This is a genomic window from Bradyrhizobium sp. Arg237L (genome assembly GCF_029990105.1).
Taxonomy (GTDB): Bacteria; Pseudomonadota; Alphaproteobacteria; order Rhizobiales; family Xanthobacteraceae; genus Bradyrhizobium.
Genome location: NZ_JAQMIL010000084.1, coordinates 1 through 43,907, shown reverse-complemented (window position 1 = coordinate 43,907; position 43,907 = coordinate 1). Strand labels below are relative to the sequence as shown.

General features: G+C 63.9%; 42 protein-coding genes and 2 pseudogenes. 26 read left to right on the top strand and 18 right to left on the bottom strand.

Annotated features, from left to right (window positions below; translation table 11 throughout):
* From OZ411_RS36270 to OZ411_RS36250, 5 genes and pseudogenes are all read left to right on the top strand, one after another.
* Positions 1–317 (top strand): annotated as a pseudogene (locus tag OZ411_RS36270) (DUF3306 domain-containing protein); the annotation flags it as partial.
* Between the two features lie 36 nt (positions 318–353).
* The gene (locus tag OZ411_RS36265; protein WP_282531787.1) at positions 354–965 is read left to right on the top strand and encodes a molecular chaperone TorD family protein; all 612 of its coding nucleotides are present in this window, start codon (positions 354–356) and stop codon (positions 963–965) included.
* Positions 966–1,041: 76 nt separating this feature from the next.
* On the top strand, positions 1,042–1,167 hold the full coding sequence (locus OZ411_RS36260) for a hypothetical protein (protein ID WP_282531786.1): 126 nt from the start codon (positions 1,042–1,044) through the stop codon (positions 1,165–1,167).
* Between the two features lie 81 nt (positions 1,168–1,248).
* Positions 1,249–1,455, top strand: a complete 207-nt coding sequence (locus OZ411_RS36255; protein ID WP_282531785.1) for a hypothetical protein — start codon at positions 1,249–1,251, stop codon at positions 1,453–1,455.
* Positions 1,456–1,659: 204 nt separating this feature from the next.
* The gene (locus OZ411_RS36250) at positions 1,660–2,430 is read left to right on the top strand and encodes an IclR family transcriptional regulator (RefSeq protein WP_282531784.1); all 771 of its coding nucleotides are present in this window, start codon (positions 1,660–1,662) and stop codon (positions 2,428–2,430) included.
* A 175-nt stretch (positions 2,431–2,605) separates the two neighbouring features.
* Here the strand turns inward: OZ411_RS36250 and OZ411_RS36245 are convergent, their stop codons facing one another.
* From OZ411_RS36245 to OZ411_RS36230, 4 genes are all read right to left on the bottom strand, one after another.
* On the bottom strand, positions 2,606–3,352 hold the full coding sequence (locus OZ411_RS36245) for an SDR family NAD(P)-dependent oxidoreductase (protein ID WP_282531783.1): 747 nt from the start codon (positions 3,350–3,352) through the stop codon (positions 2,606–2,608).
* Positions 3,349–4,536 carry an ABC transporter substrate-binding protein gene (locus tag OZ411_RS36240; RefSeq protein ID WP_282531790.1) on the bottom strand — a complete coding sequence of 396 codons (1,188 nt, stop codon included), beginning with the start codon at positions 4,534–4,536 and terminating at the stop codon, positions 3,349–3,351. The genes OZ411_RS36245 and OZ411_RS36240 overlap by 4 nt, the downstream gene beginning before the upstream one ends.
* Before the next feature lie 139 nt (positions 4,537–4,675).
* Positions 4,676–5,482, bottom strand: a complete 807-nt coding sequence (locus OZ411_RS36235) for an acetoacetate decarboxylase family protein (RefSeq protein WP_282531782.1) — start codon at positions 5,480–5,482, stop codon at positions 4,676–4,678.
* A gap of 28 nt (positions 5,483–5,510) precedes the next feature.
* Positions 5,511–6,338, bottom strand: a complete 828-nt coding sequence (locus OZ411_RS36230; protein WP_282531781.1) for a phytanoyl-CoA dioxygenase family protein — start codon at positions 6,336–6,338, stop codon at positions 5,511–5,513.
* 195 nt (positions 6,339–6,533) lie between these two features.
* Here OZ411_RS36230 and OZ411_RS36225 point away from each other — a divergent pair, with 195 nt between their 5' ends.
* Positions 6,534–7,316, top strand: a complete 783-nt coding sequence (locus OZ411_RS36225) for an SDR family oxidoreductase (RefSeq protein WP_282531780.1) — start codon at positions 6,534–6,536, stop codon at positions 7,314–7,316.
* A gap of 98 nt (positions 7,317–7,414) precedes the next feature.
* Here OZ411_RS36225 and OZ411_RS36220 read toward each other — a convergent pair whose 3' ends face one another.
* On the bottom strand, positions 7,415–8,152 hold the full coding sequence (locus OZ411_RS36220) for an aspartate/glutamate racemase family protein (protein WP_282531789.1): 738 nt from the start codon (positions 8,150–8,152) through the stop codon (positions 7,415–7,417).
* A gap of 156 nt (positions 8,153–8,308) precedes the next feature.
* Between OZ411_RS36220 and OZ411_RS36215 the strand changes: the two genes are divergently transcribed.
* Positions 8,309–8,602: a GYD domain-containing protein gene (locus tag OZ411_RS36215; RefSeq protein ID WP_130582007.1), complete on the top strand. Its 294-nt coding sequence runs from the start codon at positions 8,309–8,311 to the stop codon at positions 8,600–8,602.
* A 51-nt stretch (positions 8,603–8,653) separates the two neighbouring features.
* Here the strand turns inward: OZ411_RS36215 and OZ411_RS36210 are convergent, their stop codons facing one another.
* Positions 8,654–9,631 carry a DUF3280 domain-containing protein gene (locus OZ411_RS36210; RefSeq protein WP_130582006.1) on the bottom strand — a complete coding sequence of 326 codons (978 nt, stop codon included), beginning with the start codon at positions 9,629–9,631 and terminating at the stop codon, positions 8,654–8,656.
* A gap of 213 nt (positions 9,632–9,844) precedes the next feature.
* Here OZ411_RS36210 and OZ411_RS36205 point away from each other — a divergent pair, with 213 nt between their 5' ends.
* Both OZ411_RS36205 and OZ411_RS36200 read left to right on the top strand, forming a co-directional pair.
* A complete protein-coding gene (locus OZ411_RS36205; RefSeq protein WP_282531779.1) occupies positions 9,845–11,254 on the top strand; it encodes a sensor histidine kinase in 1,410 nt (469 codons plus the stop codon).
* Positions 11,251–11,913: a response regulator transcription factor gene (locus OZ411_RS36200; RefSeq protein WP_282531778.1), complete on the top strand. Its 663-nt coding sequence runs from the start codon at positions 11,251–11,253 to the stop codon at positions 11,911–11,913. Before OZ411_RS36205 ends, OZ411_RS36200 begins: the two co-directional genes overlap by 4 nt.
* Positions 11,914–11,937: 24 nt before the next feature.
* Here the strand turns inward: OZ411_RS36200 and OZ411_RS36195 are convergent, their stop codons facing one another.
* A complete protein-coding gene (locus OZ411_RS36195) occupies positions 11,938–12,615 on the bottom strand; it encodes an alpha/beta family hydrolase (protein ID WP_282531777.1) in 678 nt (225 codons plus the stop codon).
* Positions 12,616–12,834: 219 nt separating this feature from the next.
* Here OZ411_RS36195 and ybaL point away from each other — a divergent pair, with 219 nt between their 5' ends.
* Positions 12,835–14,604 (top strand): YbaL family putative K(+) efflux transporter, encoded by a 1,770-nt coding sequence (gene ybaL, locus OZ411_RS36190; RefSeq protein ID WP_282531776.1) that lies wholly within the window; start codon positions 12,835–12,837, stop codon positions 14,602–14,604.
* A 128-nt stretch (positions 14,605–14,732) separates the two neighbouring features.
* Here ybaL and OZ411_RS36185 read toward each other — a convergent pair whose 3' ends face one another.
* Complete coding sequence (locus tag OZ411_RS36185) at positions 14,733–15,644, bottom strand: alpha/beta hydrolase (protein ID WP_282531775.1); 912 nt, start codon at positions 15,642–15,644, stop codon at positions 14,733–14,735.
* Positions 15,645–15,893: 249 nt separating this feature from the next.
* On the opposite strand from OZ411_RS36185, the gene OZ411_RS36180 reads away from it, so the two are divergent.
* Positions 15,894–16,658: an IS5 family transposase gene (locus OZ411_RS36180; RefSeq protein WP_282531774.1), complete on the top strand. Its 765-nt coding sequence runs from the start codon at positions 15,894–15,896 to the stop codon at positions 16,656–16,658.
* Positions 16,659–16,706: 48 nt separating this feature from the next.
* Positions 16,707–17,186 carry a hypothetical protein gene (locus OZ411_RS36175; protein ID WP_130582001.1) on the top strand — a complete coding sequence of 160 codons (480 nt, stop codon included), beginning with the start codon at positions 16,707–16,709 and terminating at the stop codon, positions 17,184–17,186.
* A gap of 65 nt (positions 17,187–17,251) precedes the next feature.
* Here the strand turns inward: OZ411_RS36175 and OZ411_RS36170 are convergent, their stop codons facing one another.
* From OZ411_RS36170 to OZ411_RS36150, 5 genes and pseudogenes are all read right to left on the bottom strand, one after another.
* Positions 17,252–18,289 carry an esterase gene (locus OZ411_RS36170; RefSeq protein ID WP_282531773.1) on the bottom strand — a complete coding sequence of 346 codons (1,038 nt, stop codon included), beginning with the start codon at positions 18,287–18,289 and terminating at the stop codon, positions 17,252–17,254.
* A gap of 111 nt (positions 18,290–18,400) precedes the next feature.
* Positions 18,401–19,205: pseudogene (locus tag OZ411_RS36165) on the bottom strand (ABC transporter permease).
* A 35-nt stretch (positions 19,206–19,240) separates the two neighbouring features.
* Positions 19,241–20,026 carry an ABC transporter ATP-binding protein gene (locus tag OZ411_RS36160; protein ID WP_282531788.1) on the bottom strand — a complete coding sequence of 262 codons (786 nt, stop codon included), beginning with the start codon at positions 20,024–20,026 and terminating at the stop codon, positions 19,241–19,243.
* 64 nt (positions 20,027–20,090) lie between these two features.
* Entirely contained in the window at positions 20,091–21,047 is a 957-nt protein-coding gene (locus OZ411_RS36155) for an ABC transporter substrate-binding protein (RefSeq protein ID WP_282531772.1), read from the bottom strand.
* A 275-nt stretch (positions 21,048–21,322) separates the two neighbouring features.
* A complete protein-coding gene (locus OZ411_RS36150) occupies positions 21,323–22,297 on the bottom strand; it encodes a LysR substrate-binding domain-containing protein (RefSeq protein WP_282531771.1) in 975 nt (324 codons plus the stop codon).
* A gap of 124 nt (positions 22,298–22,421) precedes the next feature.
* Here OZ411_RS36150 and OZ411_RS36145 point away from each other — a divergent pair, with 124 nt between their 5' ends.
* The 5 genes from OZ411_RS36145 to OZ411_RS36125 are packed head-to-tail and all read left to right on the top strand — an operon-like array spanning position 22,422 to position 27,103.
* A complete protein-coding gene (locus OZ411_RS36145; RefSeq protein ID WP_130581037.1) occupies positions 22,422–23,276 on the top strand; it encodes an amidohydrolase family protein in 855 nt (284 codons plus the stop codon).
* 28 nt (positions 23,277–23,304) lie between these two features.
* A complete protein-coding gene (locus tag OZ411_RS36140; protein ID WP_282531770.1) occupies positions 23,305–23,979 on the top strand; it encodes an RraA family protein in 675 nt (224 codons plus the stop codon).
* Positions 23,980–24,024: 45 nt separating this feature from the next.
* Positions 24,025–25,200 carry an amidohydrolase family protein gene (locus tag OZ411_RS36135; RefSeq protein WP_282531769.1) on the top strand — a complete coding sequence of 392 codons (1,176 nt, stop codon included), beginning with the start codon at positions 24,025–24,027 and terminating at the stop codon, positions 25,198–25,200.
* Positions 25,201–25,214: 14 nt separating this feature from the next.
* A complete protein-coding gene (locus OZ411_RS36130; protein WP_165421291.1) occupies positions 25,215–26,120 on the top strand; it encodes an amidohydrolase family protein in 906 nt (301 codons plus the stop codon).
* Complete coding sequence (locus OZ411_RS36125; protein ID WP_207234548.1) at positions 26,117–27,103, top strand: tripartite tricarboxylate transporter substrate binding protein; 987 nt, start codon at positions 26,117–26,119, stop codon at positions 27,101–27,103. The genes OZ411_RS36130 and OZ411_RS36125 overlap by 4 nt, the downstream gene beginning before the upstream one ends.
* Before the next feature lie 13 nt (positions 27,104–27,116).
* On the opposite strand, the gene OZ411_RS36120 is transcribed toward OZ411_RS36125, so the two are convergent.
* On the bottom strand, positions 27,117–27,371 hold the full coding sequence (locus tag OZ411_RS36120; RefSeq protein ID WP_130581040.1) for a hypothetical protein: 255 nt from the start codon (positions 27,369–27,371) through the stop codon (positions 27,117–27,119).
* Positions 27,372–27,535: 164 nt separating this feature from the next.
* Here OZ411_RS36120 and OZ411_RS36115 point away from each other — a divergent pair, with 164 nt between their 5' ends.
* The 4 genes from OZ411_RS36115 (at position 27,536) to OZ411_RS36100 (ending at position 31,645) form a co-directional block, all read left to right on the top strand.
* Positions 27,536–28,897 (top strand): FAD-dependent oxidoreductase, encoded by a 1,362-nt coding sequence (locus tag OZ411_RS36115; protein WP_245476443.1) that lies wholly within the window; start codon positions 27,536–27,538, stop codon positions 28,895–28,897.
* Positions 28,898–28,908: 11 nt separating this feature from the next.
* Positions 28,909–29,913, top strand: coding sequence for an ABC transporter substrate-binding protein (locus OZ411_RS36110; protein WP_282531768.1), 1,005 nt, complete (start codon positions 28,909–28,911; stop codon positions 29,911–29,913).
* Positions 29,914–30,051: 138 nt separating this feature from the next.
* Positions 30,052–30,825 carry an ABC transporter ATP-binding protein gene (locus OZ411_RS36105; protein ID WP_282531767.1) on the top strand — a complete coding sequence of 258 codons (774 nt, stop codon included), beginning with the start codon at positions 30,052–30,054 and terminating at the stop codon, positions 30,823–30,825.
* On the top strand, positions 30,818–31,645 hold the full coding sequence (locus OZ411_RS36100) for an ABC transporter permease (protein WP_165421292.1): 828 nt from the start codon (positions 30,818–30,820) through the stop codon (positions 31,643–31,645). The genes OZ411_RS36105 and OZ411_RS36100 overlap by 8 nt, the downstream gene beginning before the upstream one ends.
* A gap of 214 nt (positions 31,646–31,859) precedes the next feature.
* Here the strand turns inward: OZ411_RS36100 and gtdA are convergent, their stop codons facing one another.
* Positions 31,860–32,900 carry a gentisate 1,2-dioxygenase gene (gtdA, locus tag OZ411_RS36095; protein ID WP_130581045.1) on the bottom strand — a complete coding sequence of 347 codons (1,041 nt, stop codon included), beginning with the start codon at positions 32,898–32,900 and terminating at the stop codon, positions 31,860–31,862.
* A 105-nt stretch (positions 32,901–33,005) separates the two neighbouring features.
* Between gtdA and maiA the strand changes: the two genes are divergently transcribed.
* The 3 genes from maiA to OZ411_RS36080 are packed head-to-tail and all read left to right on the top strand — an operon-like array spanning position 33,006 to position 35,330.
* Positions 33,006–33,638 carry a maleylacetoacetate isomerase gene (gene maiA, locus OZ411_RS36090; RefSeq protein ID WP_282531766.1) on the top strand — a complete coding sequence of 211 codons (633 nt, stop codon included), beginning with the start codon at positions 33,006–33,008 and terminating at the stop codon, positions 33,636–33,638.
* Positions 33,628–34,143: a MarR family transcriptional regulator gene (locus OZ411_RS36085; RefSeq protein WP_282531765.1), complete on the top strand. Its 516-nt coding sequence runs from the start codon at positions 33,628–33,630 to the stop codon at positions 34,141–34,143. Before maiA ends, OZ411_RS36085 begins: the two co-directional genes overlap by 11 nt.
* Entirely contained in the window at positions 34,143–35,330 is a 1,188-nt protein-coding gene (locus OZ411_RS36080; RefSeq protein ID WP_282531764.1) for a 3-hydroxybenzoate 6-monooxygenase, read from the top strand. Before OZ411_RS36085 ends, OZ411_RS36080 begins: the two co-directional genes overlap by 1 nt.
* A 179-nt stretch (positions 35,331–35,509) precedes the next feature.
* Here OZ411_RS36080 and OZ411_RS36075 read toward each other — a convergent pair whose 3' ends face one another.
* From OZ411_RS36075 to OZ411_RS36065, 3 genes are all read right to left on the bottom strand, one after another.
* A complete protein-coding gene (locus OZ411_RS36075) occupies positions 35,510–37,120 on the bottom strand; it encodes a benzoate-CoA ligase family protein (protein WP_282531763.1) in 1,611 nt (536 codons plus the stop codon).
* The gene (locus OZ411_RS36070; RefSeq protein WP_282531762.1) at positions 37,117–38,247 is read right to left on the bottom strand and encodes an FAD-dependent monooxygenase; all 1,131 of its coding nucleotides are present in this window, start codon (positions 38,245–38,247) and stop codon (positions 37,117–37,119) included. Before OZ411_RS36070 ends, OZ411_RS36075 begins: the two co-directional genes overlap by 4 nt.
* A 128-nt stretch (positions 38,248–38,375) precedes the next feature.
* Positions 38,376–39,209 (bottom strand): cysteine rich repeat-containing protein, encoded by an 834-nt coding sequence (locus OZ411_RS36065; RefSeq protein WP_282531761.1) that lies wholly within the window; start codon positions 39,207–39,209, stop codon positions 38,376–38,378.
* Positions 39,210–39,424: 215 nt separating this feature from the next.
* Between OZ411_RS36065 and OZ411_RS36060 the strand changes: the two genes are divergently transcribed.
* Both OZ411_RS36060 and OZ411_RS36055 read left to right on the top strand, forming a co-directional pair.
* A complete protein-coding gene (locus tag OZ411_RS36060) occupies positions 39,425–40,624 on the top strand; it encodes an efflux RND transporter periplasmic adaptor subunit (protein WP_282531760.1) in 1,200 nt (399 codons plus the stop codon).
* Between the two features lie 9 nt (positions 40,625–40,633).
* A complete protein-coding gene (locus OZ411_RS36055; protein WP_282531759.1) occupies positions 40,634–43,804 on the top strand; it encodes a multidrug efflux RND transporter permease subunit in 3,171 nt (1,056 codons plus the stop codon).
* Positions 43,805–43,907 lie beyond the last annotated feature (103 nt).

Sequence of the window (43,907 nt, the reverse complement as noted above, 5' to 3'; positions counted from 1 at the left end):
CAATTCCGGGGTTCGGTCCGCTCGATCCGGCGGAAAACGCCGCCGACCTTCTCGCGCAGGTCTCAAGGCGGCTGCAGCAGATTCCCGACGCTCTTGCGGACATGACGTCGCCGGCCGGTCCGGTTGGTCCCGGCACGGCCGATTCCGGCGAGCCCGCTCCCGATCCGCCGCTCGCGACCGACGAGCCGTCGCTGGCTGATGCCGGTGCACAATCGAATGAAACGCCGGATCCGGGCGCGCAGGGCGAGCAAGCGCCTGCCGAGGAAGCACAGGATTCTCCCCGAAAGCGGCGTCATGGCAGCGCATTGCCGCGCTAGCGATCGACAAAACGGCATGTCTTTTTGGATCGAACCATGACGGACTCAATTCCAAAGGGCGCTGCCGGGCGCGTCGTCGATGAGATCGACCGCGCCCGGGCGCAGGAATATGCGCTACTGGCGACCCTGCTGACGCGCAGCCCGGACGCCGAACTTCTTTCCCGTCTCGCCGCCCTGCGTGGCGATGCCAGCCCGATCGGAATAGTGCATATCGCGCTGGCCGAAGCGGCGCGGCGGACCGATCAAGAGGGCGCGTCGCGCGAGTTCTTTGCGCTGTTTGCCGGGCTGGGGGAGGGCGCGCTGCTGCCCTATGCGTCGCATTATCTCGCCGAGACGTTATATGGGCGGCCGCTCGTCCGGGTGCGGGAAACGCTTGATGGTCTCGGCATCGAAAAGACACCGGAGTGGACCGATCCGGAGGATCACGCCGGATTCCTCTGCGAGATCATGGCGGGTTTGGCTGGCGGCAGCATCGCCGCGCCCGACGGCGCCGACCGCGACTTCTTCGAGCGGCATCTTTCGCCCTGGATCAGGCGCTTCTTCCACGACCTGGAACGGGCAAAGTCGGCTGACTTCTATGCATCGGTTGGCGCGCTCGGGCGCACCTTCATCGACATCGAAGCCGAGGCGTTCGCACTTTCCGCCTGAACACTGCTTTTGCCCGCGGCGGGGACTCATCCGCTGCGGAACTGTGGTACAAAATGACGTGAAGAGGAGAAACACGATGCGCGCGTTCGTCTTGGCCTGCCTGTTCGCCGTCGTCGTCGCGGTTGGAGCGGCGGTGATTCTCGACAATTTCGTGCAGGAATCAGCAACGACAGCCTTCGCCTTGCCGAGCGCCAGGGTTTAGCAGCGATGATCCGCAATCGGCGCGGGTCTCGAACCCTAGGCTGATAGCGCAGACTCATTTGAGTGGAGAGGGAGATGCCCTATGATCCGCTCAATGATTTCAGTTATCTCTATTGCCGTTGTGATTGTTATTGGAACCTTGTTCTGGCGGCCGCATTCGCATTCGATTGAATTGACTGCTACGGCCATGCCACCGCTGGCGCAACTGCATGCGATGGCCGGCGTCGAGAAATTGCGCGCTCAGGAGATCGACGATCAATCGTTGGTCTATCCGACACCGACGAAATAGATCGTTCGCCGCCGGAATCCCCGAGCACATCCAGTTGGCGTCCACCGCGGATCGTTGAGGCAATTCACAGCCGTGGAGGTTGTCCACGTGGGCCAACCGCGCAGATAACTTTTCGTCGCGCGGGTGATCAGGTACATCCAGGCTTCGTTCCCTTGCCGCCTGCGGCGGCGAGATGATGTGCTGGCATGTCCCAAGGCTTCACGGATGAAGAAGGCAAAGAATGTGCAACCGGGCGCTCCCGCCCTTGAAAAGGGGCTGGATCTTCTGGAAGCGCTGTCGGCCGAGGCGCGCGGTCTCAGCCAGAAGCAGTTGGCCGAGCGGGTCGGCCGTTCCGTCGGCGAGATCTTCCGCATGCTGGTGGCGCTGGAGCGTCGCGGCTATGTCACGCGCGATCCGGCGACGGGGGAATACACGCTGACCCTGCAACTGTTCCGGATCGCCTCGCAATTCCCGCCGACCGAGCGGCTATTGAAGGCCGCGCTGCCCGTGATGGAGCAGCTTGCCGGCCGCGTGCGGTTGTCCTGCCATCTCACCGTGCTGCACGGCGAGCAGTTCATGGTGATCGCGCGGATCGAGCCGGAATGGCTGATGGGCTGGTCGGTCAAGGTCGGCGCCGTGTTTCCGCTGACCCAGCAATATGCGTCGGCGAAGGTGCTCGCGGCGTTCCAGCTTGAGGGCCGGCGCCAGGAGCTCGCGGAGGTCATCGCCGCGAACGACCGGATCAGCGGAAAGAAGGCGCTCGCGGCGCTGGATCGAATCTCGGAGGAGGGCGGCAACTTCTCCGACGACGACGGCTATACGCGTATCCTCGCCTATAGCTGCCCGATCGTCGAAGCGTCAGGCCGCGCGGTCGCTGCGCTGACCGTGCCGCTGGTGCGGGAGGGCCGCATCTCCGCCGGCGAAGCCGCCACCATCGCCACCGAGTTGCGCGCCGCCGCGAAGATCGTGTCGGAGAAGATCGGCGGCGTGCCTTAGCAGCCACGATGCAGGTGTGCTCCCTCCCCCTGCAAGGGCCTGCAAGGGGGAGGGCGGGGTGGGGGTCAAGCCCCGGGCGCAAGTGCTCGTGGAGAGAGACGATCCCCACCCGGTTTGCGCGTTGTACGCGCAAACCGACCTCTCCTTTTCAAGGGGAGGTGAAGCGGGCTTCTCTCTAACCTACCGTCATGCCGGCATCGACGACCCAGGCTGCGCCGTTGACATGCGCGGCGGCGTCGGAAGCGAGAAACGCGACGACATCGGCGACATTCTCCGGCTTTCCATATGGCGCACCGCCGCTTCGCCGTGGCGCGACTGAGCGCTCGCGCGCCTGGTCCTCGAGCTCCTGGATCATGCGCGACTCGATCGGACCGGGTAGGATCGCGTTGACCCTGATCTTCGTTCCCGTCACTTCCAGCGCCGCGGTGCGGGTCAGGCCGAGCACCGCGTGCTTGGACGCCACATAGCCGGCGAGCCCGGCACGGCCACGGATCGCCGAGGTCGATGCGGTGTTGACGATCGCGCCCCGGCCGCGTGGCCTCATCTTCGCCAGCACGTATTTGAGACCGAGGAATACGCCCTTCACATTGACCTGCAACAGCCGGTCGAACGTATCCTCAGGGTATTCGTGCAGCGGCGCGACCACGCCTTCGATGCCGGCGTTGTTGGCGAAGATGCCGATCGGACCAAGCTTCTGCTCGATCGTTTCGACAAACGCCGCCGTCTCCGCCGCGCTCGAGACGTCGGCGCGGATGGCCAGCGCCTTGGCGCCGGCCGCCTCAACGAGGCGCGCTGTTGCCGCGGCCGCCGCTTCATCGATATCGACGATCGCGACGGCCGAGACGGTCCGGGCCAGCGCGAGCGCGATTGCCCTGCCGATGTCGCCACCGCCACCGGTGACGAGCGCTACTTCGCCGCTCATGATTTCAGGAAGTCGCAGCCGCCTTCCTCCAGCGGTCGCCACGCTTCGCTCGGCGGAATGGTCTTGATCAGCTTGTAATAGTCCCAGGGATATTTGGACTCTTCCGGCTTCTTGACCTCGAACAGATACATGTTGTGCAGCTTGCGGCCATCGGCGCGAACGCTGCCCTTGCCGAACAGGGGATCGTCGGTCGGCAGCTTCTTCATCTCCTGCACCACCGCTTTGCCGTCGCCGGAGGCTCCGAGCGCGTCGACGGCCTTGAGGTAATGCAGCGTAGCGGCATAGACCCCGGCCTGCAGCGCAGTCGGATAGCGGCCGCCGTTGCGCGGTGCGAAGCGCTTGGACCAGGCGCGGGTATCGTCATTGAGATCCCAGTAGAAGGATTCGGTGAACTGCAGGCCCTGCGCCGTCTTCAGCCCCAGCGAATGCACGTCGCTGAGATAAAGCACGGTCGCGACCACGCGCTGGCCGCCCTGCGGGATGCCGAACTCGACCGATTGCTTGATCGAATTGATGGTGTCGCCGCCGGCATTGATCAGGGCGATCACCTCCGCCTTCGAACCCTGCGCCTGCAGCAGGAAGGAGGAGAAATCCTGGCTGTTGATCGGCGTGCGCACGCCGCCGACGACCTTGCCGCCGAGTTTCTGCACGACGTTCTTGACGTCCGCCTCCATCGCGTGCCCGAAGGCATAGTCGGCGGTCAGCGTGAACCAGGTCTTGCCGCCGCTGCCAACGACCGCGCGCGCGGCGCCCGATGACAGCGCGTAGGTGTCGTAGGTCCAGTGCACGAGGTTTGGCGAGCATGATTTGCCGGTGAGATCGGACGAGGACGCGCCCGACACCAGGAGCGTCTTGTTGTTCTGCTGCACGACGTTGCGCACCGCGAGCGCCACCGAGGAATTCGGCGCGTCGATGATGGCGTCGACATTGTTGCGGTCGATCCATTCGCGCGCGATGTTGGCGGCGAGATCGGCCTTGTTCATGTGGTCGCCGCTGACGACTTCGATCGGCCGGGTCATCTTGTGCGGCGCGGCCTGAAAATCCTCCACCGCCATCTTCGCCGCCAGCACCGATCCGGGCCCGGTGACGTCGGCATAAAGGCTCGACATATCCGTGAGCACGCCGAGCCGAAGCGGCCCGGGCTCCTGCGCTTGTACACTGAGGCTCGTGATGCCCAATGCCATACCGCCAAGGCCGGCCAGCAGCCGGCGGCGATTCAACCAAAAACTCTTTATCATATCCAAAACCCTCCCTTGTGTGGCCCGCGCTCTCGCACGGATGTTTGTGCCCGCGCGTGCTTGGCGCGCGGGTCGATGTTGTCGTTCATGGAATCAGGCGCTCGATCAGTCGCCGGTCTTCGACCTCGAAACCGCCGCCATAGACCTCGGACACCATGAAATGCGCGCCCAGGATTTCCGGCTTGAGATCCGCGATCGGGTCGTATTCGCTTGAGTGCAGCGTCATTGTGGCGCGGCCTGGTAGCGGCGCGGAATATTTCAGCGGCGTGCGGCGATAGGCGATGTCGGCATAGGCCGTCTCCAAGCGCTCCGGATGCGGCAGGCGGCGGACATGGATCTCGCCGGCGGGCAGTTCGCTGCCGTCGACGATGCGGATGACCGGCGCCGTCCGGTCTGGCGTGAAGGAAAAATCCGCCAGCGCAATGCCGCGCCGCCTGACCGATCCGTTGATCGAGCCGTCCGGCTGCTCATTGAAGGTGTAGTGCGCATCCTTCTTGGTGTAGCCGAAGACTTCACGGCCGGCGCAGATACCCATCGGGTCGCTGCAGTACATGAAGATATGCGTCTCGGTGAACAGGCCCTTGTAGCGCACGGGAACGGTGATCATCAGATCGAACATCTGCCCGGCATGCACCGCCAGCGAATGGCCCGGCGACACCATGAAGCGGAAGGCGACGCGGTCGCTCGCGATCTCGAACGGGGTATCGGCGAGCAGGCTCGCCACTTTGCCCGGCGCGACGCGCGTCATGATCTCGACCGTCCGCAACGTGCAGCCCCACTCCACGGGATAGGCCGGCGAATAGGGTGGATTGACCCCGCTGTTCGGCTTCAACCGGTAATCGCCGAACATGCGGCGCCGCGGATCGTTGGGGTCGGTAATCAGGTCGGTCATCTGGGCTTGCTCTCCTTCGGCGGCATGCTCATCGCATGGCGCTCGCTTGCGTGTTCCGCATCAAGACCTTCTGCTGGTCGCCCATGACGTGGGCGTGGAAGGCAATCGCGGCGTCGGACAGGTCGCTCTCCGGGGCATATTCCGGTGCGAAATTGCTGTAGCGGTCGACACCGCGCACCAGCGTGGCGCTGTCGTTCGTTCCCACAATTTGCCGCACATGGGTCGGCAGATAGCGGATGGCAAAGCCGATCCGGCGCTTCGCGGACGGGTTCGGGTCGCTGCCATGGATCAGGCGGACGTGGTGCAGCGACATCTCGCCGGGCTGAAGCTGCAGCATCACGGCCTTGCTATCATCGACGTCGACCGCGATCTCCTGCCCGCGGGTCAGCAGGTTGTCAGCGGCAAAGGTGTCGCGGTGGGCGACCTGCTCCAGCGTCTGGGTGTCGGGAATGACGCGCATCGCGCCGTTCTCGGCGGTGCTCTCGGAGAGCGCGACCCATGCGGTGACGATATCGGCGGGGTCGAGCCCCCAATAGGTCGAGTCCTGGTGCCAGGAGACGAAGCCGGGATCGCGGGCTTCCTTGATGAAGAACGAGGAACTCCAGCAGAGGATGTCGGGGCCGATCACGCTTTCGACCGCGTCGAGAATGGCCGGATGGCGGATCAGCCCATCGAGCCAGGTGAACAACAGATGGCTCTTGTGCCGCATCGATCCCTTCAGCAGGCCGTGCGCGGTCTCATGCGCCTCCAGTTTCCTGCGGATGCCTTCGACCTCGGCTGCCGACATGACCTTGATCGGCGCGTAATAGCCGTGCTCGCGGTAGTGGGCGATTGCAGCTTCGGGCAGGAGGGCCATGGTTTCCTCATTTCATATATGACTTCTTATTTGCATATATGAAATCAGATTTCAAACCCGAGTCAAGCCACGGGTGGCGGTTCCGCGGGCCTGATTGCGTCCGAATCGGGCCTAGAGGCGTCGTCCAGAAAGCGGTTGCCAGTGCCGCCGGGCGGCGAAAAGATAGAGTCAAACCGAAAAACGGAGTGCTCCGTCGTGCAAGTGAAAGACAAGGTCTGCGTCGTCACCGGAGCGGCTTGTGGTATCGGCGAAGCGGTGGCGCGGGCCTATGCCGAGGCTGGCGCCCGCGGTGTCGTCGTCGCCGATCTCAAGACCACGCGCGAGCGGCTTGCGAGCGTCGCCGGCGACATCGATGGGCTGGCGGTGACCGCCGATGTCGGGCTGGAAGAGGACATCAAGGCGCTGGTCGCGGCGGCGGAAGCCAAATATGGCCCGGTCGACGTCTTCTTCTCCAATGCCGGGCTGTCGCGCAAGGGACAGGAGACGGCCTCCGACGCCGACTGGGACGTGAGCTGGCGCGTGCATGTGATGAGCCATGTGTTCGCGGCGCGGGCGCTGGTGCCCGGCATGCTCGCGCGCGGCTCCGGCTATCTCCTCAACACGGCGTCCGCCGCGGGTCTCCTCGCTTCGCTGAACTCGATGCCGTATGGCGTGACCAAGAATGCCGCCGTCGCGCTCGCCGAGCATCTTGCCATCCAGTATGGCGACCGCGGCATCCGCGTTTCCGTGCTGTGCCCGCAGTCGGTGCAGACTGGCATGACCACGCCGGGCCCGAGCGCGGCGCGAGTCGATGGCGTGATGCAGCCGGCCGAAGTCGCGCGGATCGTGGTCGAGGCGATGGAGGAAGAACGCTTCCTGATCCTGTCGCACCCGCAGGTGCAGGAATACATGCAGCGGAAAGCATCCGGTCGCGACCGCTGGCTTGCCGGCATGCGCCGCCTGCGCGACCGCATCTACGGCGCGCCGTCGTCAGCGTAGACACTCCTTCCGTCATTGCGAGCGAAGTGACGCAATCCATAGCGCCGCTCGCGGAGATATGGATTGCTTCGTCGCTGTCGCTCCTCGCAATGACGAGCTCACGCGCCCTTCGGTGCGAATTCCTTTAGCAGGCCCGTGTAGCTCTTCACGGCTGGAAACGCATAGGCGCCGCGGCGCGAGGTCGTGAGCTTCAGGCCGACCAGCGCCTCGGCCTGCTTCACCGCGGCGGCGACGCCATCGATGACGGGTGCGCCAAATTTCTGCGACAGCGCGGCCGAAAGATCGGCCATGCCCGCGCAGCCCAGCACAATCGCCTCCGCGCCCGTTTCCAGCGCACGCTCGATCTCCGCGCAGAGCTTTTCCTTCGCACCGGAGCCCGGTCTCTCCAGATTGAGCACCGCGACATTGCATGCCGTCACCGAGACCCGTTCGGCAAATCCATAGCGACGCACCAGCTCTTGCAGCGGCACGACCGAGCGCGGCGTCGTGGTGACGACCGCGATGCGCTTTGCGAGCTGGCCGGCAGTGACCAGCGCCGCCTCGCAAATGCCGACCACCGGGAATGGTGCCGCCGATCGCGCCGCATCCAATCCGGTGTCGTCGAAGCAGGCGATGATGCCGGCGTCGGCGTCCTTTGTGCTCAACAGCGCCTGGATCAGGCCGGGGACCGCGAACACCTCGTCGTAATACCCTTCGATCGAGACAGGCCCCATCGCCGAGGTGACGGCCGCAATCTCAGTGCCCGGAGATGCCACCGCGCGCGCCGCGGCGGCGATGGTCTCAGTCATCGTGACGGTGGTGTTGGGATTGACGATCAGGATTCGTGTCGGTGCCATGGCGCCACCGTAGCCCGGTTGGAGCTGCCTGGCAAAAATGGTCACGTCCCATGACCTTCCTCAAGGAGTCTGTGGCCGCGTGTGGGCCGCTGTGGCATGCTCGGCGCGACTTCCTCATGCCAAGTTGCACCGGGTCCTAACCCAAGGAGGACGGCCATGGTAACTTATGTCGTGCTGACGAAGTTCACCGATCAGGGAATCCGCAACGCCAAGGAGTCCCCGAAACGGGCGGAAGCTTTCAAGGAAATGGCGAAGACATTCGGCGTTAAGGTGAAGGAGATCGTCTGGACCCAGGGGCGATATGACGTCGTGACCTTCATCGAGGCGCCGGATGAGTCATCCGCGATGTCGCTCAGTCTGAGCCTCGGCGCGCTCGGCAATGTTCGCAGCGAGACGCTGCGGGCGTATTCGGCAGCCGAGATGACCAAGATCGTCGGCAACATGCTCTGACGATTGCATCCAGGTCGGTGCCGTCATCAAAGGTGGGTACCGTGCAGCGGCTTACTGCTGAGCCTGGTTCTCGAGCAGATGATCCTTGACGAGGCGCACGGCACCCCGCCGCCAGGAGTAGTCGGCGCCCATGCGAAGCCCGCTGTCGGCCTGAGAAACGACGGCGCCGGTCCGGGAGTCGCGGACCTGAAATCCGATCGTGTATTCGGTGCGGCTGACCCGCCGCACCACGCCGATCAGCGATTGGTCCGCGCCGAGCTTTGCGGCGATGCCGGCCTCGCAGCCGCCGCAGTCGCGCAGCGTGTGTGCCTTGACGGCTTCCGCGTTCGTGCCGCTGGTCTCGATCATGCGGTAGCGGCCCGATTGCGCGAACAGCTCGCGCACGCCGTAGGTGACATCGGCCAATTGTGCGGCATCCGAAGCCGCGACGCCGCTTGCCTGAGCGGCGGCGGTGGTATCTTCCAGTTCGAAGTCGAACACCGCAAGCGCGATCGGCGTCGACGCAACCGCCGGAGATGCGGCTAGCTGCGCCGCCAGCGCCGCGCGGATGTCGCGGGACAGGAAGGTCTCGGCGCGATTCCACGCCTCGTCATTGTCGCCCCGAAACGTGTAGCGCCTTTCGAACAGGATCCTGTTGGTATCGACGTCGATGACCGCCGCGCTTGCAAACTGGACCAGAGTGCTCATCTTCTGAACGGCGCCGGTGATCAGGACATTGGCGCCGCGTTGCGCGGCGGCCTGCATGCGCTCGGCGGACGTTGCCCGATCGTCCGTCGAGGGCGGGACGAGGCGGTAGTGCCCGTCCACCTCGACGTCGCGTCTCAGCGCGGCCATGAACGTTTGCAGGCGCCCTAGATGGGCGGCTGTCTGATCGATGGGCTCGCCCGAGGTGTCGAGATAGCCGAAGTCTTCAATCGTGACGCCCAGGGTCCGCGCTGCGGGCGCGCCGCTATCGGCACTGGCGGAACCGAAACCCAGCAAGAGCCCAAGCACAGTGACGGTCAGCAAATCAAGAGAGTATCGGCGCATCGGCGGACCTTTCAGCGATCATGTGGGCCTGAAGGCTATGCCGACCAGGTCTGCCGCCGAAGCTGAGCGCCTCCCGACGAGAGCCGGGAAAATTTCACGACGTCATTTTCGGGTTGCGGGCAACGCTTTGCGCCGCTTGCATTCTGCCGTTAAATGTATGGCTCCCGCTCGCAGACCGGGAGTCCAAAATCATCCGCGAGGGGTATCCGCAAGATGTGGAACCACAGGAGCGATCTGAAGGTACGGTTGACGCTGCGCGTTGCGGCCGTATCGGCCCTCTGCTTTGCCGCCATCTCGGCCTATTTCCTCATCGATGCCGATAGGTCCGTGCGCGCCAGGATCAATGCGATCGCCGAAGTCGCGGCAAAGACGCTGGAGCTGCAACAAAACAAGCTCCAGTGGGTGAATAATCCGCGGTCAGGATTTCCCGACCTCGACAATGTCGCGACTGCGGTCATAACGCCCGGTCTCTGTCTCGCGTTTCGCGCAAGCGATGGCGATATCCGGCAGCGCTTCTGCGGTGGTGCGCCGAACGAGAACAGCGCTCCGCCACAAATTTTCGCGGCGTTCTATCGCAGCCTGTTTGATCCCGGCCGCGAGGCCACACGACCCGTGATGTCTCGCGGCACCACGGTCGGCGAAGCCGTCGTCTGGGTTGATCCAGCCGTGCTCACGGCCGAGGCCTGGCACGAAGCGGGCCGTCTGATGACCGTGCTCGCGATTGCGCTGCCGCTCTTGTGCGCTCTGGTCTATGCGGCCCTTGCACGCGCACTTCGGCCGACGCGATTGATCCGGAGCGGTCTCGAGCGGATCGCCGCAGGCGACCTCACGGCGCGCCTGCCGCCGTTCGATCTTGCCGAGCTTTCGACCATCCGCGACGTGTTCAATCACCTCGCGGAAAGCCTCGGCACGGCGCTGGCCGAGCGCAGTGAATTGACCCGCAGGCTGATCGCGTTGCAGGACGAGGAGCGCCGGCATCTGGCGCGGGAGCTGCACGATGAATTCGGCCAGTCGCTCACCGCGATCCGCGCGCTGGCGGCATCGGCTCGTCGTACAGCGGGACAGGATTGTCCTGCCATGCTCGCCGAATGCGACGGCATTGCGCGGATTGCGACCGACATGATGGAGACGCTGCGCGGCGCGCTGTTCAGATTGCGTCCGCCCGACGTCCAGGAACTTGGCCTGGCCGCAAGCCTGGAAGGTCTGGTCGCCGGCTGGAACGGGCGCAGCCGGGGACGGCCCCGCTTCGAGATCGCCTTTTCCGGCATGTTCGAGAATTTGCCCGCGGCGGTCAGCGCCAATCTCTACCGCATCGTGCAGGAGGCGCTCACCAACGCGGCCAAGCATGCAGGCGCAACGCGGGTCGTGCTGCGACTGGGGATGCGTGAAGCCGAGGCTCCCTCGGACGACGCCGCAATCGAGCTCGACATCGAGGATGACGGCCGGCTCAGCGATCCAGCCGTGAAATCCGGAATGGGTTTGCTCGGGATGCGTGAACGCGTCGCGGCATTGGGAGGGCGGCTGAGCTCCGAGGCCGGGCAAAACGGTGGCTTTGCCTTGCGCGTCGTTATTCCCGTCGTGCGGTCTCGCCAGCACGGCGTCGCCCTGGAGTACGCGGCATGAATGGCAGCGGCCGAGCCATCATGCTGGTCGACGATCACGCCGTCGTTCGCGCGGGCTATCGCTCGGTGCTGCAGAAGCAGCCGGGATTGCGCGTCGTTGCTGAAGCCTCCGATGGCGCCGAGGCCTATCGGCTGTTCAAGGCCACCGAGCCCGACCTGGTCATCATGGATCTGAGCATGCCCGGCATCGGCGGCATCGAGGCGATCAGGCGCATCAGGCAATGGGACAAGCGCGCCAGGATCCTCGTGTTCACGATGCACCAGAACGCGGCCTTTGCGGTGCAGGCAATCCGTGCCGGCGCCCGCGGCTATGTCACCAAGACAAGCCCGCCCGAGACGCTCGTGCACGCCGTGATGGATGTTCTGGCCGGAAAGATCGCCATCAGTCCCGATATCGACCATGAACTCGCGCTCAGCCGGCTTGCCGGCGAGGCCGCCGTCGCGGATGTCCTCTCCGCGCGCGAGTTCGAAGTGCTGCGCATGCTACTTGCCGAGAGGACGACCGAGGAGATCGCCGAGGCGCTTCACATCAGTCCCAAGACGGTGGCGAACCTGCACTCCCTGATCAAGGACAAGCTTGGCGTCGGCTCGGATATCGAGCTGGTCCGGCTGGCGCTGCGGCAGGGGATATTGACGCAGATCGATCTGGGAGAGGCGTGAAGGGAGCCGCTCACTCGAGCGCCTTCAAACGATCGAGTCCACCCACACTGCGAATGCATCGAGCACCTCGTCCATCACTTCGCGGTCGTTGCGGCCCGAACGGACTAGCACATGGAAGGAATGATCGGCTTCTTTCACGAGATGCAGCGTCGCCAATGATCCGAGCTCCTTGACCACCGGCTCGAGCAGCTTCAAGTCCGCCAACGCATCGCGCGTGCCCTGCAGGAACAGCATGGGGATTTTGATGTCAGCGAGATGCTTTGCCCGCTCGGTGGATGGCTTTCCGGCTGTATGCAGCGGGAGGGCGAGAAACACCAGGCCGCGTACGCCGGCAAGCGGCTTGACCGCCTGCGCCTGCGACGTCATCCGCCCGCCGAAGGATTTTCCGCCGGCAAAGAGCGGCAGGCCGGCGCACCGCTCTGCGGCCTGTGCCACCGCAGCGCGCACGGTGGCATGCGCAATCGCGGGTGGATCTGGCCGCTTGCTGCCCTTCTCCATATAGGGGAACTGGTAACGCAACGTCGCGATGCCGCGCGCGGCGAGGCCCGTGGCAATCACCTCCATCGAGCCATGCGTCATGCCGGCGCCTGCGCCGTGCGCAAACACATAGATCGCGTGAGCCTGCGGCGGACGAAGCAGCAGCGCCGAGACCGCGCCGGCATGGCCGATCTCGATCTTGAGGGACTGCGTGTCAGTTTTCATCGTCGTGATGTGTAGCCCGGGTGGAGCGTCAGCGTAACCCGGGACAGCTCGTAAACGTTGATGCAGAGGTCCCGGGTTGCGCTGCGCTCCACCCGGGCTACGAGGCTGCAGCTCATCTCATCAGGTAGCGACTGCGCCAATCAACGCAAGCAACAAGTGCGACACGTCGCCACAAAAGGTCCGCGGGACATCGGCGGCAGATTGTGCCAAAAGCTGAAAATGCTGCATGATACGCCACTTATCGCGACCATTGTCGCAGGGCTTGGCCTTGCTTTTGTGTTCGGTGCCCTGGCCCAGCGGTTCCGGCTTCCACCGTTGGTCGGTTATCTGCTCGCAGGAGTTGCGGCCGGCCCCTTTACGCCCGGCTTCGTCGCGGACCAGGCGCTGGCAACGGAGCTGGCGGAGCTAGGCATCATCCTGCTGATGTTCGGGGTGGGCCTGCATTTCTCTCTCAACGATCTCCTGTCTGTCCGCGCCATCGCGCTGCCCGGTGCCGTCGTCCAGATCGCGGTTGCGACGCTGATGGGGCTCGGACTTGCTCAGGCCATGGGATGGTCGGTCGGAGCGGGCCTCGTGTTCGGGCTGGCATTGTCGGTCGCCAGCACCGTCGTGCTGCTTCGCGCGATGCAGGAGCGCCGGTTGATGGATACCGATCGTGGCAAGATCGCCGTCGGTTGGCTGATCGTGGAAGATCTGGCGATGGTGCTCGCGCTCGTGCTGCTTCCGGCCCTTGCGAGCGTGCTCGGTGGAAACGGCGATGCGCAGACCGCCGGTCCGCTCGCGGCGCGCCTTGGTCTTGGACTCACGGGCACATTGTTGCTCACAGTCGCCAAGGTCGGCCTGTTCATCGCCCTGATGCTGGTGGTGGGACGCAGGCTCATCCCCTGGATCCTGCATTACGTTGCGCACACTGGCTCCCGCGAGCTCTTCCGGCTCGCCGTGCTGGCGATCGCGCTCGGCGTTGCATTCGGCGCGACAAAGCTGTTCGACGTTTCGCTCGCGCTCGGCGCCTTCTTCGCCGGGATGATGCTGACGGAATCCCCGCTCAGCCAGCGCGCGGCACAGGAGTCGCTGCCGCTGCGGGACGCTTTTGCGGTGCTGTTCTTCGTTTCCGTCGGCATGCTGTTCGATCCGATGAGTGTGATCCGCGAGCCGTGGCCGCTGATCGCTACGATCTTCATCATCACCATCGGAAAATCCGTGGCAGCCTTCTTTATCGTGCTGGCCTTCAGGCATCCGGTCTCCACGGCGCTGACGATCTCCGCCAGTCTCGCCCAGATCGGAGAGTTCTCCTTCATCCTGGCGGAGATCGGCGTTGTAACCAATCTGCTCCCGAAGGAAGGTCGCGACCTGATCCTGGCCGGAGCGATCCTCTCAATCATGCTCAATCCGCTGATCTTCGCAGGTGTCGACTGGCTGATACCGCGCCTCGATCCGAGGCGGGCGTCGCCGAAGGCGGCCGCCGCTCCTGCCGCTCGCGAGGCGATCCCGGTCACGAGCCTGACCGGTCATGCGATCCTGGTCGGCTACGGCCGGGTCGGGAACATCGTCGGCAGCGCCATGAAGGAGGCGGGCCAGCCGTTTCTCGTCATCGAAGATGCCGATGCGATCGTCGCTGGGCTCAAGCAGAAGGATATCGAGGCGATCATGGGCAATGCCGTCCGCGCCGACGTGCTCGCCGCCGCCAATCCATCCGCGGCCCGATATCTGGTGGTCGCGATTCCCGAAGCGTTCGAAGCCGGACAGATCGTCCAGCAGGCGCGCGCCGCCAATCCGCAGATCCGAATCATCGCCCGCGCGCATTCGGACGCCGAGGTCGATCATCTCACGCGACTGGGCGCCGATACCGTCATCATGGGCGAGCGCGAGATCGCACGGGCGATGATTGAAGACCTGCAGCGTCAGCCGCAAAGGCGGCAGGTGGAACCGCAGGACGCGCCGACCGTGATCGCTCTGCACGGTGTTCCAAATGCGCCGGCAGATCGCTAGGGTGCGTACTCATAAAAGTCGGCTGCTGCGAGTTGGCCACCTGATGTCTGCTTCTCTCTCAACAGCGGCGCGGGAGCGGACGTCGCGGCACTTCGCCTTGGGGCCAAGCAGCGACGTTCACTACTTCGTCATCGACCAAAAACGGCATCGAGAAACTTGAACGTGGGAAGCATCTGCGTGGCCATGAAGGCTGGATCCTCATGACCGGCGCCGGGCAAAATCGTGAGTATGGATTTCGCCCCCTTCTTCAGCAGTTCGTCGTGAAGCCGGATCGCTTCGACTACGGGAACGCTGGTGTCGGCATCGCCATTGGCGATCAAGATTGGAGGGATGATTTTTGCTGCTGAAATGTAGCGAGCAATACTCTGGTCGCGGACCTCAATCGCTCCGTACCAGATCACGGCGGCCTGGACCGCGCCGGCGTTGTCCGAGCTACCAACGGCAGGATCGTCGAACACCGTTGGCTGGTGCCCCGTGACAGCCAGCATTGCGGCGATGAAGCCTCCGGCTGAATTGCCCCAGACGGCGAATTTTCCGGGATCAAGTCCATACTTGTCTGCGTTGACTCGAAGAAAGCGCACGGCGGCCTTACCGTCTTGAACCGCAGGAAGGGCGAAGTCAGCAAACGCATCGCCGGGGCGACGAACGAGGCGATAATTGAGACTCACGACCGCATAGCCTTTGCGGGTCAGCGCGGCGACATCCGGGACCTGGATTTGATAAGGCCCGTCGGGCCCCATCGGTTTGGGTGCAGGGCCGAAATTGCGCCGGGGCATGGAGTGCTTGTCACCGACACGGAATCCGCCGCCGTGAATCCAAATCACTAACGGTGCCGGCCCGTTTTTCACCATAGGTAGATAGAGATCGAGCTTCTGCGATGGCGACTGGGTCGCATAGGGAAGATCGGAAAAGGTTGGTTCTATGGGCTGCGAATACTGATATCCGGTCAAGTCGGGCGAGGGCTCCTCGCCAAAGGCCAGACTCACGGAAAAAGCCAGGACCAATATCGTCGCTACAAACGTGCGCAATCGGGCATCCATGAATTGTCCCCCAACCCGGCGACGAAAGTCATTTTTGCAATCTTGTACGATGCGCTGATTGAGTTCAATAGCACTCTCGGTTTAACACTGCGGCGTTGCGATTCCGCGTCAGCAATCGGTCATTGGAGATTGTGGGTTGGTCGGCTGATGTCCGCTTCTGTCCCGCAAGCGTCCAACCGGGGCCCGCCCGGAACCGTTGCGTTTGGCCAGACCCCTGTGATTCAAGCTTCCAAACTGGGGGATCGAATCATGCGCTACGAACTCGCTGACCATGAGTGGATTGCAATCAAGCCCATGTTGCCGAACAAGCCGCGTGGCGTTCCTCGGGTGAACGACCGTCGTGTCCTCAATGGCATCTTCTGGGTCTTGCGCTCCGGAGCACCTTGGCGTGATCTTCCCGAGATGTTTGGTCCGTACACGACATGTTACAACCGCTTCGTCCGTTGGCGGCGGGCTGGTGTCTGGGGCCGCATCATAGACGCACTTGCCGCTGCCCACGATGCCGCTGTCCAGATGATCGACACCTCCATTGTCCGCGTGCATCAGCATGGATCCTGCATCACCAGAAACCAGCGCCAATCGATGGGAAGGTCCCGCGGCGGCTTGACGAGCAAAATCCATGCGTTGGTCGATAGCAATGGTCTGCCGGTACGGCTGGCGCTGAGCCCGGGTGAGGCCCATGACGTTCGACTTGCCGGAAAACTGCTGTCTCGTTTGAAATCCGGGTCAATGCTGCTTGCCGACCGCGGCTATGACGCCAACTGGATAAGAGAGCTGGCCATGAAAAAAGGCGCGTGGGCCAACATCCCGCCGAAAAGCAATCGCAGGGATGGGATCTGCTTCAGTCCATACCTTTATCGTGCTCGTAACCAGGTCGAACGGTTCTTCAACAGGATCAAACAATGTCGTCGTGTGGCAACGCGCTACGACAGGCTTGCAGGAAACTACCTTGCCTTCGTCCAACTTGCATCTATCCGGCTATGGCTGGCCGCGCGTTATGAGTCCGCGCCCTAGTATACCGCCGCTGCGCGTGGGGATGCAGGTGGTAGAAGAGGGGTCAGAATGGGTGCGAGTTCTCTGACGGAGCTGAAGCGGATCATCGAAGGCGAATCCATCGACGGGATCCAGTTGTTGAACAGTCCGCACGACAACCCGATCTGTTCTCTCTCTTACGATGAAAGCATTTCCTGTATCGCGGTCGTGTGGCGGAAATACGCGACCAGCGCCCAGCTTCGCTTCATTCATGAAATCATCCTTGGCATGCTCACGCAGCATGCCGCCGACAGGATCCTGGGCGATGATTCGGACTTGCCGATCGTCCACGCCGAAGATCAGAAGTGGATCGTGGAAGATTGGCTGCCACGGGCGCGGGCGGCGGGTCTCAAGGCCGTCGCTACCGCCGTGTCGCTGACATTCTTCGGCAAGGTCTCAATCGGGAGCATCCATTCGAAATTGGCCAAAGAGATTGCGATCAAGGATTTTCACAACATCCACTCGGCCCGCATGTGGCTCGGCAGCCTGAGCCCGCAGCAATTGGCATAGCCGCGCCGAGCCTGACAACACCTTGTGCGGGAAAAGGCGGTACCTTTCCTCCGCTGAAGCGCGCGTCATTTCGCGGCGCGCTTCTCGACGTGCGTCGCGAGCCAATCGATCAGCCAGTCGGCGACTTGAAGGTTGTTCTTGTCCTGCATCAGCATGTGCGAGTTGCCGTGAATGCCGACGTCCGGCAGCGCGACGACTTCAGCGTCGACGCCGGCGGCCTTCGCGGCCTGGACGAAGCTTCTGCAACCTTCCAGCCGCTTGCTCCACACCTCCGACTGGCTGACGAAGTCGCCGAACAGGACCAGTGTCGGGATCTGCTTGAGCGCCGTCATATCAAAGTCGCCGCCCGGACATGCTCCCGGCTCGATCGAGATGATGGCAGTTATTCCCTTCGGGCTCATTGCGGCCGTCTGGAACGGGAAGATGCCGGATTGGGAATGGCTGACGAGCACCGTCTTGCCCAGACGCTCAGACAGTTCGGACAGCGCCTTCACGGTCGGGACCGGCGGCGTCATCGAATAGTGCCAGTCCGGCACCATCTGCTTCCAGAACTCGTCCTGCGCCTCCAGCGGAAACTGCAGTCCGGGAAACACCTTTGGATATTCGGTGCCGAAGCGGAAGATCGCCCAGGCCGGCTCATGACCGGCTGAGATGAAGGCCGGCAGCGTGTCGGGTGCGGCCTTCCCGGTCTTCACGACGTTGACAGCGACGGGGCTCGCGGCCGAACGCCCGCGCCAGGCTTGATCGATGACGTAAACGGAAAAGCCGCGGCGCAGGAGATATTCGTCCCAGCCCATCCGGCCGTCGGGTGTCGTCTCCCAGCTCTTGCCGGTCAGACAGCAGCCGTGGATCAGCGTGATGGAATAGTCCTTGGGCTGCAGCGGGGTCTGGTAGCGGACATACATCTGGTCGACGGTGATCGTGCCCGTGGCGCCGAACGTCGGAACGGTCGAGAGCGCGTCGCTCTTCACCTCGCGGCCGCCGACAAAGAAGCTGCCCTGCTTGGCGACGGTGAGGGGCCCGGATGGCGGCGCCTCCGCGGCGTGGCTTGCCGCGAGAAAATTTCCCGAAACAATGAAGGCAAGGACCAGGCGCTTCAGCATGGGCGTTTCCTCGATATGTTATGTTTTTTTGAAAACGTGACGTCGGTACTAGATTCTTATTTTGACGCGTTTTCTTCACGCGAACCGGTGTCCACTTCGCTTGAAAACGCTCTATGATTGCACTCCCCACATTCGCACGGTGCGGCGCTCGATCAGGCGGAAGACCAGATTTTCGACGAAGAGGCCGATCAGGATTACCGTCAACAGGCCGGCGAACACCGCCGGGATATCGAGCACGGTGCGGCTTTCATAGATGAACCAGCCGAGCCCGCCCTTTCCTGACGCGACGCCGAACACAAGCTCGGCGGCGATCAAGGTGCGCCAGGCAAACGCCCAGGCTACTTTCAGTCCGGTCAGGATCGATGGAAAGGCGGCAGGGATCAGGATCTTCAACACGTAAGGCAGGCCGCGCAGTCCATAATTGCGCCCGACCATCCGCAGCGTCGGCGACACCGCGAGGAATCCCGCATGGGTATTGAGCGCGACCGCCCACATCACCGAATGCACCAGCACGAATATCAGGCTCGCCGCGCCGAGCCCGAACCAGATCAGCGCCAGCGACAACAAGGCGATCGCCGGTAGCGGATTGAACATCGCGGTCAGCGTTTCCAACAGGTCCGTCCCCAGCCGCGTGTTGATAGCGAGCGCTGTCAAGATTCCTGCCAGCGCAATTCCGATCGCATAGCCCAGCAGCAGCACCTGCAATGAAGTCCAGGTGCGCGCGAACAGCGAGCCATCGATGATGTGATCGAACAGGGCCTTCAGCGTGTCGGTCATCGAGATAGCGCGCATAGGCTTCCCAGATCAGGGCCAGCACGATCAGGATAAGGCCCTTGCGCAGCGCGGCATTGTTCCAGAGCCGTTCGGCAGCAGACAATTGCCGTTCGACCTCGGGCTCGTCCATGCCGTCGTTCATGACCGCGGGCGAACTCAGGATGATGCGCGGTGCGTTCATGAGGCAGTCTCGTGATCGGCGCCGGCGCCTTCCGCTGAAAACAGGAGGTCGTCGATCTGCTTCTCCAGTTCGCCGGCGCGCCGGCTGTCACCGCCGACGGCGGCCACGTCCTCGATCTCGGCCTTGACGCGACCCGGATGCGGCGAGAGCAGGAGGATGCGGCTGCCGATCCGGATCGCCTCCGCGATTGAATGGGTCACGAACAGCACAGTGAAGTGCGTATCGGCCCACAATTGCAGGAGCTCGTCCTGCATGCGCCGCCGGGTCAGCGCATCCAGCGCGGCGAAAGGCTCGTCCATCAGGAGGATGTCGGGCTCCATCGCCATGCCGCGCGCGATGGCGACGCGCTGCTTCATGCCGCCCGAAAGCGTGTGCGTGTAGCTGTCCGCGAATTTGGTCAGGTTGACCTTGTCGATATAGGCACGGGCGCGCTCATTGGCCTCGGCCTTGGAGAGCTTGCGCGCGACGCGGAGCGGAAACGCGACGTTCTCGGCGACCGTCTTCCATGGCAGGAGCTGGTCGAACTCCTGGAACACCATCATGCGGTCGGCGCCGGGGCCGTCGATCTTGCGGCCGTTGATGCGGATGGCGCCTTCGCTCGGAAACAGATAGCCGCCGACCGCCTTGAGCAGGGTTGACTTGCCGCAGCCGGAGGGGCCGAGCAGCACGTAGCGGTCGCCGCGCTCGACACGAAACTTGACGCGATGGGTGGCGGTCACCAGCGATTGCGGCGTCTTGTAGCGCAGCGTGACACGGTCGACATGGAGAAGCGGCTCAGCCATGTCCTTGCCGATGCTGGAGGCAGCAATGCCTGCGCTCAATCATGGAAATCTCCCAAACGACGGATCACGAACCCTGCAGGTGATGGATCGCCGGCGCGTAATAGTCCTTCCAGCTCGCAGGCTTGGTCTTGATCAAGCCGATCCTGTTCTGGAATTCGGCGAACTTCATGCTGTTGCGCGGCGCCAGCTCGAAGATGTTCTGGGGATCGCGCAGCATGCTCTCGACGAACTCGGGCGGGAATTTGAGATTGTCGGCCTTGATATAGGTCTGCGCCATGCCGCGCGGATCGTTCTTGACGAGATCCATGACTTCAGACAGCGCTGCGAGCAGCGCCTTCGTCGTCACCGGGTTCTTCTCGAAATAGGCCGCCGAGCCCCAGATCGTGCCGAACACATGCGGGCCGCCGAGCACGTCATAGGAATCGAGGATCTTGCGCGCCTTGCCGCCCTCGCGCTCCTGATACATGAACGGCGCCGAGGTGAAATGCGCTGAAATCTGCGACTTGCCTGATAGCATCGCGATCACGCCATCCGGCGGCGAGATGAACACGGTCAGATGGTCGAGCCGCGCATATTGGTCGATGCCCCAGAGCCGGGCCGCCTCCATCTGCAGCACGATCGCGTGATAGGACGTCTTCACCCCGGGCAGGCCGATGCGGTCATTGTCGGTGAAATCGGCGACCGACTTCACCGCGGGATTGATGGTGTCGAGCTGCATCGGCTGCGTGGTGATGGCGCAAAGCGCCTGGTACTTGCCCTTCGTCTTGTCCCACAGCGTGAGCAGCGAGGTCAGCGCGCCGCTGGTCATGTCGGCGTTGCCCGAGATCACCGCGTCGGAGGTCGCGGTGCTGCCGCTGACGACGCGCATGCTGACATTAGGCTTGTCGATGCCGGCCGCCTTCAGATGCTTGTCCAGCAGGTTCAATTCCATCATCAGGGTCAGCGGCAGATGACCCATGCCGGGCTGCCGGACGATCCTGATCTGTCCTTCCTCCGCGCGCGCCGGCGCTGACGTTCTCACGATGAGCGCCGGAGCTGCGAGCAATGCAGCGCTTCCCATAAGGGCGTGTCGTCGCGTGATGATCAACTGCCCCTCCCTCGATCTCTGTTGTCGTGTTTGTTGTTACGCCGCCAACATCAGACCCGGCGCATGGCAGATGTCAACGGTTCGCGCGCGTCGGAAGCGCGGCCACGCGAAATTCTTCTTGCTTGGATTTGCGAAAGATATCGGAATGCTAGCTTTTCGATATCACACGATGCACGGAGGCGATCAGTCGGCTTCGCGGCTGCGGACGCTTAGCGCAACGGGACGATCTTCGCCTGCGCCTTGGCGCGTTCGTTGACCGTCTTCGACGGCACCAGATGCGGTGCATCCGCGCCGCCGAGGTTGCAGGCGACGTCGATGAAGCGCTGCATCAGCGGTTGCATGTTGCGATCGCGCATCGCGATCATGAGCCAGCTCTCGGCGTCGATGCCTGCGATAGGACGGCTGGAGACACCCGGTATCGCCATGCAGGTATAGCATTCCGGCAGCACGGCGATGCCGAGCCCCGCCGAGACGAGGCCGAGCACGGTGTTGAGCTCACGCGCTTCCTGCTCGATGCGCGGCGTGAAGCCGGCCGCGCCGCACAGCGTCATCAGATGTTCATGCATGCCGCAATTGACGATCGGTTCGACGCCGACAAACGGCTGATCGACCAGCTCGGTCATCTCGACCGGGGCGGTGGAGGCGGCAAGGCGATGGGTCGATGGAAAGAACAGCCGGGAGCGGTCGCGCCACAGCGGCATCAGCTTGATATTCCGGTTCTTTTGCAGCACGGCGGGCGGCCGCAGGATGCCGAAATCGATCTGGTCGTCGGCGAGCGCTGCGAATTGCGAGCCGGTGCCCATGTGCTGCAATTCGATCTGCACGTCGGGATAGCGGCTGCGGAAGGCGCGCAGCATCTGCGCGAAGGCCTCCCGCATCGGAACCGAGCTGGTGAAGGCGAGCCGGATGGTACCGGCCTCGCCGCGGCCGGCGCGGCGCACCGCCTCGGTGGTCTGCTCGAGCTGCTTCACCGCGCGCCGCGCATTGTCCAGCAGCACTTCGCCAGCCGGCGTCAGTTCGACCTTGCGCCGATTGCGGCTGAACAGGGTCGTCCCGACCTCGGCCTCGATCGCCTTGATCTGGATGCTGAGCGGCGGCTGGCTGATGTTCAGGCGTCGGGCGGCGCGGCTGAAGCTGAGCTCTTCGGCCACGGCAATGAAATAGCGAAGCTGGCGATAATCCATCTTCTTATAGTCAAAACGTATAGCCGGGCTGTCAATATCATATTGGACGGAATGGGCCGGCTGCGCCTACACCGGCGGAAACCAGAGATAACCCGAGGAACGCCCTGCTAGAGGCCCTTGTCCCATGATCATCGACACGCATCTGCACTACTGGGAACGATCCACCCCCGCGCGGCCGCACGATCCCAACGGGATCCATTGGGGCGAGGAGATGCTGGCGGAGGATCTCCTGAAGGAGGCCGACAAGGCCGGCGTCACCCATATCGTCCAGGTCACGGCGTCGTTGATGGGCTACGACAACCGCTATTCGCTGGAAGCGGCGGCCAAACACAGGGATCGGGTGGTGGGGGTGTTCGGTCGGTTCGATCCGCTGCTGCCAGACAATGAGGGCCGGCTGAAGCAGTTCATGGCGCAGGAGGGCATGCTGGGCGTGCGCATCACGCTGCACCAGCCGCCCTACAATAGCTGGCTGCGGCAGGGCCTGCTGAATGATTTCCTCGCCGCGATAGAAAAGCTCCAGATCCCGCTCGAACTGTTCGCGCCGTACCAGACCGAAGAGCTGCACGACGTGGTGAAGCGCTATCCGGGCATCCTGATCATGCTCGACCATATGGGGCTGCGCCGCATGCCGCCCTACACCGACCGCTACTGGAACTGGCCCGAAATCCTCAAGCTCGGCGAACAGCCAAACATCTGGATGAAGGTGTCGTATTTTCCAGAGGCCGCGCCGGACGACGAGAAATATCCGTATCCGACTTCGAAGCAGCGCTTCCGCGAACTCTACGAGCATATCGGTCCGGACAAGATGATCTGGGGATCGAACTATCCGCCGGTGCTGCGCGCCTGCACCTATCCGCAGTCAGTGACCTTCATCAGTGAGGAATGCGATTTCCTTAACCAGGCCGATCGCAAGGCGATCTTCGCCGGCAACTTCATCAAATACATCAAGCAGGCCGGCGGCCGCGATCTCTTCAAATGACAACTGGAGTGGCAAGGGAGGCGAGGCGATGATTGGATTCCAGATTTGCAAACGCGTGCGCAAAGTCGATGCGGATACCGTCGCAAAATTCCGCGAGCTGCCGGTCGCCAATGTCAGTGACTCCATGTCGCGGATGACCGCGGGCGGCGCGGCGCTTCGGCCGATCCACAAGGAGGGCGTGCTCGCAGGTCCGGCCTTCACGGTAAAGACGCGCCCCGGCGACAATCTGATGGTACACAAGGCGATCGACATCGCCGAGCCCGGTGATGTGATCGTGGTCGACGGCGGCGGCGACCTCACCAATTCCCTGATCGGCGAGATGATGGCGGCGCAGGCCGAGCGTCGCGGGATCGCCGGTATCGTCATCTACGGTTCGATCCGCGATTACGACACCCTCTATGCCGGCACGTTCCCGGTCTATGCCGCCGGCGTCACCCATCGCGGCCCCTACAAGGACGGCCCCGGCGAGATCAACGTGCCGGTCGCGATCGACGGCATGGTGATCGCGCCTGGTGATCTGATCGTTGGCGACGGCGACGGCATCGTCTGTGTGCCCTTCGATGTCACGGCCGAAGTGCTGAAGGCGACCGAGGCCAAGCACCAGGCCGAGATCAAGCAGCTCGCTTTGATCAAGGAGGGCAAGCTCGATCGCTCCTGGGTCGACGCCACGCTGACCCGGCTCGGTTGCAAGATTGACGATTGACGTTTGACAGCGACGTCGCACGCGACGTTCGCAAGGGAGCATGCCGTGTTTGCTTTTTCCGGATCGATCCACCCGAACGGCTGTTCGTGTTGCGGCAGCCCGCCTGTGTTCCAGGCCATGATGGCTTCGGGCAGGTCTTTTTCGCCTCCAACTAATATCGAGGCTACGGAAGGATTGCGGCGCGCACAGGCCGCCGGCGGACCGATCATCGACTGCCACGGCCATTACACCACGGAGCCGCAGGCGCTGCTCGATTGGCGCAAGCGTCAGATCGCGGCGATCGGCGATCGCTCGCAGATGCCTTCGATTGACGAGCTCAAGGTCAGCGACGACGAGTTGCGGCAATCGGTCGAAGGCGCACAACTGCGGCTGCAACGCGAGCGCGGCACGTCGGTGACGCTGTTCTCCCCGCGCGCCTCGGGTATGAGCCATCATATCGGGGACGCGGCGGTCAGCGAGGCCTGGTCGCGAGTCTCGAACGACCTGATCTATCGGCTGACAAAACTCTATCCGAAGAATTTCATCGGCGTCTGCCAGTTGCCGCAGTCGCCCGGCGTTGCGCCGAAGAACTGCATCACTGAGCTGACCCGCTGCGTCGAGGAGCTCGGCTTCGTCGGCTGCAACCTCAATCCGGACCCGAGCGGCGGCTACTGGAAGGATCCGCCGCTGACCGACCGCTGGTGGTACCCGCTCTATGAGAAGATGGTCGAGCTCGACATGCCCGCGATGATCCATGTCAGCGCCGCCGCCAATCCGGTCTTCCACACCACCGGCAGCCACTATATCAACGGCGACACCACCGCCTTCATGCAGTTCCTGATGTCGGACCTGTTCAAGGATTTTCCGACGCTGAAGCTGATCATCCCGCATGGCGGCGGCGCCATTCCTTATCACTGGGGCCGCTACCGCGGCATCGCGCAGGACCAGAAGCGGCCGCCATTGTCCGAAAGTATGCTCAGGAATGTGTTCTTCGACACCTGTGTCTACCATCAGCCCGGCATCGACCTGCTGACGAAGGTGATCCCGGCCGAGAACATTCTGTTTGCCTCGGAGATGCTGGGTGCGGTGAAGGGCATCGATCCCGAGACCGGTTTCAACTACGACCATACGCGGCGTTACATCGATGACTCGACGCTGCTGAGCGCGGATGAGAAGCGCGCGATCCTCGCCGGCAATGCGCGGCGCGTGTTCAGCCGCATTCCCGCTGACATCTTTAATTGAGACGGGAGCGCGCATTGATCACGGACTCGCAGGTTCATCTCTGGGAAGCGCATCGGCCCGATCGGCCGTGGCCGGCCGAGCAGATCGGCAAACCGTCCTTTGTTGCGGTCCCCGGCGCGCGGCCGCATCGCCCCGAGCCGCTGGGCGCGGATGAAGTGATCGGGATGATGGACCGCACCGGCGTCGACCGCGCGGTGATCGTGCCGCCGTCCCCGGTCGGCGATTCCAACGATACGGCGCTCGAAGCAGCTCAACGGTTTCCCGAGCGGTTCGCGGTGATGGGCCGCTTCAACCCGGATGCAGCTGGCGCGCGCGAGCGGCTGCAGACCTGGCTCGACCAGCCGGGGATGCTCGGCATCCGCATGACCTTCTACAAGCCGCAATGGGCGCGGTGGCTCGTGCCCGGCAGCATCGAATGGTTCTGGTCGGACTGCCAGCGCCTGGGCATTCCGCTGATGGCGCTCGCGCCCGGCCTGCTCAAGGAGATCGCCGCGCTTGCGGAGCGCTATCCAGGCCTCACCATCATCCTTGATCACATGGCGCGGCAGAGCGCGCTGCGCGATCAGCCCTGTTTCGCCGATCTCGACGAATTGCTCGCACTGGCGCAGTTTCCGAACATCGCGATCAAGGCGAGCTCGCTGCCTTGCTACACGGACAGCGCCTATCCGTTCGCCAGCCTGGAGCCTTATCTGCGGCGAACCTTCGAGGCGTTCGGCGCCGATCGCATCATGTGGGGATCCGATCTCACGCGCCTGCCGTGCTCCTATCTCGAATGCCTCGATCACATGCGGCGCGAACTTCCGTTCCTGACCGAAGACGATCGTCGGCAGGTTCTCGGCGGCACCGCCGCGGCGCTGCTGCGCTGGCCCGAAACAGGCGGTGCCGTCAAACCAGCAACATCGAACGAGGCCCGCTTGTGACCGACCAGATCAACCGACGCACCATCCTGTCGCTGCTTGCCGGCGTTACGCTATTGCCCGGCATGCCCAGAATGGCGCGTGCCGCCGGTTATCCCGAGCGCCCGATCCATGTCGCGGTGCCGTTCTCGGCGGGCGGCGCGGTCGATATCGTCGCGCGCACCGTGATGCAGCAGGCCGGTCCGCAGCTCGGCCAGCCGGTCGTGATCGAGAACCGGCCCGGCGCCAGCGGCAACATCGCGACCGCCTTCGTCGCCAAGTCCGATCCCGACGGCTACAATGTGCTGATCGCCGCCAACAATCTGGCGACCAATGAGGCATTGTTCGACAGCCTGCCCTTCAACGCGGAGAAGGACCTCGAGCCGGTCGCCCTTGTCGGCTACTCGCCCCTGATCCTGGTGGTGCAGCCGCAATTCGAGGCCAAGACCGTCAAGGACCTGGTCGATATGGCCAAGGCGGCGCCGGACAAGCTCACCTTTGCCTCCGCCGGCACCGGCACGTCGGGCCATCTTGCGGCGGAGATCTTCAAGCAGGTGACCGGCATCCAGGCGCTGCATGTGCCGTACAAGGGCGGCGCGCAGGCGATGGTCGATATCATCGCCGGCCGCGTCTCCTTCATGTTCGTCGATCCCGTGCAGGGCATGCCGCAGATCCGCGCCAACCAGCTACGGCCGGTCGCCGTCAGCTCGCGCGAGCGGCTGGTGCTGCTGCCGGATGTCCCGACTGTCACCGAGGCTGGTTTCCCCGGCGTCGAGGCCACCGTCTGGTGGGGCTTCCTGGTTCCGGCCGGCACGCCCAAGGAGATCGTGTCGCGGCTGAACAAGGAGATCGACCTCGCGCTCGGCGATCAGAAGGTAAAGGACAGCCTTCGCGAGATGGGCGCCGTGGTCAAAGGCGGTTCGCCCGAGGATTTCCGCGCCTTCATCAAGTCCGAGACCGAACGCTGGGGCAACATCATCCGCACCGCCAAGATCAAGGCCGAGTGATCTTTCGCGCCGCTCAGCAGCCGCGGCAGATGCTGCGCAAGCTCTTGTAGACCTCTTCGTCATCCCGCCGCATCTGCTGCAGCGATTCCATCGGCTTGCTGTCGTAGACCGGCTCCGGCTTGCGCTTGGCATCGAGCGCCACGGCCTGCCGCTCGTAGCAGGCTTCCCGCTCGGCCTTCGCCTGGATGAACCGGCATTGCTCCACCGCCGCCGAAGCGGGGACGACGCCGGCCATGAGGCCGAGGGTTATGAGGCTCAAAAGTTTCATGTCGCCCGTCCTTTACCGGCCCGTTGTCTCAGTTCCGTGAAACGGGAGCAACATCAACTTTGCGCGCGAGCCATTTCCCGGCGCCGCATTCTTTGCTAGCCCGTTGTTGCGATAACAAAATCCTCTGGCCGGCCATGAGGGCGGGTCACTTCCGGGAAGCAAACGTGCCAAAGACCATCGAAGAACCCGCACGGCGCGTGCCGATTTATGGCGAATATGAAGTCGCGGTGCTCGGTGGCGGGCCCGCCGGGATTGCGGCCGCGGTTGCCGCGGCGCGTGCGGGGCGGCGCACGCTCCTGATCGAACGCTACGGCTTCCTCGGCGGCATGGGCACGGCCGCGGGCGTGACCAATTTTTGCGGGCTGCACGCCAACGTCCACGGCCAAGCGCATCGGGTGGTCCAGGGCATCGCCTCCGATCTGCTGGATCGAATCGACCGGCTGAACGGGCTGAACAAGCCGCATCTGATCCTCGGCAAGATCCTGGCGCAGGCCTATGACACCGCTGCCTACAAGATCGCGGCCGATGATCTCCTGGCGAGCCACAAGGTCGATATCCTCTTCCATGCGCTCGGCGCCGGCGTGGTGATGGATGACGAGCAGCGCGTCGGCGCGCTGATGGTCGAGACCAAGGCCGGCCGCCAGGCGGTATTGGCAAGCATCTTCATCGATTGCTCCGGTGATGGCGATCTCGCCGCCTGGGCCGGCGCGCCGTACGAGGTTGGCGATGTCAAGGGCAGCATGCTCTATCCATCCATGATGTTCCGTCTCAACGGCATCGATCCCGAGAAAGCCGGTGACGCGTGGCGGACGATACCGGCGCTGATGGAAAAGGCCGAAGCCGCCGGCACCCACAAGTTTCCGCGCAAGGCCGCGATCGTGCGACCGCAGCGCTCGCCGATCGAGTGGCGGGTGAACTTCACCCAGCTCGCACGCGAGGACGGCACCGCCGTCAATGGCCTGGAGCCCAATGACCTCACCCGCGGCGAGATCGAGGGCCGGCGCCAGGCGATCCAGGCGTTCGAATTCCTGCGCACGGTGCCGGGCTTCGAGAACTCCTACATCGTTGACCTGCCGCCGCAGCTCGGCATCCGCGAAACAAGACGCGTGGTCGGTGGTTACCAGCTCAGCGGCGAGGACGTGCTGGGCTGCGCCTCATTCGACGATTCCATCGGCGTCAATGGCTGGCCGATCGAGGCTCATGTCGCCGGTGACGTCATCTTCAAGTTCCCGCCGATCCCGGAATCGCGCGGCTTCAACGAACTGCCCTATCGCATGCTGGTGCCTGAGCGCGTTGACAATCTCCTCGTCGCCGGGCGCTGCGCCTCGATGACCCACGAGGGACAGTCGGCGGCGCGGGTCTCCGGCGCCTGCTTTGCGATGGGAGAGGCGGCAGGCTCGGCCGCCGCGCTCGCGCTGTCGGGCAATACCATGCCACGCGACATCGCGGTAGACAGACTGCAACAGGGGCTGAAACAGCAGGGCGCCTTCATCGGGTGCGACCAGCAAGTACCTGCCGGATTGTGAGGAGGACGCGGATGAAGTATTTTGTGCGGCTCGCGCTTGCGGGCCTGCTGGCACTGACGGCGAGCGGGATCGCACGGGCCGATGAGCTCTCGAAAGCCAAGATCGGCGTGCTCCGCCTGTCGTCCTCGGCGCCGGTGTTCATCGCGCAGGACAAGGGCTATTTCCGTGAGGCCGGACTCGATGTCGAACTGAAATTCTTCGACGCGGCGCAGCCAATCGCGGTCGCCACCACCTCGGGTGATGTCGATTTCGGCGTCACCGCCTTCACGGCCGGGCTCTACAATCTCGCCGGCAAGGGCACGCTGAAAGTGATCGGCGGCATGAGCCGCGAGAAGGCCGGCTATCCCCTGATCGGCTATTTCGCCAGCAATAATGCCTATGCGGCTGGCCTGAAGACGCCGAAGGATCTTGCGGGCAAGCGCGTAGCGGTGACGCAGGTCGGCTCGAGCTTTCACTATTCGCTCGGCCTGCTCGCCGATAAATACGGCTTCAAGCTTTCGGACGTGAAGGTGGTGCCGCTGCAATCGCTCTCGAACGCGGCCGCCGCGCTGAAGGGCGAGACCGTCGATGCCGCGCTGCTGCCGGTCTCGACTGCACGCCCGCTGATGGAGACTGGCGGTGCCAAGCTCCTCGGCTGGGTCGGCGACGAGACGCCGTGGCAGCTTGGCGCCGTCTTCGCCTCGCCCAAGACGCTGCCGAACAAGCCGCTGGTGACGAAGCTGCTTGCAGCTTTGGTGAAGGCCGATCGCGAATATCACGACGTGATTCTCGCCGCGATGAAGGATGGTAAGGCGCCGATCAACGAAAAGACAAAACCGCTGCTCGACATCATCGCCAAATACACCCACCTGCCGGTCGAGCAGGTGGTCGGCAATTGCGCCTATATCGATCCGGACGGCAAGCTCGACGTCAAGAATGTCGCCAACCAGATTTCCTGGCTGCAGGAGCAGGGCTTCGTCGACAAGGGTTTTGACGCGGATGGCATCATCGCAAAGGAATATGTGAAGCCGGATTGATACCGTAGTCGCCGTCATGGCCGGGCTTGTCCCGGCCATCCACGCACTTTGTAACCAGGGAAAGAAAGACGCGGATGCCCGGGACAAGCCCCGGGGCATGACGAGCGAGAACGAAATGCGGAGCCAAGCAAGAGCCAGATGGACCTGATCGCCGACCATATTAGCCACCGCTTCGACACGCTCGACGTGCTCGACGACGTCTCGTTCACGGTTCGCGCGGGCGAGGTGGTCGCGATCGTCGGGCCCTCTGGCTGCGGCAAGAGCACGCTGCTGTCGATCCTCGGCGGCCTGTTGCGGCCGACCGGCGGCGCGGCCAAGTTGCGCGGCGCGCCGCCAAAGGACAGCCTCAATCCGCTGACCTTCGTGTTCCAGGATTTTGCGCTGCTGCCCTGGTGCACGGTGGAGGAAAACGTCGCGTTCCCGCTCGAGCATACGGTGCTGGGCGCAGCGGAGCGCCGCGCCGTTGTCGACGACGCGCTGCGCCGCACCGGGCTCTCGGATTTTCGTGGCACCTACCCAAAGCAGCTCTCCGGAGGCATGCGCCAGCGCGTCGGCATTGCGCGGGCGCTGGCCGTGAAGCCGGCGATCCTGTTGATGGACGAGCCGCTGTCGGCGCTGGATTCGCAGACGCGCGAACTGCTGATGGAGGATTTCGTCCGCTTGCTTGCCGACGGCGCGATGGGCGCGGTCTATGTCACGCATAATCTGGAAGAAGCGGTGCGGCTTGCGGACCGCATCGTGGTGCTGTCGCGCCGGCCCGGGCGCATCCGCAAAGTCGTGCAGGTAGCGATGACGCGCAGCGAGCGCGGCGACAGGAACGTGCGCGAAAAACTGCTGGCGCTGCAGGAGGAGCTGTGGTCGCTGATCCGCGAGGAGGCGATCGATGCCGAGCGCGAGGTCCAGCATGCTTGACCGCGCGCCATCGGAGACGCCGTCCGACATGGACGCCAAACCGCGGCCGGTCGAATTTCGCGGCGCCGGTTTTATGCCGAGCACGGGCCGCGCCTCCGGCTGGATCGCGCTCGCGCTCGTCATCGCGCTGTGGCAATTGGCGGGCAGCGCCGGATGGGTCAATCCGCTGTTCCTGCCCCCGCCGTCGGCGATCGCGGTCGCGACCTACAAGCTCGCGATGTCAGGCGCGCTCTGGCAGCATCTCGGCTGGTCGGTGATGCGGATCGGCGTTGGCTGGCTGCTCGGCACGGTGGCCGGCGTCATCGTCGGCTTCGCGATCGGCCTGTCGACGCTGGCGCGCGGCGTCGGCATCACCTTCATCTCGGCGTTGTTTCCGATTCCGAAGATCGCGCTGCTGCCGCTGCTGATCCTCTGGCTCGGGATCGGCGAAGAGCCCAAGATCGCGACCATTGCGCTGGGGGTGTTCTTCTCCACCGCGATCTCGGTCTATAGCGGCGTCGATGCGGTGCCGCGCAATCTGATCCGGATGGCGCAGAGCTTCAACGTGCCGTTCCATGCCATCGTGCGCCGCGTGATCTGGCCGGGCGCGCTGCCCTCGATCCTGGCTGGCTTCCGCATCACCGCCTCGGTCGCGTTGCTATTGGTGGTGAGCGCGGAGATGATCGGCGCGCAGTATGGCATCGGCGCTTTCGTACTGCAGGCCGGCAATCTGATGCAGACAGATCAGTTGCTCGCCGGCGTCGTGATCCTGTCGCTGTTCGGGCTCGCGGTCGGGAAGCTGATCAATTTGCTGGAAGCGCGGCTGCTCCACTGGCGGTGACCAGGATTTGTAGGGTGGGCAAAAGCGCAGCGTGCCCACCATCACGAGCGGAGTGCTTGAAGGTGGGCAAGCTGCGCTTTGCTCACCCTACAATTCTCGGGCGGTGACACGCTCCGCCGTCATTGCGAGGAGCAAAGCGACGAAGCAATCCATGCCTCCGCAAGCGGGAAGATGGATTGCTTCGCTTCGCTCGCAATGACGAGGAGAGAGCAGTTCACGCATTCCCGCGGTCTTCGCGGAACAGGTCGAGCTTCTGCTGCACCGGACGGTCCGAGAAGCTGAACAGCACCGAATCCACATCCGCCTCATGCGTGACCCAGTGCCAGCTCGGCACCACGAACAGGTCGCGCGGGCCCCATTCGAAGGTCTGCTCGCCGACCCTGGTGCGGCCCTTGCCCTCGATTGCGGCGAATACGGTGGCGTCGGTTGAGCGATAGCGCGCGGTCTTGAAGCCCTTGGGGACGAGCTGGATGAAGGTGCCGATGGTCGGCATCGCATAATCGCCGGTCTCGGGATTGGAGAATTTCAGCTTCAGGCCGTGGCAGGCGTCCCATTCGTCGCGGGCCTTGGCCTGCTCCAGCGCTTCGCGGGTGTAGCTGTAGGGATAGTTGAAGATCGGCGACGTCTTCGAGGCGCGCTTCTGATCGACCGGAAGCAGATTGTGACCATAGCGCGCAAAACTGTCGCCGGCGGGTTTTGTGATCTGCTGCTGGTCCTCCTTCGCGCCCTCGGCGAAAGAGGCATCGAAGAACTGCACCATGGGGATGTCGAGGCCATCGAGCCAGAACATCGGCTCGCTGGTCTCGTTGGAATGGTCGTGCCAGGTCATCGACGGCGTGATCACGAAATCGCCGGGTGACATCGCGGTGCGCTCGCCGTCGACCGACGTATAAGCGCCCTTGCCCTCGAGCACGAAGCGCAGCGCCGATTGGCTGTGGCGGTGGGCCGGGGCGATATCGCCGGGCACCACCATCTGCACGCCGGCAAACAGCGACGTGGTGATCTTGGATTGTCCGCGCAGGCCGGGGTTTTCCAGGACCAGCACCCGCCGCTCGGCTTCCTTGGCCGTGATCAGCTTGCCCGCCTCGTTCATGTAGTCGCGGATCTGGTCGAACTTCCACAGGTGCGGCCGGCAGGCGCTCCTCGGCTCCGGCGTGATAAGATCGTTCATCACGTTCCAGAGCGCCGAAAGGCTTTCGCCGTCGATCTTCTTGTAGAACGCCTCGCGCTCCGGCGTCTTCTGCACCGCTTCCATGGCTGGCCTCCCGTCCATTTCTATGTTGTTCGCTGATTGACAGCATACTGACAATATGGCTAGCGTCAACTTGAAGAAAAATCAGAAGACACCAGGGAGGTTCCGATGAAGCTGCACGGCTATTTCCGCAGCAGCGCCGCGTATCGCGTGCGAATCGCGCTGAACCTGAAGGGGCTCACCGTTGAGCACCTGCCGCATCATCTTCGCAGAGGCGAGCAATGCGCTCCGGCTTATCTCGCCATCAACCCGCAAGGGCTGGTGCCGACATTGGAAAGCGACGCGGGCGCGATCCTGACCCAGTCGCTCGCCATCATCGAATGGCTCGATGAGGTCAATCCCGAACCGCCGCTAATGCCGGAGGATTCGCTGCAGCGCGCAAAAGTCCGCGCTTTCGCGCAGGCCATCGCCTGCGACACCCATCCGGTGCAGAACCTGAAAGTGCTGGCGCGGCTGCGGCAGCTCGGCCTGCCGGAAGAAAAGGTGACGGAGTGGGCGGCTTGGGCGAACCGCGAGGGGCTTTCGGCCTGCGAGACATTGGCGGCGGGCGAAGCCGGGCCGTTCTGCTTTGGTGCTGGGCCGACGCTGGCCGATCTTTGCCTGGTGCCGCAGCTTGCCAATGCGCGGCGCTTCGGCGTCGATGTCACCGCTTTTCCGCGGCTGCTCAAGGCGGAAGCCGCGGCCAAGGCAATGAAGGCGTTTGCCGACGCCGCCCCGGATAAGCAAGTCGATGCCGAATAACAACAAGCAAACCCCTGTTACCATGGACGCGGTCTATACCGCGCCCGGCTATCTATTCCGGCGGATGCAGCAGATCGCGGTCTCGATTTTCGTCGAGGAGTGCAGGGCGTTTGACCTGACGCCGGTGCAATATGCCGCGCTGATCGCAATCCACACCCATCCCGGCATCGATGCGACGCGACTGTCCGCGGTGATCGCGTTCGACCGCTCCACGCTCGGCAACGTGATCGAGCGGCTGCAGAGCAAGGGCCTGATCGAACGCAAGTCCGATTCCGATGACAAGCGCGTCAAGCTGCTCACCATCACTCGGCAGGGCGCTTCGCTGCTGCGCGAGATCATGCCCGTGGTTGACCGCGCGCAGGCGCGGATGCTGCAGCCGCTCAAGCCTGCCGACCGCAAGACGCTGATGGCACTGCTCGCGCAGCTCGTCGATCTCAACAACGAGGCCTCGCGCGTGCCGCTGCGCGCCGAGGACGCCCTCGAACATCTCGGGAAGTCGGGCTGATGGCAAAGGATAGCCAACCCGTTTTGATCGCAGGTGGCGGCATCGGCGGCCTTGCCGCGGCGCTCGGGCTTGCGCAGAAGGGCATCCGCTCGATTTTATTGGAAAAGGCCGCCACGCTCGGCGAGATCGGCGCCGGCATCCAGCTTGGCCCGAACGCATTCCATGCCTTCGACTATCTCGGCGTCGGCGAGGCCGCGCGGCGGATGGCCGTCTATATCGACCAGCTCCGCCTGATGGATGCGCTCACCGCCGAAGAGATCACCCATGTCGACCTGCGCGAGCCGTTCCGTGTCAGGTTCGGCAATCCCTATGCCGTGGTGCATCGCGGCGATCTCCACGGCGTGTTCCTGCGCGCCTGCCGCGAGCATGGACTGATCGAGCTGCGCGTCAGCAGCGAGGTGACCGGCTACGAGCAGGATGGCGCCTCGGTCACTGCGCTCCTTGCCACTGGCGAGTGCGTCACCGGCCGGCTCCTGATCGGCGCCGATGGCCTATGGTCGAACATCCGCAAGCAGGTCACATCGGACGGGCCGCCGCGCGTGTCCGGCCATACGACTTACCGTTCGGTGATCCCGACCGAAGAGATGCCGGAGGATCTGCGCTGGAACGCTGCGACCCTGTGGGCCGGGCCGAAGTGCCACATCGTGCACTATCCGCTGTCGGACTGGAAAGTGTTCAACCTCGTCGTCACCTACCACAACGACGCGCCGGAGCCGGTCGCGGGAAAGCCGGTCGGCGATGATGAGGTGATGCAGGGGTTTCGGCACGTCCATGCGCGCGCACAGAGCATCATCCGTCACGGCAGGAATTGGCGGCTCTGGGTGTTGTGCGACCGCGATCCGAACGAGCGCTGGGTCGACGGCCGCGTCGCGCTGCTTGGCGACGCCGCGCATCCGATGCTGCAATATTTCGCGCAAGGCGCCTGCCAGGCGATGGAGGATGCGGTGTGCCTGTCGCACATGCTGTCGCATCATGACGACCACGCCGTGGCGCTGGAGCATTACCGTGCACAACGTTTCCCGCGCACCGCGCAGGTGCAGCTTTGGTCGCGCGCGATCGGCGAGCACATCTACCACCCCGCGGGCGACCACGCCCACCTCCGCAACGCCATCATGAGCGCGAAGAGCTCGGAGGATTATTATCAGGATCTCGCCTGGCTCTACGGCGGCACGGGGTTGAACGCGTAATCACCAACCCACACTCCGCCGTCGTCCCGGCCAAGCGAAGCGCGAGCCGGGACCCATAACCACGAATGTGGGTTGGGAAGAAAGGCTGGGGCGGCAGTGTTGTGCGACAACAAACGCCTGTGGTTATGGGTCCCGGGTCAAGCCCGGGACGACAGCGAGTTTGTGGATGCTGCGACGCGTCACATCCTCATGACAGCCTGCCGGTCGATCTTGCCTGTTCCCGTTTTCGGCAGTTCGTCGATGAACCTGATCTCGCGCGGATATTTGTAGGGCAGCAGCTTCGCCTTCACGTAATCCTGCAACTGCTTCGCCGCCTCTTCCGCCTCGAACGCGCGGGCGTTCATCACCACGACCGCCTTCAGCGTCATGCGTCTATCAGGCAGTTCGGCGGCGAACACGGCGCATTCGCGGACATCGGGATGATCGGCGAGGCAGAGCTCGACCTCCAGCGGGTAGACCCATTGGCCTGATATCTTGATGAGGTCGTCGGCGCGGCCGCGGAAGAAGTGGAAGCCGTCCCTGTCGCGGACGAAGCGGTCGCCGGTGTAGATCCAGCCGCCGTCGCGCACCGTCTCGGCGGTCTTGTCGGGACGGTTCCAGTACAGGGGCGTATTGGAATCGCCGCGCACCCACAAAATGCCTTCCTCGTTGTCGGCGACCTCACGGCCGTCCTTGTCGCGCAGCAGGATCTCGTAGCCGGGGACGCGGACGCCTGCGGCGCCGAGCTTCTTCCTGTCCGGGCGATTGCAGAGATAGATGTGCAGCACCTCGGTCGAGCCGAGGCCTTCGATGATCTCGAGCCCGGTCAGCGCCTTCCAGCCGTTGAAGACGTCGGCCGAGAGCACCTCCGCGGCCGAGATCGCCATGCGCAGCGAGGAGAAATCGGCTCTCGCCGCGCCGTCGGCTTTGGTCAGCGAGGTGTAGAGCGTCGGCAGACCGAAGAACACGGTCGGACGGTACTGCTCGATCGCCGCGAAGATCGATGCCGGCTTCGGCTGGCCGGGCAGAAGCAACGTGGCAGCACCGACCGAGAACGGGAAGGTGATGGAATTGCCGAAGCCATAGGCGAAGAAGATCTTCGGCACGGAAAAGCAGATATCGCCGGGCGTCAGCTTCAGCACGTTGCGGGAGAACGCTTGCTCGCTATAGGCCATGTCGTGATGCAGATGCACGATGCCCTTCGGCCGTCCGGTCGAGCCGGAGGAGTACATCCAGAACGCCATCTCGTTGCGGTGAGTGTCGGCCTCTCCGAGCTCGGTCGGAAAACGCGGGAGCCATTCATCGGCCAGCAGCGCCTGCGGCACGGCATGCCCGCCGGCCGCGCCATTGACCACGATCAGTGTTTGCAGCGGCGCGTCCTTGCAGGCTTCAGCATTGAAGCGCGAGCAGAACTCGGCATCAGTGACCGCGACTGTGGCGCTCGCGTCCGAAAGATAGAATTGCAGGAGGTCCGGCGGCGTCAGCGTGTTGATGAGAAGCGGCACAAATCCGGCTCGGATAGCGCCGAAGAACGCCGCCGGGTAGGCGGGCGTGTCGTCGAGGAACAGCAGGATGCGGTCGCCGCACTTCAGGCCGAGTGAAGTGAAGCCATGGCCCCAGCGCGCGGCCTCGGCACAGAGCTTGCGATAGGTTCGCATTCCCGCCGGGCCGGTCAGCGCCGTCAGGTCGCCGCGGTCCTGCGCCAGATTGTCGAACAGGATGCGGCTCGCGTTGTAGCGCTCGGGCAGCGCAAAGCCGATCTCGCGCGCGCCCGGGCTGTCAGGCGGTACCTGGTCGGCGATCTCGTTCATGACTTGCTCCTCGAGGCCTCGTAGCCTGCCATGAAGTTCGGCGACATCGCGCGCAGCCGCGCGTCGTCGATCCGTCCCGAACGGGTGATGTAGCTGAAGGCAAAATCCATCAGGTCGAGCTTCATGTGCTCGGGGAATTTCTCGTACCAGTCCGCGCTGGTGCGCGCTGCCGTCACCAGCTTCTTCACGATCGGCTTGCGCTCGGCCTCATAGCGGCACAGCGCGGTGGAGACATGCGCTTCGGCTTCGAGCGCCTTCGTCAACGCAATCGCGTCCTCGATCGCAAGGCGGGTGCCGGAGCCGATCGAGAAATGCGCCGAGTGCAGGGCGTCGCCGATCAGCACCATGTTCTTGAACGACCAGTGCTCGTTCCAGATCCACGGGAAATTACGCCACACCGACTTGTTCGAGATCAGCGGCTGCCCGCCGAGCGTCTCGGCAAATACCTCCTCGCACACGGCCTTGGAGTGCTCGGCGTCCTTGTTGGCAAAGCCGTAGGCGTGCCAGGTCGCACGGTCGCACTCGACCAGGAACGTGCTCATGGTCGGCGAATAGCGATAGTGGTGGGCGTTGAAAGCGCCGCGTTCGGTCTTGACGAAGGTCTGTGACAGCGTCTCGAAGCGCTTCGGTGTGCCGTACCAGACGAAGTTGTTGGACGAATAGGACACCGAGGTGCCGAAATCGCCCTCAAAACTCCGGCGCACCAGCGAGTTCAGCCCGTCCGCGGCGACGATCAGGTCATAGCCTTGCAGCGCGTCGACCGACTGGATCGCATTGTCGAACTGCGGGGTGACGCCCACCGCGCGGACGCGCTCCTGCAACAGCGACAGCAGTGCAAGCCGGCCGATCGAGGAGAAACCGATGCCGTCGATCTCGACACTCTCCCCGCGCAGGTTGAGCGTGATGTTCTTCCAGCTTTCCATTTTCGGCGCGATGGCGTCGACCGTATCAGGGTCGTCGGCGCGCAGGAATTCCAGCGCCTGGTCCGAGAACACGACACCGAAGCCCCAGGTCGCGTCGGCCGGGTTCTGCTCGAACAATTCGACGATGGCGTCCGGATGTCGCCGCTTCCAGAGATAGGCGAAGTAGAGGCCGCCGGGACCTCCGCCGATCACGGCGATGCGCACATGTTCCTCCCGATTGACAGTGTACTTATGATTTTGCGCCGAGACTATCCGCGAGGCGCGCGCAGCGCCACCGGAAACTTTCGGTCAGGCCTAGTTAGCGCATCCTCGTGTTCCGCGGCGACGGCGGCTCACCGCGCCGCGAACTGTCCCAGCACTTCCTTGCAGGCCGGCGATAGCGATGCGGCATTGGAGGCCAGGCACTGCACGATCCGGCCGCCTCCCGGCGCAACGCCGCCGCACAGCGAGCGTACGTCGACACCGCAGGCCGAGCGCGCGACGAGCAGTTCTTCGCGCGGGCGCAAGGGCCGTAGCGCGATCGCTGGCGCAGCAGGTGCCGCCGCCGGTGCTGCAGCCGCAGCAGCGGAGCCGCCGCCTGCCGCAGGCGCCGCGCCGCCACTCGCGGCCGCAACCGCCTCACCGCAGGGAGGCGAAAGCCTTGCCTTGTTCTTCACGAGGCATCGCAGCGCAGGGGCGCCGCCGGTCGGCACGCCAGGACAGAACTTCTGATAGTCGGAACGGCAGGCGCTGCGGATCGCGGAAACCTGCGCTTCGCTCGGCTGCGGCGTGGCCTGCGTGCGCGCCGCTTTCGGCTTCGCCGCGGTGGTTGCCGCTGGCGGCGCCGCGGTCTTGGCAGGGGCCGGCGCGGGCTCCGTCTTGGCTGCGGCCGGCGCCGCGTCAGGCTTGGGAGCCGTCTCCGCCTTTGGCGCGGCCGGCGCTTCCACCGCGCGCACCGCGCTGGCGCAGCCCGCTGATAGACTCGACATGTTCTTCTGCAGGCATTGCAGCGATGCCTCGCCGCCGGGCGGAATGCTGGAGCAATGCGCCATGTATTCGCTGCGGCATTGCGACTTGATCGCCTCACGCTGCGCCTCGCTCGGCGCCTGCGCCAACGCAGCGGTTGCAAACAGCGCGACGGAAAACGGCAGGGCGCGCCCGCATGCGCGCTTCACTATCTCGATCATGTGAGCAAACCCCTTGTTGTCGACGGAAGCCGCCGCTTCAACCGAAGTTCATTCTTGCGAAGTTCTTGAAAGAGTCCGGCACCGCAATCTTTGCGAGCGGTATCATTTTCTGTTTCAGGTTCCACTGCAAGCCAATTGTTGCTATGGGTGGCTTGCGACAGTCGTCTCCGGATGAACGCGCCTCTTTGCGAGGCAAGCTGAACTGGTGCACGGACATGAAGCTTGCGCGCCCATCGGCCTGTTGCGGATTGAACGATGGCGCACGGTCGGCTGCCACGCCCCTGTTGCGTGTCGGTTTCCTGCTGTCAGCTTTTGTCGGCCTAAGCGGCTGCGAGCAGAATGCTTTCGTGCCACCGCCCCCGCCAAAGGTGGAAGTCGCGATTCCGGTGCAGCGCAGCATCACGCGGTTCCTGGAGACAACCGGCACCACAGCGCCGGTCAAGAGTGTTGACCTGGTCGCGCGCGTGCAGGGCTTTCTGCAGTCGATAGATTATCGGGACGGCACCTTCGTCAAGCAAGGCACCACGTTGTTCACCATCGAGCCTGAAACCTACAGGTTGAAGCTCGAGCAGGCGAAGGCGGCGGAGGTCGGCGCGCAGGCGACCGTGAAGCAGGCTGAAACCGATTTCAAGCGCCAGGTCGACCTGGTGCAGCGACAGGCTGTCTCGCAGGCGACACTCGATACTTCGACGGCGACGCGCGACAACGCGCAGGCCAGCCTGCAGCAGGCACAAGCCAATACCCGGATCGCGGAGGTCAATTACGGTTACACCAATGTGGCGGCGCCGTTCGACGGCATCGCCAGCGCGCACCTGGTTTCGGTCGGGGAGCTCGTCGGCTCGACGTCGCCGACGCAGCTTGCCACCATCGTCCAGCTCGATCCGATCTGGGTCAATTTCAACGTCAACGAACAGGACGTGCTGCGCATCCGCGAGGAGGCGAGACGGCGCGGCCTCTCCGTGGCTGATCTGCGGCAGTTGCCGGTCGAGGTCGGCCTGCAAACCGAGACCGGCTATCCGCACAAGGGCAAGCTCGACTACATCTCGCCGACCCTGACCCAGTCGACCGGCACGCTGCCGGTGCGCGGCATCTTCGACAATCCCGACCGCACGCTATTGCCCGGCTTCTTTGTCCGCGTCCGCGTGCCTTATGACCAGCAGCAGGACGCGCTGCTCGTGCCTGATACCGCGCTCGGCAGCGACCAGGCCGGCCGCTATGTGCTGGTCGTCAACGCCGACAACGTGGTCGAGCAGCGCAAGGTGCAGGCGGGACAGATCGAGGGCGAATTGCGCGTGATCGACAGCGGGCTGAAGCCGGACGACCGCGTCGTCATCGCCGGATTGTTGCGCGGAATCCCCGGCCAGAAGGTCGATCCGCAACTGCAGAAGATCCAAGCCTCAGCATCCGCGAAGTGAGGGGCGGCCATGATCTCGAAATTCTTCATCGAGCGGCCGGTCCTTTCTAACGTCATCGCGATCCTGATGATCCTGATCGGCGGCGTGGCGCTGCTCAACCTGCCGGTGGCGCAATATCCTGATGTGGTGCCGCCGACCGTGCAGGTGACGACCCGCTATCCCGGCGCGTCCGCCAAGACCGTGATCGACGCCGTCGCGCTGCCGATCGAGCAGGAGGTCAACGGCGTCGAGGACATGCTCTATATGCAGTCCTACAGCGGCGCCGACGGCACCTATACGCTGACGGTCACCTTCAAGATCGGCACCGATCTCAACTTCGCGCAGGTGCTGGTCCAGAATCGGGTGTCGAGCGCGCTGTCGCAACTGCCGCAATCGGTGCAGAACCAGGGCGTCACGGTGCAGAAGCGGTCGACCTCGATCCTGCTGTTCGTGACGCTGACCTCGCCGAACAAGACCTATGACAGCCTGTTCCTTTCCAATTACGCCACCATCAACATCAGGGACGAGCTGTCGCGATTGCCCGGCGTCGGCAACGTCACGGTGTTCGGCGCCGGCCAGTACTCCATGCGGGTGTGGCTCGATCCAAACCAGTTGCAGGCGCGCGATCTGGTGCCTCAGGACGTCATCCAGGCGATCCAGCAGCAGAGCCAGCAGGTCACCGCGGGGCAGGTCGGCATGCCGCCGACGCCGCCCGGCCAAGCCTTCCAGTACACGCTGAACGTCGCCGGCCGGCTGGATGATACGAGCCAGTTCGAGAACATCATCGTCAAGACAGGCAATGTCGGCGACGTCACCCGCGTTCGCGACGTCGGCTGGGTCGAGCTCGGCGCCCAGACCTACAGCCAGATCTTCTCGCTCAACAACAAGCCCTCCACCGGCATCGGCGTATTCCTGTCGCCCGGCGCCAACGCGCTGGAGGTCGAGAAGGCGGTGGAGAAGAAGATGGTGGAACTGGCCAGGCAGTTCCCGCAGGACATCAAATACGACACGCCGTTCGACACCACCATCTTCGTCCAGGCTTCGATCAACGAGGTCTACAAGACGCTGATCGAGGCCGGCCTCCTGGTGCTGGTCGTGATCCTCGTGTTCCTGCAGGACTGGCGCGCCATGCTGGTGCCGGCGACCACCGTGCCCGTGACCATCATCGGCGCGTTCGCGGCGATGGCGGCGCTCGGCTTCTCCATCAACCTCTCGACGCTGTTTGCGATCGTGCTGGCGATCGGCATCGTGGTCGACGACGCCATCGTCGTGGTCGAGGGCGCCGCGCACAATATCGAGCGTGGCCTGTCCGGCCATGACGCCGCGATCAGGGCGATGGACGAATTGCTCGCGCCGATCGTCGGCATCACGCTGGTCCTGATCTCGGTATTCCTGCCGGCGGCGTTCCTGCCCGGCCTCACGGGACGCATGTATGCGCAATTCGCGCTGGTGATCGCCGCGACCGCGCTGCTCAGCGCCGTCAATGCCGCGACCTTGAAACCGACGCAGTGCGCGCTGTGGCTGCGCCGGCCAGTGCCGCCGGAGCAGCGCAATGTCTTCTACCGCGGATTCAATGCCGTCTATGAGCGGCTGGAGCGCGGCTATGCGCGGTTGATCGGCGGCTTGGTCAGGCACAGCAATGTATCGGTCGTGGTCGCGCTGATCCTGATCGGGCTCGCCGGCTATGGACTGTCGCGGGTGCCGACCGGATTCATCCCGATCGAGGATCAAGGCTATCTGCTGGCCGCAGTGCAACTGCCCGATGGCGCAGCGCTGGATCGGACACAACGTGTCCTCGAAAGGGTCAGCGAGATGGCCGGCAAGTCGCCCGGCGTGCAGCAGGTGGTCTCCATCGCCGGCATCTCCGCGCTCGACAACAGTTCGAGCCTGGCGAATGCCGGCGTCGCTTATTTGATCCTGAAGGATTGGAGCCAGCGCGGGCCTGGCGAGGATCTGCGCTCACTGGTGTTTGGGCTGAACGACAAGCTGGCCGAGATCGAGGAGGCGCGCATCCTGGTGATCCCGCCGCCGCCGATCCAGGGCATCGGCAATGCCGCCGGTTTCGCGATGCAGGTCGAACTCCGCGACGGCAATGCCGATTACGCCAAGCTGCAGGCGATCACGAGCGCTGTTGTCGCCAATGCGCAGACGCAGAGCGCGCTGCAGCGGGTCAGCTCGTCCTTCCGCTCCATGGTGCCGCAGTACGATGTCGAGGTCGACCGGACCAAGACCCAGACCTTGAACGTGACGACCGACCAGATCTTCTCGACGCTGTCGTCCTATCTCGGCGCGAGCTACGTCAACCAGTTCAACAAGTTCGGCCGCACGTTCCAGGTCTATGTGCAGGCGGATTCGAAATTCCGGCTGAACCTGCGCGACATCCAGAACCTGATGGTGCGCAACAGCCAGGGCGAGATGATCCCGCTCGGCACCGTCGCCACGATCACGCCGTCGGTCGGGCCGTCGCTGATCAGCCTCTATAATCTCTATCCGTCCGCCTCCATCATCGGCCTGCCGGCGCAGGGCTACAGCTCGGGACAATCGATGGCGCTGATGGAACAGATTGCCGCGAAGACGCTGCCTCCGGGTACGGGCTATGAATGGACGGCGATGTCGTACCAGGAGAAGGCGGTCAGCAACCAGATCTACTACGTCTTCGGCCTCGCTCTGCTGCTGGTCTACCTGGTGCTCGCCGGTCAGTATGAAAGCTGGTACGCGCCGATCTCGGTGATCCTCGCGGTGCCGCTGTCATTGCTCGGCCCGATGCTGGTGTTGTCGGGCTTGCGGATCGACAACAATCTCTACACCCAGATCGGCATCATCCTCCTGGTCGCGCTGTCGGCGAAGAACGCGATCCTGATCGTCGAGGTCGCGCTCGAGCATCACGTGCGCAACCGCGAGCCGCTGGTCGAGTCCGCGATCGCTGCGGCGCGCGCCAGGTTCCGCCCGATCCTGATGACGTCCTTTGCCTTCATCCTCGGCGTGGTGCCGCTGGTGCTCGCGACCGGCGCCGGGGCCAATGCGCGCAAGTCGATCGGCATCACCGTGTTTTCCGGCATGATCGCCTCGACCTGCCTCGCCGTGCTGTTCGTGCCCGCGTTCTTCGTCGTGGTCCAGCGCTTCGAGAACTGGCGCAAGTCGCGCAAGGAAAAGGCGCCGGATACGCGGACCGTCCCGCAGGCCCCGAGCGTCGTGCCGTAGGAGGCTCTATCCCCCGTCGTCCCGGGCTTGACCCGGGACCCATATGTGGACGGCCCCCGTGGCACAAGAGCTTTTGAGGTGATCGGATCGCTTGCATCCATAT

Excerpts from the sequence above, each read along its gene's own strand:
- OZ411_RS36085 (WP_282531765.1), top strand. The coding sequence starts at position 33,628 with ATGCCGAATAACAACAAGCAAACCCCTGTTACCATGGACGCGGTCTAT.
- OZ411_RS36200 (WP_282531778.1), top strand. The coding sequence starts at position 11,251 with ATGAATGGCAGCGGCCGAGCCATCATGCTGGTCGACGATCACGCCGTC.
- OZ411_RS36180 (WP_282531774.1), top strand. The coding sequence starts at position 15,894 with ATGCGCTACGAACTCGCTGACCATGAGTGGATTGCAATCAAGCCCATG.
- OZ411_RS36230 (WP_282531781.1), bottom strand. The coding sequence starts at position 6,338 with ATGGCCCTCCTGCCCGAAGCTGCAATCGCCCACTACCGCGAGCACGGC.
- OZ411_RS36120 (WP_130581040.1), bottom strand. The coding sequence starts at position 27,371 with ATGAAACTTTTGAGCCTCATAACCCTCGGCCTCATGGCCGGCGTCGTC.
- OZ411_RS36260 (WP_282531786.1), top strand. The coding sequence starts at position 1,042 with ATGCGCGCGTTCGTCTTGGCCTGCCTGTTCGCCGTCGTCGTCGCGGTT.
- OZ411_RS36150 (WP_282531771.1), bottom strand. The coding sequence starts at position 22,297 with ATGGATTATCGCCAGCTTCGCTATTTCATTGCCGTGGCCGAAGAGCTC.
- OZ411_RS36065 (WP_282531761.1), bottom strand. The coding sequence starts at position 39,209 with ATGATCGAGATAGTGAAGCGCGCATGCGGGCGCGCCCTGCCGTTTTCC.
- OZ411_RS36140 (WP_282531770.1), top strand. The coding sequence starts at position 23,305 with ATGATTGGATTCCAGATTTGCAAACGCGTGCGCAAAGTCGATGCGGAT.
- OZ411_RS36170 (WP_282531773.1), bottom strand. The coding sequence starts at position 18,289 with ATGCTGAAGCGCCTGGTCCTTGCCTTCATTGTTTCGGGAAATTTTCTC.
- OZ411_RS36205 (WP_282531779.1), top strand. The coding sequence starts at position 9,845 with ATGTGGAACCACAGGAGCGATCTGAAGGTACGGTTGACGCTGCGCGTT.
- OZ411_RS36195 (WP_282531777.1), bottom strand. The coding sequence starts at position 12,615 with ATGAAAACTGACACGCAGTCCCTCAAGATCGAGATCGGCCATGCCGGC.
- OZ411_RS36215 (WP_130582007.1), top strand. The coding sequence starts at position 8,309 with ATGGTAACTTATGTCGTGCTGACGAAGTTCACCGATCAGGGAATCCGC.
- maiA (WP_282531766.1), top strand. The coding sequence starts at position 33,006 with ATGAAGCTGCACGGCTATTTCCGCAGCAGCGCCGCGTATCGCGTGCGA.
- OZ411_RS36175 (WP_130582001.1), top strand. The coding sequence starts at position 16,707 with ATGGGTGCGAGTTCTCTGACGGAGCTGAAGCGGATCATCGAAGGCGAA.
- OZ411_RS36100 (WP_165421292.1), top strand. The coding sequence starts at position 30,818 with ATGCTTGACCGCGCGCCATCGGAGACGCCGTCCGACATGGACGCCAAA.
- OZ411_RS36075 (WP_282531763.1), bottom strand. The coding sequence starts at position 37,120 with ATGAACGAGATCGCCGACCAGGTACCGCCTGACAGCCCGGGCGCGCGC.
- OZ411_RS36235 (WP_282531782.1), bottom strand. The coding sequence starts at position 5,482 with ATGACCGACCTGATTACCGACCCCAACGATCCGCGGCGCCGCATGTTC.
- OZ411_RS36110 (WP_282531768.1), top strand. The coding sequence starts at position 28,909 with ATGAAGTATTTTGTGCGGCTCGCGCTTGCGGGCCTGCTGGCACTGACG.
- OZ411_RS36160 (WP_282531788.1), bottom strand. The coding sequence starts at position 20,026 with ATGGCTGAGCCGCTTCTCCATGTCGACCGTGTCACGCTGCGCTACAAG.
- OZ411_RS36055 (WP_282531759.1), top strand. The coding sequence starts at position 40,634 with ATGATCTCGAAATTCTTCATCGAGCGGCCGGTCCTTTCTAACGTCATC.
- OZ411_RS36185 (WP_282531775.1), bottom strand. The coding sequence starts at position 15,644 with ATGGATGCCCGATTGCGCACGTTTGTAGCGACGATATTGGTCCTGGCT.
- OZ411_RS36080 (WP_282531764.1), top strand. The coding sequence starts at position 34,143 with ATGGCAAAGGATAGCCAACCCGTTTTGATCGCAGGTGGCGGCATCGGC.
- OZ411_RS36250 (WP_282531784.1), top strand. The coding sequence starts at position 1,660 with ATGAAGAAGGCAAAGAATGTGCAACCGGGCGCTCCCGCCCTTGAAAAG.
- gtdA (WP_130581045.1), bottom strand. The coding sequence starts at position 32,900 with ATGGAAGCGGTGCAGAAGACGCCGGAGCGCGAGGCGTTCTACAAGAAG.
- OZ411_RS36220 (WP_282531789.1), bottom strand. The coding sequence starts at position 8,152 with ATGGCACCGACACGAATCCTGATCGTCAATCCCAACACCACCGTCACG.
- OZ411_RS36210 (WP_130582006.1), bottom strand. The coding sequence starts at position 9,631 with ATGCGCCGATACTCTCTTGATTTGCTGACCGTCACTGTGCTTGGGCTC.
- OZ411_RS36145 (WP_130581037.1), top strand. The coding sequence starts at position 22,422 with ATGATCATCGACACGCATCTGCACTACTGGGAACGATCCACCCCCGCG.
- OZ411_RS36255 (WP_282531785.1), top strand. The coding sequence starts at position 1,249 with ATGATCCGCTCAATGATTTCAGTTATCTCTATTGCCGTTGTGATTGTT.
- OZ411_RS36265 (WP_282531787.1), top strand. The coding sequence starts at position 354 with ATGACGGACTCAATTCCAAAGGGCGCTGCCGGGCGCGTCGTCGATGAG.
- OZ411_RS36240 (WP_282531790.1), bottom strand. The coding sequence starts at position 4,536 with ATGGCATTGGGCATCACGAGCCTCAGTGTACAAGCGCAGGAGCCCGGG.
- ybaL (WP_282531776.1), top strand. The coding sequence starts at position 12,835 with ATGCTGCATGATACGCCACTTATCGCGACCATTGTCGCAGGGCTTGGC.
- OZ411_RS36105 (WP_282531767.1), top strand. The coding sequence starts at position 30,052 with ATGGACCTGATCGCCGACCATATTAGCCACCGCTTCGACACGCTCGAC.
- OZ411_RS36060 (WP_282531760.1), top strand. The coding sequence starts at position 39,425 with ATGAAGCTTGCGCGCCCATCGGCCTGTTGCGGATTGAACGATGGCGCA.
- OZ411_RS36245 (WP_282531783.1), bottom strand. The coding sequence starts at position 3,352 with ATGAGCGGCGAAGTAGCGCTCGTCACCGGTGGCGGTGGCGACATCGGC.